Source organism: Myxococcus llanfairpwllgwyngyllgogerychwyrndrobwllllantysiliogogogochensis, assembly GCF_006636215.1.
In the GTDB taxonomy this organism is placed as follows: domain Bacteria; phylum Myxococcota; class Myxococcia; order Myxococcales; family Myxococcaceae; genus Myxococcus; species Myxococcus llanfairpwllgwyngyllgogerychwyrndrobwllllantysiliogogogochensis.
Genome location: NZ_VIFM01000031.1, coordinates 1 through 57,671, shown reverse-complemented (window position 1 = coordinate 57,671; position 57,671 = coordinate 1). Strand labels below are relative to the sequence as shown.

Genomic DNA, 57,671 nt, shown 5'->3' with positions numbered 1-57,671 from the left:
CCAGCTGCGCCTCACGTACGAAGTGGACGACTCCCGCTCCTTCCACGCCATCACCTGCTCTGTCACGGGGTGGCTCCTCCACCACCGGTTCTTCGACAACGCCGAGCAGGCCATGGAGGCCTTCGAGGCCATGAAGCCCGCGATGGAAGACCTTCGCGCCCAGCTCCGGGAAGGAGGGCCGGGCTCACCCGAGGAGGCTCGACGTGGAGGGCCCGTGCTCGCGGCGTTCCTCGCGCGCTTCTCCTGAGACCGTTTCCACCGCGACATTTCCGACGGGGAAGCGTTGAGAAGGACGACTGCCCTGGAGCGCCCCCCATGTCACCCAAGAAGAAGCTGTCGAAGCCAGACGCCGCGCTGCTCTCCGCCGTCAAGAAGTCGAACGCCAAGGCGGTGGCCAGGCACCTGGCGGATGGGGCCGACCCCAACGTGAGCGACGACGAGGGTTATCCCGTGCTCCATACGGCGTGCGCAGAGGGAAACCTCGACGTCGCCCGACTCCTGCTGGACGCGGGCGCGGATGTGAAGGGGCTGGATTCGGACTCCGCCACGCCCCTCGGCTTCGCCACCGCTCAAACAGGTGACGACGGCGTGGAGCTGGTGAAGCTGCTGATCGCCAGGGGCTCCGACGTCAACCACCAGTGGAAGGACGAGGCCCGCTCCACGGTGCTCACCGACCTGCTCAACCAGGAGACCAACGAGGAGCCCTCCGCGGAGGTCCTGAAGACGCTGCTGCGCGCGGGCGCGAACCCGAATATTCCCAACGGTCGTGGCGAGACGCCGCTGATGTTATCCGTCGACTACAAGGAGCAACCCGAGCTGTTCGAGCTGCTGCTGGAGCACGGCGCCCAGGTGAACGCGGTCGACGCCAACGGCAGGTCGGTGCTGATGCAGGCCGTCCGCTACGGGAACGTCCCGGTGGCCGAGCGGCTCATCTCCAAGGGCGTCGACGTCAAAGTCAGGACGACGGATAGCGATGGCAACACGGCGCTGACGATGGCGCTCGATCTGGATGAGATCTTCGGAGATCCATCCCTGGTGGTGCTGGGCGCGCTGCTCCGCGCGGGAGCGAAGCCGAACCAGCCCAACGCGCGCGGCTGGTACGCCCTCCATTATGCGGCCAGCCTCGAGGACGTGAAGTTCACCACGCTGCTGCTCGAAGCAGGGGCGGACCCGAAGGCCGCGAACGCGGGGGGCTACTACCCCATCGATACCGCGAACGGCCGTGGGAATACGCGGGTGGAGAAGCGCCTGCTCGCCGCGGGAAGCCCCACGCTGGAGCAGGCGGCTTCGCTTCGCGCGGAGAGCGTCTGGAAGCGCATTGGCGCGTGGGCCGCCAGACGCAACCCGACCTACGCCGAGCAACTCGCGAGTACGCGCCCCTCGACCGAGGCACGCGTCGTTGCCCTGGAGAAGGCGATTGGGACCCCGCTGCCCCTGGACTTCCGCGCGTTCCTCCTCCGCTTCGGAGGCGGTGCCCCGGCGGGAACGCCCGGACTGTCCGTCTCCGAGTACGAAGTGCTTCCCGTCGACCAGATTCTGAGCACCTGGAAGGGGCTTCGGAAGCTGGTGGAGAAAGGCACCTTCAAGAAGGCCGAGCCCCATGAACTGTCCAAGTCCCAGAAGGACGTGAAGTGGACCTGGTGGCACCCCGGCTGGGTGCCTTTCGCGCAGGACGGTGGGGGCAACCTCAAGTGCGTGGACCTGGACCCCGGCCCGGAAGGAAAGCGTGGACAGGTCATCGGCTGGGAGATTCGCGGCGGCCCCCTGAGCCCCTATGCCCCGTCCATGGACGCATTCTTCGAGCACTACCTGGAGGGACTTGAGACCGGACGCATCGAACTGTACGGCGACGAGGAGCCGGATGATCCCGAGGCAACCGCGACTGCCCCGGTGACGGCTCCCGAGCCGTCGAGGGTGGGCACCGCCGCCGAGCGCGTGGAGGCGCTCTCGAACCAACTGGGAGCCTGGTACGAGGAGCACCACGCGCCCTATGCGCAGCGCTTCGCCCGCACGAAATCCGCGTCCCAGCAGCAGGTGGACGCGCTGGAGAAGAGCGTGGGGGCGGAGCTGCCCGCGGACCTCCAGGCGTTCCTGCTCCGCTTCGGCGGGGGCGCACCGGACAAGAAGCAGGGCCTGTCCTTCTTCACGTATCAGGTGCTGAGCGTGAAGGAGATCACCGACCTCTGGACACAGTTGGAGACCCACCGTGAGAGCGGAGCGTTCGCGAAGTCCAAGCCCTTGGATCTCACCAAGGGCCAGAAGGAGCTCACCCGGACGTGGTGGAGCGCGGGTTGGATTCCGTTCGCGAAGAACGACCACGGCGAGGCGCTCTGCGTGGACCTCACCCCGGGCCCGGCCGGTCGGCGTGGACAGGTGCTGCGCTGGTCCGAATACGCGGGGCCCCTCGATGAGGCGAAGGCACCCTCGTTGGAGGATTACCTCACCGACTACCTGAAGCGGCTTCGCGACAAGCGCTGGTACGTCCGCAGCGACAGTGACGACCTGCTCAGCTCCTGACGCCGCGTCCCCTCAGGCGTGCGGAGCGCGCGGCGCCGAGTCCTTGTCAGGAGCCAGCATCTCCCCCAAGAAGCACACCTCGAGCCCGCCATACTCGGACGGGTTCAACGTCAGGGCCCAGCCGTGGACCTGCGCGACGTGGTGGGCGATGTGCAGGCCCAGCCCCTGTCCTTCCGGGGCCCGTGTGCGCGCGACGGTTCCTCGGACGCCTCGCTCGAGGATTCGCGCTCGCTCCTCTTCGGAGATGCCGGGCCCGTCGTCGATGACGCGGAGCACGAAGCGCCCCTCACGGGTGCTCTCCAGCACGACAGCCACGTGCCCCTCCTCGCGGCCGTAGCGCACGCCGTTGCCCACGACGTTGCTGACGGCCTGCTCGATGAGCGTCACGTCACCGAGCACTCGAACGGGCGTCGCGGGGACGCCGCTCTCCAGGGAGATGCGCTGTTGCCGGGCGATGGGCTGATGGCGACCGAGGACTCGAGCAATCACGTCGTTGAGGTCCACGGGCGCGCGCTGGACGTGCGGCGCGCCAGCCTCCAATCGCGTCGCCGCGGTGAGGTTGTGGACCAGCGAGGCCATGTAGTGCGCCTCGCTCATGGCGGAGGACACCTCGGCCGCGTACACGGGCTCGCCTCGGGAGAGGCGCTGCTGCATCGCGGACAGGTTGCCCTGGAGCACGGTGAGCGGCGTCATCACGTCATGGGTCGTGTTGGCGAGGAAGTCCCGCAGGCCTTGCTCGCGTGCTTCCTGGTGCGCCATCCGCGCCTGGATCTCCGCGCGAGCCTCCTGGAAGGCCCGGGCGAGGTCGGCGATCTCATCATGGCCGCGCACGGACACGGGCTGCTCGTAGCCGCTGCGCGCGGACGCACGCACGTCCTCGGTGAGCATGCGGATGCGGCGCACCACCGGGCCCAGGGCCAGCACCACCGCCGCGACGACGATGGACACAAGCAGGCTCCAGTCCTTGAGCGGTGGGAGGAAGAACGGCGAAGGCCCCGGAGGCTCCACACGACGGGCGAGGACAAAGGCGCACGGACCTTCGTCCCAGGACATGCGCACCAGCAGGTCGAGGACCCGCCGCCCATCCAGCTCCGAGCGCCAGGCGACCGTCGCCCCTTCGAGCGCGTCCTCACGAACCTCCGCTGTCAGCACGGGCGCCCGAGGGTTCCGGGAAGTGAGCTGGGCGTCATAGGGAAAATAGAGCACCCGAGGAGGGGCCCGCCCTTCCCTTCCAGGCGGTGGTGGCCCATCGAAGGCGTCGCTTCCTCCCGGACGAGGCGGTGGCCCATCGAAGGCGTCGCTTCCTCCCGGACGAGGCGGTGGTCCATCGAATGCGTCGCTTCCTCCCTGGCGAGGCGGTGGCCCATCGAAGGCGGCGCTTCCTCCCGGACGAGGCGGCGGTCCATCGAAGGCGTCGCTGCCGCTTGGACGCGGCGGTCGGCCTGGGGGCCTTGTCGGGGGAGGATCCTCGTCGAGTGGACGTGCCTCACCGAGCACCGTCGCTCTCGGCATCGGGTCCCCACGAGACGGGAGTGCCTCATCCCTCGCCAATGCACCCAGTGGTTCCCCGCGCGGTGGCAGCGCATCATCGTCCCCAGCCCTCCTCGGAGGCGGTGGTGGTCGTCCGTTGTCAGCTCCACCTCGAGACCCCAGACCATCCGGCGGAGGACGCCCGGGCGGCGCGGGTCGCTCGAACGGGCGAGGTCGCCACGTCTCGGGCGAGGCCTCGCAGCGCGTGCGTTCCACCTGCATCTGCGCCAGCGTGGAGGCTTCGAGCACTTCCTCCTGCGAGCGTTCCCGGAGCGATTGCTGGAAGTACGCCATCGCCACCACGACAGGCAGCACCGCCGCCATCGCCGTGAGCGCCAGGCGCAGGCGGAGCTTCACGAACCGTCTCCCGCGACCAGTCGATAACCCACGCCCCACACCGTCTCCACACACTGCGCCGGCGCCAGCTTTCGCCGCAGCCGCGAGACGTGCACGTCCAGCGTCCGCTCCGTCCCCTCGCGCTCCGGATCCAACACGTGCTCCACCAGCCACTGCCGCGTCACCGCCTCGCGAGGCCTGCGGGCCAACGCCGCGAGCACCTCGAACTCCACCCGCGTCAACTCCACCACCCGCCCCTCCACGCGGACCTCCCGCGCCTGGAAGTCGACGCGCAACAGCCCCAACTCCAGCACCGCGTCCGCCTTCTGGAGCACCGGCCGGCGCAGCCGCGCGCGCACCCGCTCGATGAGCTCCTCCGGCCAGAAGGGCTTCGTCAGGTAGTCATCCGCGCCGAGCTTCAGCGCACGCACCTTGTCCAGCGTGTCGTTGCGCGCGCTCAGGATGAGCACCGGCACCTCCGAGAAGCTCCGGAGCGCCTTGAGCATGTCCAGGCCGTACGTCCCCGGCAGCATCAGGTCCAGCACCACCAGGCCCACGTCGGGAAGCTCCCCGGGCAGCAGCGCGCGGCCTTCCGTCCACCACAGCGGCTCGAAGCCCGCGCCCCTCAGCTGCTCGACAATCTGCGCGCCGAGCCGAGCGTCGTCCTCCACCAGCAGGATTCGCTCCCCCATGTCCCGCTCGCCTCCTCCCACCCGGTCACCACGGTGCCGTCATGAATGGATGAATGAACGCCCACGGTATACCGAGGACCTTAAGACTCCCTTAACGAGAGCCAGCCGCTCCTCAGTCCGCCGGGCCGCGCTCGTCCCGGAGCAGGTCCGCGAGCTTCTCCAGGGCCAGCCGCGCCCGGGTCTTCACCGTGCCCAGGGGGTCTCCGGTGCGCTCGGAGATCTCCCGCTGCGACAGGCCCTCGAAGTAGGCCAGGTCCACCACTTCGCGCTGCTCGGGAGGCAGCGTCATCATCGCCCTGCGCACCCGCACGCGGTCCTGGCCCTGTGACGTCGCGTCGTCCGGAGCGGGAGGCGTCGCGCTCATCGGAGGCGGCTCATGGGCGGAGCCCTCGGCGACTCGAGCGGCGGTGCCCATGGAGCGCAGCCGGTCGATGGCGCGCGTGCGAGCGATGGTCGCCACCCAGGTCTCCAGCCCGCCGCGGTCCGGGTCGAAGTCACGGGCGCGCCGCCAGACCTCGAGGAAGGCCTCCTGGAGCACCTCCTCCGCGTCCGCTCGGGAAGGCAACAGCCGCAGCATCACCGCAAAGGCCCGGGCTCCGCAGCGCGCGTAGACCTCCCGCATGGCCACGCCGCTGCCCAGGGCGACCTGCTGGAGCAGGGCCCTGTCGGCGGCGGGGTCGCTCGCCCGCTGAGCGGAGGGTGGAGGAAGCGCCATGTATTTCCCGGATACCGCAACCCGAGGTGCGGATCCCAGCTTCATGTATGGGCAGCCGGGCAGCCAGCCCCTTTGAAGCCAACGGGTGGGCGTCCCCAGACCCCGTCCCTAACGTTCACGAGCCAACGCGGCCGACGCGCCAGTCGTCCTTCATCAACGCACCCCGCGACACGCCGCCCAGCTTCACCCCACCTCAGACCTATAAGGGCCGCGAGCCGATATGAAAGATCGAATCGGGAGCGTGTTCATCGAGGGAGTCAAGCCCCAGCTCGACGGCGGCCGCCACGCCGTCAAGCGTGTCGCCGGGGAGAGCCTCACCGTCCGCGCCGACATCTTCAAGGAGGGCCATGACGTCCTCGTCGCCGTCGTCCGCTGGCGACAGGCCTCTCCCCAGGAACAGCAGACCGACTGGCGCGAGGTCCCCATGCGCCCGCTCGGCAACGACGCCTGGGAGGCGGAGTTCCCCCTGGCTCGCAATGGCCGCTACCAGTACACGATTGAAGCCTGGCCGGATCTCTTCCGGACCTGGACGTCGGAGCTGAAGCGCAAGGTCGACGCGGGCCGGGACGTGCGCAGCGAGCTGTTGGAGGGCGCGGCCATGCTGGAAGGCGCGGCGGCCCGAGCGCGCCCGGTGGACGCGGCCGACGCGCGGGTGCTCACCGAGGCCGCGGTGCGGATGCGTCAGCCCCCGACACCGGACCTGGTGGCCGTGGCGCTGGCGCCGGAGCTGGCCACGGTGGCGTCCACGTATCCCGACCGCGCGCTGGCGCGGCGGCACGAGCCGGAGCTGGAGGTGTTCGCGGACCGGCTCAAGGCGCGCTTCGGGGCCTGGTACGAGTTCTTCCCCCGCTCGGCAAAGCGCGATGGGCGCACGCACGGGACGTTCCAGGATTCGGAGGCCTGGCTGCCGTACATCCAGGGCCTGGGCTTCGACGTCATCTACCTGCCGCCCATCCACCCCATTGGCCGCACCGCGCGCAAGGGGAAGAACAACAGCCTCAAGGCGGGCCCGGAGGACGTGGGCAGTCCGTGGGCCATCGGCGCGGCGGAGGGGGGCCACAAGGCGGTGCACCCGAGCCTGGGCACGCTGGCGGACTTCCGTCACTTCGTGCAGGCCGCGCAGTCGTACGGCATCGAGGTGGCGTTGGACCTCGCGTACCAGTGCTCTCCGGACCACCCTTATGTGAAGGAGCATCCGGAGTGGTTCCAGCGCCGTCCGGACGGCACCATCAAGACGGCGGAGAACCCGCCCAAGCGCTACGAGGACATCGTCAACTTCGACTGGATGGGCCCCGCGCGCGAGTCGCTCTGGACGGAGCTGGAGTCCGTCGTACTGCACTGGGTGCAGCAGGGCGTGCGGACCTTCCGCGTGGACAATCCGCACACCAAGCCCATCCAGTTCTGGGAGTGGCTCATCCGCCGCGTGCAGGAGCGCCACCCCGATGTGCTCTTCCTCTCCGAGGCCTTCACCCGGCCCAAGGTGATGAAGGCCCTGGCGAAGGTGGGCTTCACCCAGTCGTACACGTACTTCACGTGGCGCAACTTCAAGGGCGAGCTCCAGGAGTATCTGGAGGAAATCACCCAGCCGCCCGTGTCCGACTACTTCCGCGGCAACCTCTGGCCCAACACGCCGGACATCCTTCCGGAGCTGTTGCAGAACGCGGGGCCCGGCGCGTTCCGGCTGCGCGCGGCGCTTGCCGCGACGCTCTCCTCGGTCTACGGGATGTATTGCGGCTTCGAGCTGTGCGAGGGCCGCCCGCTGCCTGGCAAGGAGGAGTACCTGGACTCGGAGAAGTACCAGCTCGTCGCGTGGGACGCGGACCGGCCGGGCAACATCCGGGACTGGATCGCGCGGCTCAACCACGCGCGCCTGACGCAGCCAGCGCTGCACACCTACGACAGCTTGCGCTTCTTCGAGTCCGACAACGAGCGGGTCCTCTTCTACGGAAAGCGCACCCCGGACGGCACCAGCACCGTGCTGGTCGCGGTGAGTCTGGATCCATACGCGCCGCAGGAGGCGCTGTTGCGACTTCCGCTGGAATGGCTTGGCGCGAACGCGGACGAGACCTATCAGGTGCACGAGCTGATGACGGATCAGCGCTCCCTGTGGCAAGGCTCGGACGTGCAGGTGCGCCTGACGCCCGAACAGCCCGCGGCCGTCTGGGCCGTCTACCGCTTCCGCCGTACCGAGCACGCGTTCGACTACTACGAGTGACAACCCGAGAGGCGTATGGACCTGGATCCCCTCTGGTACAAGAAGGCCCTCATCTACGAGCTGCACCTCCGAGCATTCCACGACTCCAACGGCGACGGGCATGGCGACATCCCGGGCCTCATCGAGAAGCTCCCGTACCTCCAGGACCTGGGCATCGACTGCCTGTGGATCCTCCCCCACTACCCTTCTCCGCTGCGCGATGACGGCTACGACATCGCGGACTACTACGGCGTCCACCCGGACTACGGCACGCTCGCCGACTTCCAGCGGATGGTGGAGGAGGCGCACAAGCGCGGCATCCGCATCATCACCGAGCTGGTGGTCAACCACACCAGCGACCAGCACCCCTGGTTCCAGGAGGCGCGCAGCGACCCGAAGAGCCCCAAGCGCGACTGGTACGTCTGGAGCGACACGGACGAGAAGTACAAGGGCGCGCGCATCATCTTCACGGACACCGAGCGCTCCAACTGGACGTGGGATCCGGTGGCCAAGCAGTACTTCTGGCACCGCTTCTTCAGCCACCAGCCGGACCTGAACTACGACAACCCTCAAGTTCAGGAAGCGATGCTGGACGCGATGCGCTTCTGGCTCAACATGGGCGTGGACGGCTTCCGCTGCGACGCGGTGCCCTACCTGTTCGAGCGCGAGGGCACCAACTGCGAGAACCTTCCGGAGACGCACGCCTTCCTCAAGCGCCTGCGGAAGACCATCGACGCCGAGTACCCCGGGAAGATGCTGCTCGCGGAGGCCAACCAGTGGCCCGCCGACGTGCGCGTCTATTTCGGCGACGGCGACGAGTTCAACATGGGCTTCCACTTCCCGGTGATGCCGCGACTGTTCATGGCCATCCGCCGCGAGGACCGCACGCCCATCGTCGAAATCATGCAGCAGACGCCGGACATCCCGGAGTCGTGTCAGTGGGCCCTCTTCCTGCGCAACCACGACGAGCTGACGCTGGAGATGGTGACGGACGAGGACCGGGACTACATGTACCGGGAGTACGCCACGGACCCTCGGATGCGCATCAACCTGGGCATCCGCCGCAGGCTCGCGCCGCTGATGGACAACGGGCGCCGGCGCATCGAGCTGATGCACAGCCTGCTGTTCACCCTGCCCGGCACGCCGGTCCTCTACTACGGCGATGAGATTGGCATGGGGGACAACATCTACCTGGGCGACCGCAACGGCGTGCGCACGCCCATGCAGTGGACGGGAGACCGCAACGCGGGCTTCAGCCGGGCGGACTACGCGCGCCTGTACGCGCCCGTCATCGCGGACCCCGTCTATGGCTACCAGTCCATCAACGTGGAGGCGCAGGAGCGGGTGAAGTCCAGCCTCCTGCACTGGGTGAAGCGGATGATTCGCATCCGCCAGCGCTACCCCGTGTTCTCCCTGGGGACGCTGCGCTTCTTGCCCATGGAGAACCGCAAGGTGATGGCCTTCGTGCGGGAGTGGGAAGGCCAGACGGTGCTGGTGGTGTGCAACCTGTCGCGCTTCGCGCAGCCCGCCGTGATGGACCTGCGGGACTGGGAAGGCAAGGTGCCCGTGGAGATGATTGGCGAAACGCCCTTCCCGCGGATCAGCGAGCTGCCCTACCAGCTGTCGATGGGCCCCTACATGTTCTTGTGGTTTCGGCTGGACCAGCCGCTGCCGGGAGGAGGAAGCCGCGCATGACGACCTTGGACCTGACGAAGCTGCCGGAGTACCTCAAGAGCCAGCGTTGGTTCGCCGGCAAGGCCTGGCCCATCAAGCAGGTCAGCGTGGTGGACCACGCGAACCTGGACGCCACGCCGTGCAGCCTGTCGCTCGCCGTGGTGGAGGTCGTCTACGAGCTGGGCCAACCCGAGCGCTACCTCCTGCCGGTGAAGCCCTCGGCGGAAGGCGTCAAGGACGCGCTGGAGGATGATGGCTGTCTGCGCGCCCTGTTCGACCTCATCCGCGACGGCGCCCAGCTCCCCTCCGCGTCGGGCCGCGTGGTGGGAGAATGGATTGGAGGGCCGGAGGGCCTGCTGGGCCTCCCCTCCCCGCTCTCGGTGCGCCGGCTGATGGTGGAGCAGAGCAACACCTCCATCGTGCTGGGTGAGAAGGTCATCGTGAAGGTCATCCGCAAGCTGGAGGCGGGGGTGAACCCGGAGCACGAGGTCGGGCGCTTCCTCGCCACGCGGACGACGTTCCGGGCCACGCCCGCGCTGCTGGGGGCGCTGCGATTGGAGGGCGCCGCCAGCGCCACGCTCGCGCTGGCACATCGCTTCGTCCCCGACGCGGTGGATGGGTGGAAGTACACGTTGGACCGGCTGCGCCAGGAGCGCCCCCTGGGCGAGCGCTTTCTCAGCGAGATGGAGGAGCTGGGCGGGCGGCTGGGAGACCTGCACCAGGCCTTCGGCTCGGCGCCCATGGACGACGCGGCCTTCGCTCCGGAGCCGTTGCTCCAGGAGGACTTGCAGCGATGGAGCGCGTCCATCGTCGGAGAGCTGGGCGTGACGCTGGCCGAGGCGGGCCGGCTGCACCCGGACCTGGAGGGGCGCCGCGAGGGCCTCATCGAGTACGCGAGGCGGCTGGCCCACGTGGCGCCCTCCGGACAGAAGATTCGCATCCACGGGGATTTGCACCTGGGTCAGGTGCTGCGGGCCAACGAGCAGTGGCTCATCTTCGACTTCGAGGGGGAGCCGGCGCGCAGCTTCACGTCGCGGCGCGAGAAGTACAGCCCGCTGCGGGACGTGGCGGGGATGCTCCGCTCGTTCGACTACGCGGAGGCCACGGTGGCGCTGGAGGGAGGCGCGCCGCGAGGACGCGTGGGCCCCAGCCGGGAGGCATTCCTGGAGGGTTATCGCAAGGCGACCCAGGGAGCGACCTTCCTGCCCACGGACACGGCGGCATTCGAGACGATGTTGCGTGCGTTCGAGCTGGAGAAGCTCCTGTACGAAGTGAGGTATGAGATGCAGAACCGGCCTGACTGGGTGCGCATCCCCGTCGAGGCCCTCTTGAGGATGGAGGAGGCCCAGTGAGGAAGCCGGCGGACAAGGCACAGGTCGACGCGGAGCTTCGGCGCGTGGTGGAGCTGCGGCACCCGGAGCCCCACTCCGTGCTGGGCATCCACCCGGACGGTGACGGCGTGGTGATTCGCGCCTTCCGCCCGGACGCCGTGGCCATCCACGTCCTCCCGGAGTTCGGAGGCCGTGTCCCGATGACGCATCGTCAGGACGGCGTCTTCGAGGCTCGCGTCAACGGACGCGACAAGACCTTCGGCTATCTGCTGGAGGTGGAGTACCCCGGCAAGCGCGTCTTCACCCTGCGGGACTCGTACAGCTTCCTTCCCACGCTGGGGGAGATGGACCTGTACTACGCGGGTGAGGGGCGCCACGAGCGGCTCTGGGAGCGCATGGGCGCGCACCTCATCCACCACAATGGCACGCGCGGCGTGTCCTTCGCGGTGTGGGCGCCCACGGCGGCGGGCGTCTCCGTCGTCGGTGACTTCAACAGCTGGGATGGACGGCTGCACTCGATGCGGCGCATGGGCGCGTCGGGCATCTGGGAGCTGTTCGTTCCGGAGGTCGGAGAAGGCGCGCGCTACAAGTTCGAGATTCGCCCCGGCCAGGGTGGGCCGCGCGTGCTGAAGTCGGACCCGTTCGCCTTCCGCGCCGAGGTGCCTCCAGCCACCGCGTCCGTGGTGCATGACCTGGGACGGTACGGGTGGGGAGATGGCGCGTGGTTGGAGTCGCGCACCCAGAAGTCCGACGTCGCGCACCAGCCGTGGAGCGTCTACGAGGTCCACCTGGGCAGCTGGCGCCGGGTGGTGGAGGACGGGGACCGCCCCATGACGTACCGGGAGCTGGCGCCCGCGCTGGCCGAGTACGTCAAGCACATGGGCTTCACGCACGTGGAGCTGCTGCCCGTGTCGGAGCATCCCTACGGTGGCTCATGGGGCTACCAGGTCAGTGGCTACTACGCGCCCACCGCGCGCTTCGGCCACCCCGACGACTTCCGCTTCATGGTGGACCACCTGCACCAGGAGGGCATCGGCGTCATCGTCGACTGGGTGCCCGGCCACTTCCCCCGGGACGCGCACGCGTTGGGCGAGTTCGACGGCACGGCACTGTACGAGCACGCGGATCCGCGCAAGGGCGCGCAGCCGGACTGGGGCACGCTGGTCTTCAACTTCGGCCGCAACGAGGTCCGCAACTTCCTCATCGCCAACGCGCTGTTCTGGATTGAGGAGTACCACATCGATGGTCTGCGCGTGGACGCGGTGGCCTCGATGCTCTACCTCGACTACAGCCGCAAGCAGGGCGAGTGGATCCCCAACCGCTGGGGCGGCCGGGAGAACGAAGAGGCCATCCAGTTCCTGCGCGAGCTCAACGACACCGTGCGCCGCAAGCACCCGGGCGTCGTGGTCATCGCCGAGGAGTCCACCGCGTGGCCCAAGGTCTCCTCCCCCGTCAGCGAGGGCGGACTGGGCTTCCACTTCAAGTGGAACATGGGGTGGATGCACGACACGCTGTCGTACTTCTCCAAGGACCCCATCTACCGGCAGTACCACCACAACCAGCTGACGTTCGGCCTGCTGTACGCCTTCAGCGAGCACTTCATGTTGCCGCTGAGCCATGACGAGGTGGTGCACGGCAAGGGCAGCCTGTACGGGCGCATGCCGGGAGACCCGTGGCAGAAGCGCGCCAACCTGCGCTCGTTGTTCGCGTGGATGTGGGCGCACCCGGGCAAGAAGCTGCTCTTCATGGGCGGCGAGTTCGGCCAGCCGGCCGAGTGGAACCACGACAAGAGCCTGGACTGGCACCTGACGCAGGACCCGGGACATCAGGGCATCCAGCGCCTCGTCGCGAGGCTGAACCGCATCTACAAGGAGCTGCCGGCGCTGTACGACGCGGACAGCGAGCCCGTGGGCTTCCAGTGGCTCCAGCCGGACTCCGCGTCGTCGAACGTGCTCGCCTTCGTCCGCCGCTCGCGACAGCCCGGCCGTCACGTGGTGTGCGTGGCCAACCTGTCCCCCACCGTGCGCGAGAAATACCGCGTCGGCTTCCCACTCCAGACCAACTACGTCGAGGTGCTCAACTCCGACGCGGGCGAGTACGGCGGCTCCAACACGGGCAACATGGGGCAGCTCCACACGGAGGCCACGGGCTGGGATGGACAGCCGGCTTCCGCGTTGCTCACCCTGCCCCCGCTGTCTGTCTTGTGGTTCACGCCGGGATAAAGACAGACATTCGACTGCAAACAAGTCAATCACAGACACGCGCGCCGCGTCTGTGATTGACTTTTTGTTTCATGGCGTCGAGCGTGGCGGCTCTGGGAAATCCCTGAACATCCAGGCATGTAGGCACAGCCATTCGACCGAGCCCTCGCTTGGGCGTGAAAGGCCTGAGCAGTGGGGCGAAAACCACTGATCATCCGAGCATGTAGGCGCGAGAGTTTTAGTGCCGCCGATCATGACGTGATCGGCTGGCTTCGGCTTGCGGAGGAACTTCGGACCCACTGTTGATATGTTCAGGTCTCCGCAAGCTCCCGATTTCACGCCAAGGAGACCTCAACTCCTGATGATTCCTCGACAATCCGGGCGGAGCCAGGGGCTGGAAACAACTGTCCACGTGTTCATGTAGGCATGGGTCTTGAGATCGTAGCGTGATCTGAGCGGCGAGGCCCGGCGCCCGGTCCCCCTCCAGGCCACCCGAGCCAGGGCAGGCGCCATGACGCGGCCATGCATTGCGGACCCGCTTGGTCGCCCCCAGCGTATGGGACGACACCCCAGCGAGAGGAACGCACGATGGCCCGAAAGAAGATCGCCGAGGGATATGGCGGCACCAGCGAGCAACGCCAGCGGCAGCTTCAGGGCGACAGCTTCTCCGAGCGTGCGCCACACACCCCGGCTGAATCCGAGGCCACCCGGAGCACCCCGGACAAGGATGGAACGATGGTCACCGTCCACCCGCTCGAGAACGAGGACGAGGACGACCTCTGGCGCGGAAAACCGTGACCGCCTGGCCTGCACCAGCCCCTGACGATTGGCGAGCGCCGGGCGAACTCAGGCCCGCATGAAGAGGAAGTACAGCAGCGCGCTCAGCACCACGGAAACGAGGATGCTGCCCAGACAGCCCAGTCGGTTCGAGAAGAAGAAGAACATGGACGCGGGAAGAATCTAGGCACCGCCGCCCGGAATGGCACGGTGCCCCGCTTCCCCTCGCGTCCGGCCGCCGTCAGGCCCCGCCGCGCTTCAGCCGCTCCACGTAGTCCGCCGGGAGCCCGGCAGCCTGCGCGCCCCGCACCAGGGCCTCCACGAAGCGAGGGCTCACCGGGCCGTCCTGCGCGGCACGCCTCGGGTTGGTGACGAAGGCCGTGGCCTCCACCTCCTGCCCGTCCACGAGCACCTTCACCGCGCGCTCGACGCACATGCCCGTCACGAAGCCTTCCTTGTGCTGGACGATGGGCCAGTCCTGGCCGCGAATCTCGAACAGGCGCCCGAACACCTGGCCTCCCGTCGCATCCGCCAGCCCCGCCACCCGGCCGCCCCACCAGCGCGACGGGAAGTCGTAGACCAGGTCCACGTCCACCGCCTCCGCCAGCCGCCCTTCCGGCAGCTCGAAGAACCCGTACGAGTGCTGCTGCTTCCACTCGTCGAACGCGGCCCGGTCCAGGATGGTCGAATACGCGAAGTACAGCCGCTTCGCGTTCGGGTCCGCGCCCTCGCGGGCCTTCATCACCTGGTCGTAATGCGAATCCATGTGTGTCCCCTCTACCGCTCGTTCCGGCGCGACGCGCCGTCCCGGAACACCGCCAACACCCCGGACACGTCCAGCCGCGACGTCTTGATGAACAACCGCAGCGCCCGCTCCACGTGCTCGGCCAGCGTGGCCATCTTCTCCAGCCGCTCCAGCCGCTCGCTCGGAACTTCGCCCGCCATCTCCGCCAGTCGCCGTGCCTCGGAGAGGTCCGCGCGGATGCGCGCCACGAAGCCCGCCTCGCGCTCCTCGATGACGTGCCGGACCATCCGCACCAGGTCCGTCTCCGCGCCGTAGCGCCAGACGGTGTCCTGCGGCAGCCGCACCCGCTGGATGACACCCCAGCGCTCCAAGTCTCGGAGCAGCATGGAGACGCCGCCCTTGGACAAGTCGAGCTCGCGCTCGATTTCACCCGCCGTCAGAGGCTCGCCCCGCAGGTACAGGAGCGCCCACACCCGGCCCTGGTTGCGCTTGAAACCCCAGAACTCGATGACATTGCCCACCGCGTCCACCGCGATGGCTTCCCACGGCGCCAGCCGGCCCTCGATGACCGGCGCGTCTGGGCTGCCCGGACTCCCGTGTCCCCCCGTCCACAGGTAGCCCTTCATGCGGCCCGCCCCTGGACTTGCTCGGCGATTCCCGCCGACAGCTTGCGCGCCCATCCCACCAGCTCCGCGCCCGCGGGCTCGTGGGCGAAGTGGCCCAGCTTGTCCAGCGCCGCTTCAATCTCCACGTTCATCCGCGCCATGGACGCCTCCACCGCGCCGGTGGCCTCGATCGCCGAGCCAATCTCCTTCGTCCGGTCGGGAGTGATCGTGGAGAAGGCCCACGCGTCCTTCAGCTTGCGACGCAGGCTCTCGTCCTTGGCCACCGCCAGCAGGATGGGCATCGACGGCGTGCGCGAGTGCACGTCCGCGTACCGCGGCTTGCCCACGTCCGTGCCCAGGATGTCGCGGATGTCGTCGGCGATCTGGAACGCCACGCCCAGGTGACGGCCGAACCCGTCGAAGCGGTCCACCGCCTCCGGCAGGTTGGCCAGCGTCGCCGCCGCGTGTCCGCACCAGCCGAACAGCGAGCCCGTCTTGCCCTCGGCGATGAAGCGCAGCCGGTTGAGCGGCAGGTCCAGGTCGCCGCGCGCCTCCACCTCCGCGATGGCCGCGCGGGTCATCTCGGAGACGACCGACAGCGCGGACAAGGTCAGCCGGGAGTCGAGCTGCGCCAGGTGGTGCAGGCCGGTGGACAGGATGAGGTCTCCGCTCATCACCGCCACGATGTTGCCCCAGCGCGCGTTCACCGTCGGGCGGCCCCGGCGGAACATGCCCGCGTCCACCACGTCGTCATGCAGCAGGCTGGCCGAATGGATGAGCTCCGCGGCGACCGCCACGTCCACCAGCCGCTCCGGCGCGACACCCACCGCGCCGCCGAACAGCCGCACCAGCATGGGACGCGCGCGCTTGCCCCCCGTGCCCACGCACAGGTGCCGGGCCGCTTCCATCAGCGTGTCGCCCTTCACGTCGGGACCGGCGTTGCCATCCACCAGCATGCCGTTGAGCCGCTGCTCCACCGCCGCCAGAAAGTCCGTGAGCTCCCGAGCCAGTTCCATGTGCGCCGTTCTCCTCGGACGTTCATATAGTTCAAGACCGCTTGAACTGCACCTGATTCCAGCGTCCCCTCCGGCCAGGGGGGCAGGCGGCTGAAGTCGCTCGGGGTCCGAGCGGGCGACCCAGGGGGAGACGGGGTCGGATTGAGGCGCCTGGCCGAGCCGTGCGACAGACGGAGGGCCCCCGCTCCCTCGTTGCAAGGACCGCGTTGAGCCCCCCCGCTGCCTTTCGTCGCTATGTCCTGAGCAGCTTCGCCTCGCTCGCCTCCGCCGTTCCCCTCTTCCGGCCGGGCTCGTCACTGCCAGGGTCGGCCGCGCCACTCATGGGCGCGCCCCCGGCGGACAGTCCGGACGGCCTCTCGCACCCCCCCGCTCGAAGGCTGCGCGCGACGCTGGGCGCCTCCGTGGTGGAGGGCATGTTCACGGAGGTCTTCACCGCGTGCGCGGGTGCCACCGTGCTGACGGCGTGGGCCATCGCCTTGAAGCTGGGGCCCCTGCTGGTGGGCGTGATGACCGCCCTGCCCTTTCTTGCCCAGTTCGTGCAGTTCCCGGCGGCGTGGCTGACGTCCGCGTTCGGTCACCGGCGCGTGGCCCTGACGGCGGTGTGCCTGTCGCGGCTGGTGATGTTCCCGCTGGCGATTCTCCCCTGGCTGGAGCTGGAGCTCGCGGCGCGGCAACACGTGCTGCTCGTGGTGGCCGGGGCGTCCGCGCTGCTGGGCGTGGTGGGCAACAACGCGTGGGTGGCGTGGATGGGGGAGCTGGTGCCTCGCGCGGTGCGGGGACGCTTCTTCGGACGGCGCACCGCGCTCACCACCCTGGCGGGCACCCTGGCCTCGCTCTGCGCGGGCCTGTTGATGGACCGCCTGCGGCCCAGCGAGGGCCTGGGCGTGGCGCTGCCCCTGCTGGCGCTCGGCGCCTGCGTCATGGGCGTGGTGACGACGCTGCTCATGGCCAGCCAGCATGACCCCGCGCCGCCGGGCACCACGCCCCGGCTGGAGCTCAAGGGCGCGCTGGTGCCGCTGAAGGACCCGCTGGCGCGGCGCGTGCTGACCTACCAGGTCGCCTGGAACGCGGCGGTGGGAGTGTCCGCGCCATTCTTCGCGCTGCACAGCCTCCAGAACCTCAAGATGACCTTCGTCATCATGGCGCTGCACGCCGCGGCCGTCGCGGGGGTGCGCATCCTCACCGCGCCGCTGTGGGGGAAGATGATCGACAAGGTCGGCGCGCAGCCCGTGCTGATGGCGTGCTCGCTGGGCATCGGCGTCATCCCCGCGCTGTGGCTGCTGCCCTCGGCGGGGACGCTGTGGCCCCTGCTCTTCGACGTGCTGCTCGCGGGCGCGCTGTGGAGCGGCCACGGCCTGGCCATCTTCGCCCTGCCGCTCAGCGTCGCGCCGCGCAAGGGTCGGCCCTTCTATCTCGCCGCCTTCGCCACGGCCGGAGGACTGGCCTACTCCGTCGCCGCCGCGCTGGGAGGCGCCATCGCCTCCGCCCTGCCCGAGACGTTCATCCTCGGCGGCAAGCCCTGGGTGAACCTGCACGTCCTCTTCGTCGTGTCCTCGGTGGCCCGGCTCGCCGCGGGCCTGCTCGCCGCGCGCCTCCCGGAGCCCGGCGCCCACCCCGTGACGTCGATGAGCGCGCTCGTGTCCCGGCTGTTGCCTCGAACACGCGCCTCCCGCGTGCTGGCCCCGCCGAGCACCGGGAGTCACCGCCCGGGCTGAGCCGCATGCCTCGCACCCGTCGCTGCTCAGACGCGATAGGCCCGCACCACCTCGGCCACACGCTCGGAGAGCAGCTTCAGGGACACCGCGGATTCATTGGTGGCGGAGATGCGCGTCACGGTATCCCCCATCAGCGAGTTCAGCTCGTTGACGGCGGTGAAGATCTGCTCGATGCCCGTGGCCTGCTGGCTCACCGTCTGCGCAATCTGCCGCGCGGCGGCGGTGCTGTCCTGGACGATGGTGCTGAGCTGTCGCAGCGTGTCTCCGGATGCGCGGGCCTGCGTCAGCCCCGCCTCCATCCGCTGGGTTCCCTCGGCGGTGATCTGCACCGTGCCGGCGATGGCCTCGCCGATGTCGGAGAGGATCTTCCGCACCTGGTTCGTCGCGCGGATGGACTGGTCCGCCAGGGCGCGAATCTCCCGCGCCACCACCGCGAAGCCCTTGCCATGCTCGCCCGAGCGCGCCGCCTCGATGGCCGCGTTCACCGCCAGCAGGTGCGACTGGTCCGCCAGGTCCTTCACCGTCTCGGTGATTCCGCCAATCTGCTGCGTGCGCTCGCTCAGCGACATGATGCGCAGGGTGATCTGCTCCACCTGGGAGCGCAGGTCCACCATGCCTTCAATGCTCGCGGAGACGGCGTCCTCGCCAGACTTCCCCAGCGCCTCCGCGCGCTCGGCGACCTCGATGACGGACTGCGCGGAGCTGGAGGCCAGCAACGCCGTCTGGCGGATCTCCTGCGCCGTCACCTGCGTCTCCTGGAGCGCGGCGGCCTGTCGGGTGACCATCTGGTTCTGCTCGGTCGCGGACTCGTTCAACCCCATCACCGAGTCGCTGAGCAGCTCCGTCGACGAGTGGAGCTGATGCAAGAGGTCCTTCAGCTTGCCCACCAGCAACCCCACCGCTCGCGCCAGATCGCCGACCTCGTCCTGGGTCGAGACATGCACCGGCTCGCGCAAATCGCCGTGCTCGGCGATGCGCCGCACGGCCCCGGTGAGCGCGATGAGCGGCGCGACGATGCGGCGGCTGATCCCCCACGCCAACCCCATCAGCACCACCAGCGCGGCCAGCAGCACGATGCGCAGGTTGCCCACGATGCCATTGATGTGGCCCCGGGCCTCCGTGCGATTGAAGCCCACGTGCACGGTGCCCAGACCGCCGGGCACCGGCGCCGCCATGTCCAGCAGCTCCACGTCCTCTGCTCGCAGCGGCGTGCCCTCCTTCGTCGTGGCCAGCTCGGAGACGTGGTCGCGCAAACTCTGCGCGTGGCGCCCCGACACGCCCACCAGCGCGCCCTTCGCGTCCACCAGCGCCACGTACGCCAGCGCGCCCTCCTGGGCCACCGCGTCCAGCGTGGGCTGCACCTCGCCCTGCTCGCGATTGCGCAGCAGGTCCGCCATCGCCGCGGCGAGCGCCGTCGGCACCGCCGCGCTCATCGAATGGCCTTGCTCCTCGAAGGCCTCGCGAAGGCGCGGAATCGTGTACCCCACCGAAAGCAGGGCGAAGAAAAGCGCCACGACGAGCGGCGCGAGGATGATTTTTTGAGAGAGAGTGAATCGCATCCGAGCACGAGGGAATGCAGGGCGAACGCGGCGCGGCCATTGTGGACGCGTGACTGGCAATGGCGCAACCCCACCCGCCGTTTCATGAAGACACACATTGAAGCAAGGGTCCGTCGGCACCCCAATCCGTGCTCGCCGGTGCCTGACTCGCCGTCTATCTTTCGCGGCGGCTCGCCGCTCCAGGAGAAAATTGCACCATGAAGCTTCGTCGCAAGGTCCTCATCACCGTGCTCGTGCTCCTCGCGGGGGTTCTCGCGGCCAGTCTTCGTCTGGACGTTTCTCCCCAGGAGCTGGAGGCGCGCTACGCGACAGCGCCTTCCCGCTTCGTGGAGGTGGATGGGTTGCGCATCCACTACCGGGACCAGGGCCAGGGACCCACGCTGCTGCTGCTCCATGGCTCCAATGCCTCTCTTTTCACCTGGGAGGGCTGGGTGCGTGAGCTGTCCGAAAACTACCGCGTCATCACCCTGGACCTTCCAGGGCACGGACTCACCGGGCCGGACGCGCGGGGGCGATACACCGCGGACGCCATGGTGGAGGTGGTGGAGGCGTTTCGCGCACGCCTGGGGTTGGAGCAGTTCGTCCTGGGAGGCAACTCCATGGGTGGCTCCATCTCCTGGCGCTATGCCCTGCTCCATCCGCAGCGGGTGACGCGGCTGGTGCTGGTGGACGCGGCGGGTTTTCCGCGCGACACGCCCGCGCCGCTCGTCTTCCGGCTCATGCGCGCGCCCGTCGTGGGAGAGGTGCTGTCACTCTTCTCCCCGCGCTGGGTCATCGACCGGAACCTGCGGGCCGTCTACGGAGAACCCTCTCGCGTGACGGAGGCGCTGGTGGAGCAGTACCACGCGCTCTTGCTGCGAGAAGGCAACCGGACCGCCACTCGCGAGCGGATGCGGGCCGGCGGAGACGACGCGCGCTGGAAGCAGTTGGGGGAGCTGCGCATGCCCACGCTCGTCCTCTGGGGCGCGAAGGACGCGTGGATTCCGCTGGAGCACGGCCAGCGCTTCGCCCGGGCCATCCCTGGGGCGCGGCTCATCGTCTATCCGGAATTGGGGCACGTCCCCATGGAGGAAGACGCCGCGCGCACCGCGAGGGAGCTGCGCGGCTTCCTCGAGGCGTCCGCGCCCGCGCCGACCGGGCACGGCACGCTCTGAGCAAAGGCCCTCAACCCGGGGAGCGCGTCGTCGGAGGCCGCGAGGCGCCCTTCGCGGAGGCGCTTCGCTCGCGGGTGATATCCAGCAGCGTCACCAGCCGGCGCCGTGCGTCCACGACGTAGTGGACCGTCAGCTCCTCCACCTGGAACGTGGCCGGCTCCGGCGTGGGTGTCGCGAGGGCCGCCACGCCCTCCAACCGGGCTTGGATGTCGCGGTAGCGTTCCTGGGAGAGCCGAGCGACCTGGCTCCAGGCCGCCGCGGCGATTTCCACGGTGTAGGGTCGATGGGTGTTCCGCTGAGACTTCATGGCGGTGGTGGCATAGAGCAGGCCGCGTGCCACCCCACCTTTGAGGAAAACCGGACGGTTGGCGCCAGGACTTCTTGCGTCCCTGTAGAAACATCAGTCAGCGCCCCCGTGATTTTCAGTGCAGGCCCCGGGGCTCGGCTCCCTTCTTCGGCTCTTCATCCAGGCAGGCAAGGGCCGCCAGCAGCATGGACTCACAGCCGAAGCGCAGGCTGTCGACCGAGGGGTCGAAGCGGGAGGAGTGGTTCGGCGGCAGGTTCCGGAGCTTCTCCCAGAGCGTCTTGCCCGCGGCCCGTTTCCACGCCTCGTGGGACGTGCCCCCGAAGTACCAGTAGACGAGCGGCACCGTGGCGCCATGGCTCTCGCCGGACACGCGCCCGTCGAAGTAGGGAAAGTCCTCGCTGCCACTCTGCATGCCGGTGTCGATGATGCGGTCCTCTCCGAACCAGGCCGCGTGCGCGGAGCGAACCCGGGTGAAGTAGGAGTCGTCATTCACCATCACCCGCGTGTGGTGCATCACCTCGATTTCCGGTGGCTTGGGGGAGCGCCCCGCTTCGCACTCCGCCTTCGCCATGCGGGAGATGGCCTCGAGCAGCTGCCCCTGGAGGTCATCGGTCGGCGTGCGCACCGTCAGCTCCAGCACCGCCTCGTCCGGAATCACGTTGGAGCGGGAGCCCGCGTGCAGGCTCCCCACGGAGATCACCGCGCCGCCGCGGGTGATGTCCACCTCGCGGGAGACGATGGTCTGCAGCCTCGTCACCAGGTAGGCGGCGATGACGACGGGGTCCACCGTCAGGTGTGGCTGTGAGCCGTGGCCGCCCTTTCCGAAGATGCGCACCCGCACGTTGGCGGAGGCCATCATGCTGGCTCCCGGATGGTGCCCCACGATTCCCACCTGGAGCGGGCCCACGTGCTGGGCGAGCGCGACGTCGGGCTTGCCGAAGCGCTCATAGAGTCCGTCGCGCAGCATCGCCCGCGCGCCCTCGAGCGTCTCCTCCGCGGGCTGGGCCACCATCATCAGCGTGCCGCGCCAATGATGCTGTGAGTGGGCGAGCAGCTCCGCCACCCCCATCAGACAGGTGATGTGGACGTCATGTCCGCACGCGTGCATCACCGGCACCGTGCCGCCGTGCGAGTCCTTCACCCGCACGCGGCTCGCATCCGGGCGGCCCGTCTTCTCCTCCACCGGCAGCGCGTCCATGTCCGCGCGCAGCAGCACGGTGGGCCCCGGGCCGTTGCGCAGCACGCCCACGACGCCGTGACGGCCGACCTCCTCCGTCACTTCATAGCCGGCGTGCCGCAGCCACTTCGCCACCTTCGCCGCCGTCTGCTGTTCCTGCATGGACAGCTCTGGGTGCGCGTGCAGATCCCGATAGAACGCCTCCAACCGTGGAGCGAGCTGCTCGTGTGCCAGCGTCAGGTCGGGACGCCAGGCGTGCGTGGGCTCGGTCCGTTGCAAGGTCTCAGTCACTTCCATTCCACATCCTCCCCGATAGCGGCGGGAAGATGCCCCTCGCCTGGCGGACGGAGAGCGACAGGCACACGAAGCGTTGGCTTCAATGTCCGTGGACCAACGGGCTTGCCGTCAGGCGTCGGTTCGCTGTCCTCGCCGCGACGCAGACCGGGCGCGCGGGGCAATGGTCTTGGGTGGCTGTGTTCCCCACGTTGCCGTAGATGAAGACCGCCATCTTGAGTCTGGGAGTGTTGTTGAGCCTCGGCGCGAGTCCCGCGCTGGGAGAGTCCAAGAAGGACGAGGCCTGCACCGAGCCATGCGGCGCGCGCTCTCGCCAGCTCAAGGACCACACGTTCCTCTTCCCCATGCTTCAGGGGAGTGCGTTCGTCACCACCAACGTGGGCATCCGGGAAGGTCTCGCGCGCTATGACGTCCCGGATGTCCCGGTGAACGACCTCGAGCCGCGGGACGTCCTGCTCACCGGTATCCAGCAGACGCTGGACCTGAGCCTGGGCGTCACGGACTGGCTCGGCTTCACGGGCTTTGGCAGGGCGACCATCATCACCGGCTCCAACGCGGATGGGCTGCTGGCCTCGGGCGCCTCGGTCGACCTCGTCGGACAGCTTGGGGGTGTCGTGCGGATTCTGCGCAGCGATACGAGTGGAACGCAGCTCTCGTTCCGAGCGAACTACGGCTACAACCGGGGTCGGGAGATCACCCTGCTCCCGCTCATCAACGCCATCGTCGATTCGCCCGCGGTAACGGTGGGGGGCATCATCGATGGAGACCTGGGTCAGCTGCTCTTCGTGCCCCGGAAGGAATCCAGCGCCAAGGGCGGCCTCTACGTGGCGCAGTCTTTCGGACGGGTGTTCTCGCTCCAGGCCTCCGGGGCGGCGGAGTATGCGTGGCAGACGCGCCGCCCGTTCGACAGTGTCGCGGGAGGGCGGTTCGAGCAGAACACCCACGCGCTTCGCGTCTCCCTCTCGCTGGCCGCGACGCTGGACATCTACCCGGTGACGGCGGTGCCGCTGGCGGTGATGGGCGAGTACGTCTTCCGCACGGGGTTCCAGGAGAGGGTGGGCCAGGATGACCGGACCCTGAAGGACAGCACGGCGGCGCTGGGCATCTACTACTCCGGCCGAGCCAACCTCCAGCTCGGCCTGGGCGCGGTGAGGACCTTCAACGCCGAACCGCGCCCGGGCCTGGGTGAGAGAGGCCGCAGCCTCGAATCCGGCGAGCCCTCCTTGTCCTACGGAGAACTCATCCTTCGCTACGTCTGGTGAGCACGGACCTCAGTCGTCAACCCGGCAACCACCAGAGCTGATTGTTGCCGCGCAGTGTGCGCTCGAGCCAATCCGCGAAGCGTGGCGCAATTCGAACCACCTTCCGAGGATACGACTCATGGAAGGCGTCGAGGATGGGATATCGGTCTGCATGCTCTGGGGCAACGTCCACCAGGCAGTAATCGGAGTCCCCCAGATAGACGAGTGTCCACCACGCGGGGGAACCCATCGAATCATCATCCTTCCCGCGCATCGCGATGCGCGCACGCTGAATCTCCGCCAGCGGCAGAATCCGGAAGTTCTCATCCGGCCGAGGGAGGAACAGCGTCGCGCCATCGCACCACGAATAGAACTCCCGCAGGTCCGCATCCAGATGCCATCCCGTACGCAGCTCGAACGCGGCAAGTTGCGCCGGCGTCGCAGGGGCGTTGGGAAAGTGGCGGGCTGAGATTTCATCGAGGAGATGGCGCATGCGCTAATCCGAGTATGGCCGGTCCGGGCCAATGGTGCGCCACCGCACGTCACCCGCATAGCACTGGGGGTACACGGTATTGATCGTCTCGTGGATTTCTGGCGGGACGGGCAGGAGGTTGGCTCGTGCAACCGGGGCGCCTCCATGGAGCAGGTCGTGGATGTGGTGCCCTGGCCACATGTCCCCGCCTGGCACCCGAGGCCAGGCCCCGAACTCCTCGGCCCACTGGTTGCGAAATCCGCGTCGCGCGTTGTTCCAGATACGCCTCGACGCGGCGCCATCCGTTTCGGGGTAGTCGCAACAGCAGTGAGTGATAGCCAGACGTCCACCGGCCGCAGCGGAAAGCCCGAGGAAACGTCCGCTCCAATCCCCCTTGATGTCGGCCAGCCAGATGCAGCCTTGAAGCAAGCGTCCCGCGGCGGCGCAACGCCGCTCACAACGCGTCATGAAGTCCGCGCTGCAGCTCCATGGGCCGTAATAGATGCTCGTCGTCACGTGACCGCCGTCGGGGCTTGGCACGGCCGGCCCCGTCCACTTCGCGGAAGCAGGAGGCCCCACTGAACCCACCGTGGCCGAACCGCACGCAACAAGCACCAGCGCGGACGCGGCAAGCCACACCGCGCCACGCGCCCCAGGCTCTCTAATCATGGAAAAGCTGGATACCACACGCAACTACTGCTCGCGAACGGACCTCAGTGCCCCGCGCCGCTGGTGGCCTTCAGTCCGATGATGGCGACCAGGAGCATGGACAGGAAGAGGATGCGCAGCGGGGAGATGGGCTCGTGGAAGAGCACCACGCCCAGCACCGCCGCACCGAGCGCTCCGATGCCAACCCACACCGCGTAGGCCGTGCCGATGGGCAAGGTCTTCGCCGCCGTGGACAGCAGGAACATGCTGGCGACGATGGCCACGCCCGTGAGGACGCTGGGGACGAGACGGGTGAAGCCCTCGGTGTACTTGAGGCCCACGGCCCAGCACACCTCGAGCAGCCCCGCGATGAGGAGAATGATCCACGCCATGACGTACGACTCCTGAGATGAGCGTCGTCTTGTCGTGACCGGGTACGGCGCACCTCGTCCGGGCCCGCTGTCCCCTCCCTGGGAACAACGGACGGCGAGGTCTATAGCGCCTCGCCCCTCCGGCTTCAACGTCCTCTGGCCCCCAGAGATTCCCCCTCACACCCGCGGCACGGACTGCGCCTCCGTCACGGGCACGGCCTTCATGCGCGGGGACACCTGCCGCTGCATCGCGGTGTCGGCGATATAACGGATGAGCGCGGGATACGACAGCCCCCGCTCCCGCGCGCCGAGCGCCACCTCGCACTGCGCCTCCAGGTAGGGATTCGGATTCACCTCCAGGAGATAGGGGTCCTTCGTCCCACTGGAGAGCCTGAAGTCGATGCGGGCGTAGTCGCGCAGCTTGAGCGCCCGGAACGCGGTGATGGCGGCGCGGGAGACGCGCCCCAGCAGCTCATCCGACAAATCCGTGGGCAGCACCAGCCTCGGGCTGCCCGCGGTCTCCGGGCCGAACTTCACCTCGCGGTTGGCGATCTTCATCCGCTTGCGGCTCCACTTCGCGCCGAAGTCCAGCTCCACAACCGGCAGCACCTCCGGCCGCGAGGGGTCGCCCAGCACGCCCACGTACAGCTCGCGCCCTTCGATGAACTCCTCCGCGAGCGCCTCGTCACCGAATTCCTCTTGAATCCTCCGCACGCGCCGGGCCAGCCCCTCCAGGTCCTTCTCCACGCCCAGCCCCAGCGACGCATCCGAGCGGGCCGGCTTCACCACCACCGGGAAGCGTAGATCGCCGCTCGTCTGCAAGGACGCCCCATCGAAGGTGGCGAACCGGGGCGTGAGCACCCCGTGGTACTGGAGGAGCTGCTTGGTGAGGATCTTGTCCTGCGCCAGCAGCAGCCCCGCCGTCCCAGAGCCCGTGAAGGGCACCCGCGCCAGCTCCAACATCGCGGCGACGTTGACCTCCAGCCGGTAGTCGTCGGCGAACGTCTCGCAGATGTTGAAGACCAGGTCCGCGCGACTGCGGCCCACCATGCGGACCAGGTCGGACACGCTCTCGTCCACGCCAATGGCCACGGTCTCGTGTCCGCCCTCCTCGAGCGCCGAGCGGACCTGCCCCATGACAGCGTCCGCCGGCTCGCCCTTCGGCTGATAGTGGAGGACCGCGATGCGCCAGGGGCCCGGGGCCATGTTCACTCCTCGAAGAAGCGGTCGGTGTAGAGGTGATTCATCGCCAGGGCCGTCACGAGCGAGGCGATGCGCAGCGCCGCCTCCCTGCTGTCATCCGGATGCAGCGTGAGCCCCAGCGACGCGGTCCTGTCTCCCAGGTGGTCCAACAGCGCCCGCACCACGCTGGGACTGACACCCGTGTAGTGGCTCACGCTCGACAAGAGCCGCTGCCGCTCGGCGCGAACCAACGTCTCCGCGCGCACCGGCGCCACGCCGGGCCCCTCGAAGATGTCCTCCAGGAACTGGTCGAACGCGTCGCGCAGCTCCAGGTCCACCTTCTGGTCCAGCTCCCGCTGCCGATAGTGGTCGAGGACCGTGCCCTCCATCTCCTCTGTCGTCAGGTCCGGCTGGGCCAACTGCACGCGCGGTGGCGTACGGCCCAGCCGCCCCACCGTGTCCTCCACGTACTGGAGCTTCCGCAGCGCGCCCCAGCCCTGGTAGCGCTTGCGCCAGTCGCTGTCCGGCGTGAGCCACACCGCGAAGGTCTCCGCGAAGTCCTCGTCCGGGTGCTTCTGCGCGTACCAGCCCGCGATGTGGTGGACGTAGCGCCGCGAGAAGGGCCGCGCCTTGTAGTCGTCGCGGTACGGTCGCGAGTAGTCGCCGAACTGCTTGCGCCACTCCTCCGTCTCGTAGAGCTGGTGGGCGTAGTTGAAGGCGTGCCCGGCCTCGTGGCGCAGGTACATGAGGATCTCCCCTTCCGTCTCCACGCCGCCGCCCAGCTCCGCCTCGATGGAGTGCAGGTCCGGGTCCGCCAGGTAGAACGGCACACCGATGACGGGCACGCCGGAAGGACAGCCCCACTCGTCGGACAGGTAGCACTGGGGCTTGAAGGAGATGCCTCGCGACTCCAGCTCCGCGTAGAGCTGGTCGATGTGCCGCTCCAGCGGCGTCCCCGCCAGCCGCAGCGACAGGTCCTTGATGCGGGCCTGGAGCAACTGCTCACGTCGAGGAGGCAGTCCGCCGCGTCCGTCTCCCTGCTGCGCCGGGTGCTTCTCACGCAGGGGGAAGGCGGGATGGGAGGGAGGAGTCCACATGCCCTCTTCTAGATAAGAAGCCCCGGGCCAGGCGGGCAGCCCGGAGCGCGTTCCCAGCGGGCAACCAATCAAGGCCCCGCTGAGCCGCGCGTCAGTGGGAGGCGGGGGGCGAAGGTGGCTCGGACTCGGGGCTCGTGCCTGGTCCGCGTTTCTGGAAGCGGGCCACGGCGGCCTCTACGGTGAGATAGACGTTCTCCTCGCCCAGCCGCTCCATCATCCCCGTGCGACGCAGCATCCCGCGCAGCGGCGCGTTCGCATCCGCGATGACCAGGACGATGCCCTGGGCCTCCAGCTCGCGGCGCAGCTTCTCCAGGCCGTCGGCGGCGGTGACGTCCAGGTCGAACACCGCGCTCGCGTCCAACACGACTTCCTTCACGGGGGGCTTCGCCCGAGCGACCAGCGCGCGAAGCTGCTCCCGCAGGTGGCGGGCATTGGCGAAGAACATGGGCGCGTCGAAGCGATAGACGAGGAGGCCCGGAACCGTGTGCGTGCCCGTGTGTCGGCTGACGTCGTGCCAGCCGGGCACGCCTTCACGCTCGCCCAGGACGGCGTCGTGCGGGTGCGCCGCGCGACGGATGAGGTCGCCCAGGGCCAGCGCCACGGCGATGAGGATGCCCTGGAGGATGCCCAGCACCAGCACGCCGAGCGTCGTCACCACCGCGAGCACCGCTTCCACGCGCCGCACGCGCCACAGCGCGATGACGGCGGCCACATCCATCAGGTACACCGCCGCGACGATGACGATGCCCCCGAGCGTCACCAGCGGGAGGTTCTTGAGCAGCGGCGTGAGGAAGAGCGCGAACACGGTGACCAGCACGGCGGCGACGACCCCCACCAGCTGTGACTTGCCGCCCATGGCGTCATTGACCGCGGTGCGCGAGTCGCTCCCTGTCACCGGGAACCCCTGCGTGAAGGCATTGGCCAGGTTCGCGGCCGCCTGCCCGAGGAACTCCTGATTGCCGTCCAGGTGGTACCGGTGCTTGTCCGCGTAGAGGCGGCCGGTGAGCACGGAGCCGGCGTAGTTGACCAGCGCGAGGCTCAGCGCGGCCGGGAGCAGGACCCGGACATCGGAGAAGCCCACCGAGGGCAGGCCCAGGGACGGCGGTGCGGCGGCGACGGGCCCGACGACCTTCACCCCTCCGTGATGGAGCTGGAACACTTCCGCGGCCACGGTGGTGAGCACCACGAGGATCAGCGGTCCGGGCAGCTTCGGCAGGAAGCGCCGCAGGAGCACGAGGACGACGATGATTCCCAGCCCGAGCAGCAGCGTGGGCAGATGCGTCTTTCCCAGGTTCTGCCCCACCTCCAACACCTGCCCCGGAAAGTCGTTGGCCTTGCGCTCCAGGCCGAACATCCGCGCCAGCTGGCTGCCGATGATGATGAGCGCCGCGCCGTTGGTGTAGCCGATGAGGATGGGTTTGGAGAGGAAGTCCGCGAGCGCGCCCGTCTTGAACAGCCCGGCCGCCAGGCTGATGAGGCCCACCATCAACGCCAGGAGCGCGGCGAGCGAGGCGTAGCGGGCGGGGTCCGTGCCCGCGACACCCGCCAGCGCGCTCGCGGCGATGATGGCGGCACCCGCCTCCGGTCCGAGCAGCATGTGTCGGGAGGGCCCGAACAGCGCATAGGCCAGCATGGCGATGGCGCCCGCGTACAGCCCGGCGACAGGCCTGACGCCGACGATCTGCGCGTAGGCCAGCCCTTGCGGCACCAGCATGGCGCCAATGGTCAGCGCGGAGAGCAGGTCCGGACGCAGCCAGGACTTCTGATAGCCCCGCACCCAGCTCAGGCCCGGAACGAACCGCCGCGCGCTTCGCCATCCGTCTGTCGCCGTGAGCTTCATCGTCTCGTCTCGCTCCGGTGGGAACCCGCGCTCTGACGGTGCGTCGCTCGTGAATCGTCCGCATGGGCTTCCGGGGAGGGGCAGGCGCCCGGCGGGGCTTCTGCTTGAAGGACGACGGACAAGCCCCACGTGAGGGAGCGACGAGCCCGAAGCGCTCCGGGCCCGCGCGCGGCCACGTCCCCAGCTTCACCCGACTCAGTCAGGAGGACGTCTCATGTCTCGGTTCTTCGTCATGTCCCTGATGCTGACCACGCTGCTCACCGCTCCGCCCGCCCTGGGAGGTGCGTTGAGACAGGCGGCCGAATCCAAGGAGGACTTCATCGAACAGGAGCCACCCGTGGCTGGCAGCTTCACGTTCAACCTGGGCGTGGGCGTCGTCTTCCCACTCTTTGAAACCAACAGCCGGTTCAAGGAGGGCTGGGGCTTCCTGCTCGGCGCGGGCTATCACCTCACCGAGCGCATCAGCCTCCACGCGGAATACCAGTACAGCGACTACGACGTGAAAGAGGGCCTGCTGGCGGACACCAGCCTCTCCGGCGACCACATCATGCAGTACGGAGATCTCAACCTGCTCATCGGCGTCGCGCCGAAAGGACGGCTCGGTCTCTACATCACCGGTGGCCCGGGCCTGTACTATCGCAAGGTGGAGCTCACCCAGTTCGCCGGCGCGGCGCTCGTCCCGGTCTGCGACCCGTGGTTGCTCTTCTGCACCAGCGACGTCGTCCCGGTGGACACCGTCATCGGCTCGCGCAGCACGACGGACTTCGGGTTGAACGGCGGCGTGGGCGTCTCCTATCGCGTCTACGGCCCGATGCGCGTCTATCTGGAAGCGCGCTACCACTACATCTTCGGCCCTGAGTACGACACGCCGACGGGCTCGCGACGGGCGAACGGCCAGTACCTGCCCATCAACCTGGGCGTCCGCTTCTGAGGCCCGCGCCATGACGCCCCGGAGGCCCCGGCGGCCTCCCGGGGCGGGCGCACGATTCCACGCCCGCCTCTCCCCGCGGGGCTCCTCCTGAGAGGAGGGCCACGCACTACCCTGGATTGATATCTGGAGGGACGCTCGCATGAGAAGCCAAGCGCGCCATGCCGCCATTCTCGCAGGAGCCGCCGTCGTCGGGCTGGCTGTCATCGCCTTCGCACAGGGACAGCCGCCGCCTGCCATGCAGCCGCATCCCCACGGCGTCTTCGGCGCCATCCTGGACTACCTGCGCCGTCAGCCCTTCATCCTGCTGTTCCTCGTCGTGGCCGTGGGTTACGCGCTCGGGGAGGTGAAGGTGAAGGGCGTGGGCATGGGCTCCACGGCCGCGACCTTGCTTCTCGCCCTCATCGTCAGCTTCTGGGCCTTCCAGTCCTTCAACATCGAGTACACCCTGCCGGAGTTCACCAGCACGGTGTTCTTCAATCTCTTCATCTTCGCCATCGGCATGAAGGTGGGGCCCCAGTTCCTCGGCGGTATCCACCGGGAGGGCAAGCACCTCATCATCCTGGCGCTGCTGGTGCCGCTGCTGTCGTCGGCGCTCGTCTATGCGTCGCGCTTCTTCACGCACCTGGCGCCGGGGTTGCTGGCGGGTATCCTCTCGGGTGCGAACACGGCCACCCCGGGGTTCGGCGCGGCGCAGGCGGCGCTGGCCAGTGGCTCCGCGGCCCTGTCCGGGGAAGCGGCGCGCCAGGCACCGGGCAACCTCACCACGTCCTACGCGTTCCTCTACTGCATCAGCATGGTTGTCTTCACTGTGTTGATGTCGGTGATGCCGAAGATGTTCGGCAAGGACGCGGTGGCGGACGGCAAGGCGATGGAGAAGGAGCTGGCGGGCGAGGACTCCGCGCCGCTGCCGGGCACCGCGGACTCGTTCATCCGGGGCTACATGCCGTTGGACCTGCGGGTCTTCCGGGTGGAGAACCCGGCGCTGGAGGGGCGCACGGTGGCGGACCTGGACCATGCGCATCCGCGGGTCGCCATCGAGCGCATCTACCACAAGGGGCGCGTCTACAACCCGCCGCCGGATCTGGTGCTCAGTCGCGGTGACGAGGTGGCGATGCTCGGCCCCGTCTCGCTGCTCCTGGCGGGCGGGCCGCGCATCGGGCCGGAGGTGGACGACTCGAAGCTGCGGAACGTGAAGTTCGACACGGTGGAGTTCATCGTCCACAACAAGGACGTCATCGGAAAGACGCTGGGAGAGCTGGCGCTGCGGATGGGCCAAGGCATCTACCTCAACGCGCTCTTCCGGGCGGGTGACCAGCTTCCGGTGAGCCAGGACCAGGCGGTCAACAAGGGTGACGTGCTGCGCATCACCGGCAGCCCCAAGCGGGTGGCGGAGCTGGGCAAGGTGCTGGGGCCGCCGGTGAAGCCCAGCCTGTCCACGGACATCATCACGCTCGGCCTGGGGCTCGCCGCGGGTGCGCTGCTGGGCGCCATCACGGTCCCCATGTTCGGCATCCAGTTCAGCCTGGGCTCCGCGGTGGGGCTGCTCGTCGTCAGCATCGGGTTGAGCATCTTGCGAACGCACAACCCGGCGCTCGGCGGTCCGTTCCCGGAGTCCGCGCGTCAGCTGCTCGAGGATGTCGGGCTGAACGTCTTCATCGCCATCCTGGGGTTGAACTCGGGAGCGGGCGTGGCGCACGCCATCGCGGGCGGTCTGCTGGCGCCCACGCTCATCATCGGCTCCATCGCGGCCTTCGTTCCTCCCATCGTCGGGTGGATGGTGGGCCAGTACATCTTCAAGATGAACAGCGCCGTGTTGATGGGCGCCATCGCCGGAGCGCGCTGCAACAGCGCCGGCATGAGGGCCGCACAGGAGGCGTCGAAGAGCATCGTCCCGGCGATCGGCTATCCGGTGACGTTCGCCATCTCGAACCTGCTGCTCACCCTCATCTGCTACATGTTCGCCCTGATGGGCTGAGAGAACGCCATGAGCGCTCCCCTTCCCTCCTGGAATGACGGCGCGGCGCGCAGGGCGCTGCTGGACTTCGTCGATGCGGTGACCACGGACGGGGCATCCAGCTTCGTTCGGCCGGAGGACCGGGTCGCGGTCTTCGACAACGACGGCACGCTCTGGTCGGAGCAGCCCATGTACGTGCAGGCCCACTTCGTCGTGGACCGGCTCCGGGAGCTGGCACCCGCGCATCCGGAGTGGCGGAAGCAACAACCCTTCCAGGCGCTCATCGAGGGGGACGAGGAGGCGCTGCGCAAGCTCACGGAGCATGACGCCGCGGCGCTCATCGCGGCGACACACGCGGGGATGACCACGGGGGAGTTCTCCCGGACGGCGAAGGCGTGGCTGGCGACCGCGAAGCATCCGCGCTTCCAGCGGCCCTTCACCCACTGCATCTACCAGCCGATGCTGGAGCTGCTGGACCTCCTGCGGACGCATGGGTTCGACCTGCACATCGTCTCGGGTGGAGGCATCGACTTCCTGCGGGCGTTCAGCGAGGAGACGTACGGCATCCCCTCGTCGCATGTGATTGGGAGCAGCGGGAAGACACACTTCGACCTGCGGGACGGCCAGCCCGTGCTGGTGAAGCTGCCTGGCCTCACCAGCCTCGACGATGGCGAGGGCAAACCCATCAACATCCACCTGCACATCGGGAAGCGGCCGGTGCTGGCGTTCGGCAACTCGGACGGGGACCTCCAGATGTTGCAGTACGCGGGCTCGGGAGATGGACCTCGGCTGCGCTTGCTGCTCCACCACGACGACGCGGTGCGGGAGTACGCGTATGACCGCGAGGCGAAGACGGGACGACTGGACCGGGCACTGGATGTCGCCGGGAAGGACGGGTGGACGGTGGTGAGCATGCGCTCGGACTGGAACCAGGTGTTTCCCCAGGGCTGACGGAGCATTCAGGTCGGCGGCGGACCGGCGCGGCGACGCGAAGCCCGCGCAGCGCGTCTCTTTCGCACGGCCGGCGCGGCGTCCCAGGCCCATGAATCGGGTCAGGGCGCTGCACGTCCGCCGATCTCCGGGAACCTCTCATAGGCCCGCAGGAGCGCGTCCAGGTGGGCGGGGTTGTCCAGGTCGAGCGGCGCGTCCGTGAGTTGCACGACCCATCCGCCCGATGCCGTGTGCCGCGCCCGCGACAGCAGCTCGGAATCCCGCCCGGGGTCCGGGAACCCGATGGCCTGTGCGGCAGCGGCAGACCAGTAGTTCAGCCACCCGAGAAAGTGCGGAATCTCAGGCATGGACCTGACCCATGGGAGCCTGAGCGACGGCAGCCCGTGGGGCGGAGCCTGCAGCTCATCGCCGGGGTGGCGGAACTGTTGCGCCACGATCCCACCATAGCCGTTCGGCGTCGCATGCCCCCAAACCGCGCGAGAGCCCTCCGCTACACCTGCAAGCACATCGACAGCCCCCGCGATGCCGGCTGCGTCGAGTGGCAGGTCCGCATGGATTTCGAAATGCGGCGGACTTCCTGCGGCAAGACCGTTTGGGTTTTCCAGTCCGGCAACCGTCACGGGGTGGTTATCATCATCGTTGCAGAGGAACGGAAACCCTCCGTCTTTGATGTTGGCCGCAATCCACTCGTCGCGCTGGGGCACTGCGATGAGGCCTTCCTTTTCCGACATCGTCCACCCCAAGCGCAAGCCGGGCAGCGCACGTTCCATTGCATGGACAACCGCGGTCGGGCGGTCGTCATGGTCCTTGAGCGCAGGCGCGTGGACGATAACAATGAGGGTTCTTTGAGCGACCGTCATTTCAACACCAATCCATGACAACAACCCTGAGGGTGGGGTCTTCGTCGAACAGCACGGTTCTATGCGCGGCGCTTCGCACTCCAATGATGAAGTCGTACCCGCACTCCCTGGCGAGCTTGGCTTCGCGCCTCAGCTCAGGCAGTTTCATCCTGACAAAGAACCTTTGTGAGCGAGGTGGCTGTTTTTCAAAGTCATCCGTTTTGACATCCCACAGCGTACGGGTGGCGAGCACCAGTCCGTCGAAGTTCTTCCCATTGACAAGCACATCCCAGCCACGGAAGCTGTTGTTCGGAATCTTGTCAGCGCATTGGTTGTGTGGGGCGTTGCCGCCCAAGTGTCGTACCGGGACGGGCCTGCACTCAGGGCGGCGCTCGCGCTCCACTGGCTCGGTCGGTCCTGGAGGGAACCAGTCCTGCCCTGATGGCTGGGGCTTGGGTTCTTGATTCGCTGAAGGCTCCTGTGCGGCGTCCTTTGTTTGGGGCGCGGGTTCTACCTCCTCCGAACCACTTCCTCTCCATTCATACGCATCCAGCGCTTCCTTGATGGCGACTCCCACGACCACCACGCCAACGACGATCACCGTGCCTACGACGATCTCCGGTGCCGCCAGAAGACAGAGACCGACTCCCAGGGTCACCGCACCCGCCGAGGCAACGGCACAACGTCCCGTCCGGTCCGCGAACCGGATCCGGTCATGGTCAAGGGCTGCGAAGCACCGCTCCGCGAGCGCGGGCCAAGGCTGGGATGCCTCACGGACGACGCACCGGCCCCCGTCCCTCCACGGCAACTCCGCTGCCCGCTGGAGGTTGGCGAGCCTCGGGTTCCTCGCTGTTGGCGATTCCCGGCTCGGCGCCGACGTAGCGCAGGCTGAAAGAACAAGCAGAAGCGCGATGCACTCTCGGAGGCGCATGGTCACGTCGTTCAATCAAGCGCGAGGCTGTGGGTCAAGGCTCGCCCGCCCGGGAGCATGCTGAAGGGGACCCCGATTTTCGGACCACCCGCCACCATGGGCCCCCGAGCATCTTCAACACCGACCAGGGTTCCCAGTTCACCGACCGGGACTGGTTGGTGGTGCTCCAGCGCCATGACGTGCGGATCAGCATGGACGGAAAGGGTCGCTGCCTGGACGACGTCTTCGTCGAGCGACTGTGGCGCAGCTTCAAGTACGAGGAGGTGTACCTCGACACGTGGGGCCTGCCAGAATGGAAACCGTCAATCGGTCAATGCGCTGAGTCGCCGTCGATGGGGAGGGGGCTGGCGGAGCTTGGGTGTCATTCCTGTGGGAGTCGTCCGAGCCGTTCGTGCGAAGGTCGGGCGGCAATGGCGAAAGACACCAACCTTCATGGACCAGCTCACAAGCGTCGTACTCTCGTTCGTTGCCTCGGGGCGGTAGCTGTGCTGTTCGTGATGGCGGTTTGGGGGGTTGTCGCTACGCGCCACGTTGGCACTGGTGGGGAGCGGTCTACCGCAGGGCTGCGACAGGAAGAGCGTTTCTCCCAAGTACAGAGCGCGGCCGGACGCACGGACGAGGTGCCTCCCGCCGACCCTCGGCCATCTTCTTTCCGCTCCTGCCGAAAGGATCCCGTGGGGGGATGCGACTATGGCGAGGCCTGCGATTTCACAGTGTACGACCACATGTGCAGTGATGGGCCTTGCGAAGGTCCCCAGAATGGCGACCAGCGCTGTCACCGCGTCTGTGATGACAACGTCTGCTCCAAGGGAGAGACCTGCGAGCAGCGCCTCGTCCATGACAGTGACACTGGCCGCCGGATGCTCCCTCTCTGCATGTGCTCTGGCGTGGGGTTCGGATGCCCTGAGCGGGGACCTGATGCGAAGCCGTGGCCCGCGGAGGGGGGCCTTGAGCCATGGCGGGCGGAGACTGATTTGCCCTTCGACCTCTACTACCACGCTGCCGCCAGCACCCCAGACCGTGTGTTCGTGTCGGGAGGACTTCGCCGCGTGCCTGGCTCCGACTCCCAGAACGCCGTTGTTCCGGAGGTCTACTCCGCTTCACTCTTGATGAGGGGAATGCTGGGGGAGTGGAAGGAGAGTGGGCGAATGCCGGAGCCACTCATCCGACATGCCATGGCCGTGCATGGGGGACGCCTGTACCTAGCGGGCGGAGAAATTCTAGGTGCGTCCAGGTTTGTAGCCTCTGTGTCCTCTGCACCCTTGCTGGAGGACGGCACTCTAGGCCCATGGAGGACGGAGCCTCCTCTTCCCTCTCCACGCGGAGGGCATGCGTTGGTGGCTACGGCTGAAACATTGTGGGTCGTTGGTGGCTCGCTGGACAGGGCATTCTTCGACGGGGCTTCCACGCTATGGCGTGCGAAGTTCGTCGAGGGGCGCATTGTCGGCTGGGAGTCCATCCAGGCGCCCTTCACGCTCCAGTACGACCAGACACCTGCGGTGCGGAACGACCGCCTATTTGTTGTGGACGAGAAGGATGCGCTCCACTCCACTTCGCTTGTTGGCCTGCCCGATTGGAGAGCCGAAAACACTCCGCAATGGCGGGACTCAGTTACCTTTCGGGCGAATGGACAACGCCGGGTCCAACTGGCGGCGCTGCAGGAGCGGATGCTCGTCATCCTAGACCGAGGACTGACCCTCACGGCCCCCTTCCTGGCCGAGAATCGGTTGGGGGCTTGGACGCAGGCCTCGCGCCTCCATGGCCCCGATTGGGGGGGCGTTATTAGCGTGAGTGGCACTGGCCGTGTCTACTTCTTCGGGGGCGGGATTTCCAACCTCACAGCCCCTCGCTACGTGCGGGTCTGGTCCAGTGGACAAATGGTGCCCTGAGCAGCGCGTGGTCAAGTCCCGAACCCTGTGTCGTTGGCTCGGAGGGGTTCGGGAGGGGAAGAGTCTGGTGTTGATTTCAGCAGAGACATATTCCTCCGCTCGACGTCAGTGCTTCTTGTTCAGCGGGAACAGGAACGAGAGCTGGACGCGCAGCTGCCACTCGGCCGCGCCTGGCAGGTCGGGCCGAATGGCGTTGTAGTACGCCGACACAGAGCCATTCAGGGCCTGCTTGCCCACGGTGAAGACCTTGCCCGCCCCCAGGCCGAAGGGAATGGTCCACTGCTCTCCCGAGGGCGCCTCCCAGTTCGCCGTGAGGATGGGCGCGGACGTCACATACCAACCCTTCGGAAGGTTGTAGCTGATGAAGTACTGGAGCAGCAGTTGGTTGACGGTCTCCCGCTCGTCGTCGCCGAACACGGAGAACACGTTGTTCGCCAGCACTCCAATGGACCAGGGAGAGGGCTGAACCAGCGCCACCACGGACGGACCGACACTCCACTTCCCCGTGCCCAGCGCATCCGCCGTCCCCGTCGGCAGCAGGAACGCCGGGCCGATCCCCCAGATGAAGAGGCCTGGCTTCTTCGGCGCCACGAAGAACGTGGCCGACGTGTCACCCAGACCGAACGTCCCCCCACTCCCCTCCGCCAGGTCCGGTTGATAGAGAATGGGCACGATGAGGCGCGCGATGACGTTGAAGTCGTGCGTCAGCGGCAACGGCACCACCGGCTGGATGTTGAGGGTGTTGCGCACCCGGTCTCCAGGGTCCACCCCCAGGTCCAGGTTGTTCTGGAGGGGCACGCTGATGAGCGGGGCCACCGGGTTCTGCACCGCCTTGGCCAGCTCCTGCTGATCCGCATCTCCTCCTGGCGGCGAGGGAGGCTGCTGCTCCTCCGCGGACGAAAGCAGTGGCCCCGTCAGCAGCAGCATCACGGCCAACGCCCCGCCTCGACCCGCCCCCGGTGCTCGCATGTGCCCCCGCTCCGTGCCAGGAATGGCACCGAAGGGGATGTTCATCGGTGGGCGGCCCGGCAATGGACGCCTCCCCACGGGGCATGCGCACCGCTTTGGACCGTGCGTTGGCAACCCTCGCCGGGAAGGCGACGCGCTCAGTCGCTCAGCGCATCGATCGCGGGTGGGACATACGCACCTCGCATCGCCGACTCGGTGGGGCCGTAGATGCGCAGGAGGACATAGAAGCGCCCATCGGGGATGGGCAGCCAGTTGGCCACGCGGTGGGGCTCGGGCGCCTCGTGCTGGAGGAAGAAGGAAATCGAGCCATCGCTCGACTTCTTCAAGTCACGAGACCTGTCCCCCATCGAGTACCGCTGGATGGGATTCTCCACCAGCATGCGAGTCTCACTGTCGTACGCCGTGAGCGACCAGAAGAACCGCGCGGGAGGCAGCGCGTCCGCGGTGAAGCGAAGCACGTACCGGCTCCGGCCTCCGTCCAGCAGGCGGTCCTCACCATCCAGGTGGGTGATGGGATAGACGGCCTCCTCGGCCGAGTTCGCGTAGATGTAGTTCCAGGCGACGCGCGCCCGCAGCAGGTAGTCGTCGCCGAACGCGCCCACCTTCGGGTCGGGCAGCTCCCAGCCGCGATGAAGCACGGGGCGCTGCTGGATGGCGCGGCGTGCCTCCTTCACACCCTCCAGCATCGCGTCACGCACGGCCGGCGAGAGCGCCTGTGCATCCATGCGCGCCCCGGGCCGCACCCCGAGTCGCGCGAAGCGCGCCAGCAAGGGCTGCTCCGCCTCCGCGAACCGGTGCCACTGCATCATGAAGTTGACGTACTCGAACGCCTTCAGCGACGCGTCCGCCTTGTCGTCGAAGTACGGAGGCCACGCCACTGCGGGCAGCTTCGGCGCCGCCTGCTTCGTGAGTTCATGGAGCGGCGTCAGCCGGAACCGCTGCTGGAGCGCGGCCGCCGTGGACAGGTCTTCGGGTCCACTGACGCCGATGCGCAGCAGCGCCGCCACGAACATCGAGGCGGACCGGATGACGAGCGCGTCGCGCAGCGAGTCGGGCAACACACCGTCCCAGTCCGGTCCCGCGATGACGAAGCGCCGAGGGTCCGTCCCCGTGGCCCGCGTCCCGATGTACGGCAGATTGTTCGTCGTGATGTCGACCAACTGGACGCAGAAGTAGCGTCCGCTCAGCTCGGGCGTGTCCAGCACCACGGGCTCACCGCGCAAATCCAGGTTCGCTTCCGAGTACAGCGTGTCGTTGTTCGGGGAGACGACGTCGCGGTCCTTCGGCGTGAACAGCCGAGCGAAGTGCAGGAAGCGATTGGCCGGCCGGACCTGCGGTGAGTCCGGCAGGAAACCCAGGGCGAACAGGCGGTAGTGCTCCACCAGAGGCAGGCCGAAGACATAGGCGTCGCGCGCGAGGTCCTGGATCTCCTGGGGCGTCAGTCCCGACGTCGATGACTCCAACATGATGGCACCTCTCCTGGCGTGACGAGGACAGCGCCCTCGCCCGCGCGGCTGGCTCACGTCCGGCAACCTGGGCCGGGGCTGATTCGCACGCAACAGTTCAAGAGGACCGGTGGCAAGGCGCCTGCTGCGGACGACTGGTCCAGCCCCACCCGCCCCGAATCGAGAGGCTTGCTCGTCCCCTCGCCCGGCCTCGAAGGACAGGACTGTCGACCTCATCGAATCCTTCGATTTCCCCCGCCTCGATTGTCAGACCCCCAGACGCTCAGCAACGTGTGCGGGACACGACCGCCGGAGCGCCACGCATGCCGGAGAGCCATCATCCCCACAGCGCCGCAGCCCACTCCGTCGCACGCTTCCTGCCATTCCTATCCTGGCTTCCCAAGTGGCGGCCGAGCTCGCTCAAGCGGGACGTCGCGGCGGCGCTGACCATCACCGCGCTCCAGATTCCAGAGGCCATGGCCTACGCGGAGCTCGCGGGAGTGCCACCGCAGGCGGCCTTCTACGCGGGCCCCGTGGCCCTGGTGCTCTATGCCCTGCTGGGCACGTCACGCCAGCTCGTGGTCGCCATCTCCGCCACCGTCGCCGTGCTCTCCGCGTCCACGGTGGCCGCGCTCGCTCCCTCGGGTACGCCCCGCTTCATCGCGCTCACCGCCGCGCTGGCCATGCTCGCGGGCCTCATCTCCATCCTCGCCGGCGTGCTGAAGCTCGGGCGAATCGCTCAGTTCTTCTCGGAGTCGGTCCTCACCGGCTTCGTCTTCGGTCTCGCCCTGGTCATCGCCATCAAACAGGTGCCCAAGCTGCTCGGCCTCGAAGCCGGGAGCGGCAACTTCTTCGAGCGGCTGTGGAACCTGGTGACCCACCTGGGCCAGACACACCCGCTCACGCTCGTCGTCGGCGTGGCGAGCCTCGCGGTGTTGGTCCTCCTGGGCAAGCTGCTGCCGCGCCTGCCCGCGTCCCTCGTCGTGCTGGTGCTGGGCACCGTGGTCGTCGGGGTGCTCGGACTTCAAGGGCGGGGTGTGAAGGTGGTGGGCGACATTCCCTCCGGCCTTTCGGGCCCCTCCATTCCAGACGTGGGCCTGGGAGACCTCTTGAAGCTGATGCCCGGTGCGTTCGGCATCGCGCTCGTGGCGTTCGCGGAGGCCATTGGACCCGCCCGGGTGCTCGCGTCGAAGCACCGCTATGAAATAGACCCGAACCAGGAGCTCATCGGCCTGGGCGCGGCGAACCTGGGCGCCGGCCTCTTCCGCGGTCTGTCCGTGGGATGCAGCCTGTCCAAGTCCGCCGCCAATGACGCGGCGGGGGCTCGCACGCAGATGTCCAGCCTGCTCGCGGCAGCCATCCTCGCGCTGGTGGCGCTCCTCTTCACGCCGCTGTTCCGCACGCTGCCGGAGGCCACCCTGGCCGCCATCGTCGTGCTGGCCACCGTGGGGATGATGGACGTCAAGGAGATGCGCCGCCTCTTCAAGCTGCGCCGCACGGACTTCTTCCTCGCGGCGGGTGCGCTCCTCAGCGTGCTCGTGCTCGAGGTGCTGCCGGGCCTGCTGGTCTCCGTGGGCCTCTCCGTGGCGCTCCTCGTCTGGCGCGCCAGCCAGCCCCGCGTCAGCGAGCTGGGACGCGCGCCGGGCACGCTGGACTTCGCGGACGTGCGGCGTGATCCCGCCCCGCTCACCGTGCCCGGGCTGCTGATGATTCGCCCCAACGAGGGCATCTTCTTCGCCAACGCCACGTCCCTCCGGGACGCCATCATCGGCCGGGTGGACAGCGCGACCTCGCCCGTTCACGCCGTGCTGCTGGACCTGGAAGTCACCGCGGACCTCGACGTGCCCGGCGCGGACATGCTCGCCGCGCTGAAGGAATCACTCGAGCACCGCGAAATCACGCTGATGCTCTCCCGCGTACTCGGACCCACCCAGCGCATGCTGGACCGGACCGGCGTGACGGAGCACATCGGCGCGAAGAACATCCACCCGCAGACCTTGAACGGCGTCGTGGAGTACCTGTCACATCGGACCCACCACGCGAAGGCCGAGTGGTCGCTCGTGCGAGACGGCCTCCACCGGTTGAATGCCCTGGTGGAAGAGGCCATCCCCGCGGCCGAGGAAGACGGCGACCGGCGACGGCTGGAAGCGCTGCGCCAGAAGCTGGCTCGGATTGACGACGGCTCATCGTCACGCGAGTAGTCGCCCGCCCTCCTCACGGCCGCCCCCTGGGACGTATTCCCAGACGCAACGGTGATATTCTGGACAGGTCGTACTAGCCAGAACTCATCGGACGGCCCGGCCTGTCCACCGAGGGGGCCCATGAGCAAGCGACGCCCGAGCCAGCGCAGTCAAAACGCGATGAAGCAACGAGCCGGGGCCGCCCTGCCCTCGGGCGCCGCCGCCGGAACCAACGACGTCCTGCTCACGGTGCCGGGCGTGACGCGAGACGCACCGCGCGCCCCCGCGTGGGTCACCTATCTCGAGAAGCGGCTCGCGACGGTCATCGCGCTGCTGGCGGCGGGCCTCGCGCTGACCAACCTGCCGCAGGTCCACAACATCGTGCTCCAGTTGCCGGGCATGGCGTCGCTGCGGGCGGGCGGCTCCGCGCTGATGGCCGTGACGTTCTGGGCGTATGTCGTGCTGCTCGGCGCCTTCTTCTTCCTGAGCGCGATGTGGGTCTTCGTTCCGCGCGACGGCTTCCCCCGGTGGATGGAGCACCGGAACCTCGTCAGCCGGGCCACGCTCGCGCTGTGTCGGAGGCTGGTGGCGTGGGCCCGCTTCCCCCTGGCGTTCCCCGCCCCGGAGCGCCGGACGCCGCGAGCCCTGCTGTACGGCGGCTTCGTCGTGGCGGGCCTCGCGCTGGGACTCGTGGGTTTTCTGGGGCTGCTGCCCGCGCCGTGGAAGGCGCGTGACTCGGGGCCGGGCCTCGTGGCCGCGCTCACGGTGGCGGTGGGCCTGCTCGGGCTGCTCGGCCCGAGGCTCCTCGCGTGGAAGCCGTCGCTTCGCGTCCTGGCGGAGGTCGTCACGCGGGGACTGGTGATGTCGCTGGGCTCGTACTTCCTGGCGGAGCTGCTCTGGGGCTTCTTCATCCCGACGATTCCCGAGGCCAGCTTCCGGCTCTACACCATCTGGGCCATCTACCATCTGCTCTTCGTGATTCTGTGCGCGGCGCGCGCGCTCGACCTGGTGGAGAACGTGGTCCAGCGCGCCGTGCTCGCCCTCGCGCTGCTGGGCTCCGGAGTCGTCGTCGTGGGGCTGCTGGACCGGCAGGAATCCCTCCAGTCCCTGCCCCTGGCCGAAGGCAAGTCCATGAGTGAGGACGCCCTCTTCACCCGGTGGGTCGACACGGCGAATCGAAGACTCGACTTGATGTGCGACGGCCCCGTCGTCTTCGTCTCCGCCGCGGGGGGCGGCTCGCGAGCGGCCATCTTCGCCATGCTCACGCTGGAGAGCCTGAGCCGGATGCAGGTGAAGGCCCCCGACGCCACCACGGAGCGCTGCCGCGCGCAGTCGCTGGCCGACCATGTCCTCTTCATCAGCAGCGTCTCCGGTGGCAGCGTCGCCAGCGCGCACTTCTCCCACCGATTGGCCGCGGGCACCCTGGGGGTGACCGTTCCCGCGGACGTTCCGCTCAAGCACGCGCCTCGCGAGGAGCTCGCCTCCCACCTGATGGACGGGGCGTGTGGCCTGAAGGCGGAGCGACTGTGGCCGCTGAGCAGCGACACCCTGGATGACATGTTCGTGGACTTCAACGCGCCCCTGCTGCGCGGCGTGGTGATGCCAGGGGTGAGCCGTGGCGGAGGGCTTGCGTCCTTCTGGTCGGACTACCTGGGCTGGCCCGCGAGCCTCCCCGACGACGGAAGTGTCCCCCTGCTCTTCATCAACACGGCCAGCGCTCGGACCGGGGGCCGCATCGTCACGGGCAAGCCGCCCCTGCCCGGCCGCCTGGTGAGTGACGGAACCCAGCCGGAGGCCCAGGCGCGCTCCACGAGCGAGCTGACGACGACGGGAGACATCGCGCTCGCCGACGCGGTCCGTGCCTCCGCGAACTTCCCCTTCGTCGTCGACCTTCCCGAGGTCGTCGACGCCCAGGAGCACCGCGAGCCGCTCATCGACGGCGGCGTCTTCGACAACACCGGGCTGGACACCTTCGTCCTGCTGCTGCGGGGGCTCACCGACACGGAGCGCTGGAAGACGAACCCCGCAGCGCGGGCCGCCATCGACCAGCTCTTCACGCAGCTCACGGACCGCGGCGTCCTCTTCGTGGAGATCGACTCGGGCGCGAAGCCGCCGTCGCTGGACGAGCGCGAGGCCTCCGTGGATGCCATCGGCACCCCACTCTCCGCCCTCTCGCGCGCAAGCCATGCCTTCGCGCGTGACATGGCCGACTACCAGAAGGCGGAGATAGGTCGCCTCCTCGCGAGCAAGCAGGTGCCCATGATGCAGACCCGCTACAACTACGGGGACGTGCAGCTGTCGGAGGACGCGAGCAAGGCGCAGCGCGAGTGCGTGGAGGAGAACCAGGACGAGGTGATGACGGCCTGGGCCCTCGGGCCCAAGGACAAGGGGCGCCTGCTGGGCCAGTTCCTCTGGCAGGAAGAGAGCGCGAGCAACCTCATCGCCAGCCACATCAAGAACCTCCGGGGCGCGGCCCAGACGCAGCGCACCGTCGCGTTCGGGGCCATCCAGGACCCCGTCGCCATCCACGCCCATCCGTTGATGGAGAAGCTGAAGGACCCGCTCGCGAGGAAGCTCGCCGCGGAGATCACCCGACAGCTCGTCGAGGACCAGGTCTCCCTGCAGCGACAAGGCACCGCTCGCCTCTACAATCCCGACGCCCCGGCCGTGCAGGTCTTCTCCCAGGTCGACGCGAGCACACCGGACCTCGCCACGAGCCTGGGGGATGGGCGCAAGGACGCGTGGGTCTACCTGGGCCAGTACCTGCCCGGCTCCAACACGTGGCGCACCTGCTTCTACTGCAAGCCCTCCCAGACGGAGTGGTCCTTGTCGCCGCAGCAGTTCGTGGGCAGCACGCTGGAGAGCACCGTCCCCTCGCTCCTGAGGGACGAGCCCGCGACGGGAGAGCCGGCGGCGTACGGCAAGCCCCTGGGCGCCCTCGGCGTCGGGCAGCACGTCACCGTCAAGGAGGTCCAGGACTGGGGCAACCTGGGCTTCATCTGGGCGAAGGTGAGCATCAACCCCAAGGACTCCGCCCGGCTCAAGCGCTGAAGGGACACTTCAGGCTGGGACGCCGCCCGGGGGCACTCGCCGCGAGGACTCCGTGTCTCGCTGTCGCTTCACCCAGAACTTGTAGGGCGTCAGCGCGAGCAGGCGGATGACGATGTAGGCCCCCACCACGCCCGCGACCTCCAGGGCCCGGTAGTTCGGATAGCTCTGGATGATGATGGTCATCGCCAGCACCGGGTGCGCGAAGGCCGTGGCCAGGGCCACCGCCTTGCGGTCCTCCAGCCGGGGTCCCCCGGCCCAGTGTCCGAGCACGGTGGAGATGGAGACGAGCACCACCAGCGCGAGGATGGCGAGCCACGCGATGTGGATGAGCCGGGGTCCGACGATGAAGAGCAGGACCACGGCCACGCAGAGCAACAGCACGCTGAACACCCGGCTGCACCACGGAGCCAGGGCCTTGGCCACGTTCGGAGCGTAGTGCCGCACGGCGATGCCCACCGCGAGCGGCGGGAGGATCTTCACCGCCAGCAGGCGGAACACCAGCTCCGGGTTCGCCTTGAACTCGACGCCGAGCAGGCGGTCCACGCCCAGGACCCACGCGGGCACCGTGATGAGCGCGAACACGCTGAGCAGGAGCAGCAGGTTGATGGACGTGGAGGGATTCGCGCCCAGGGCCTTCGCCTGATTCACCTGCAGCGGCGCGCCTGGACAGACCGCCATCAACAGGATGGCGCTGGCCACCACCGTCGGAAGTCGGAAGACCTCCACCACCGCCAGGGCCACGAGGGGCACGAGCAGCAGCACCACCAGCAGGGAGCGCACGTAGAGCGCGGGGCGCTCCAGGACGTGTCGAATCTCTCCGGGACGGCGCGCCAGTCCCTCGGTGAACATGAAGAGGGTCACGATGTTGCCCAGCACGAATGCGACCACGGACCTGAGCATGCTCGCCTCCTCTGCGGGCGGCGCGTGACTGGGCCCCCGCACAGGTATCTCCACCCCTGCCCCGTCGAGGGAGTCCACGGCACCCGGGCTTCCAGGCGCCCGTTTCGCCCACCCGCGCTCAGGTCACGCTCTGCCGGAGCTGGTTCACCACCGTGAGGAACTGGCGGTCCAACACCAACAGGATGGCGAGCGGCGCCACGGCCGCCGTCGCCACCGCGAGGAGCGAGCGTTGGTCCCACGGCAACAGCTTCATCCTCCGGGCGACCATGAAGGACGACCCCAGGTCCGCCAGGGAGGAGAAGTCCGGGGCCCCCAGCGGGTCCTCGTCCGGCTTCCGGCGGAACCACCTGTCCTCGAACTCTCTCGAGTGGTGCGCGGCGACCGCGGAGAACCACGGGTCTCCCTGGCGCTTGGCGCGCACGAGCTGATGGGAGAAGAACCCCAGGGGCGCGAACACGCAGATGATTGCCAGGACGGCGAAGAGGACCTGCGGCATGACGTAGTCCAGGGGGGCCTCGGTGATGGCGGCGGCATTCGTCCGGTACGAATACGCGGCGACAGCCACAGCCACCGCGAAGACCACCGGCGCGAAGCTGGCCTGGCAGATGGCGAGGAACCCCAACCCGCCCGACAGGTCCGGGTGGGTGGGAACCAGCCGGAGCCGGAGGCGGGAGACGCGAAGGAGGAAGACGCCCCAGACGACGGCGCGCCACGCCCACCGGAATGCGAGGAAGCGCACCAGGGGCTGGCTCACGCACTGGTACCACCCTCCCGCCAGGGACGGTCGGGGCGCCGGGTCCGACACGAAGAACCACTCCCGCGCCGGGTCTGGAGTGGAGACCAGCGCGAGCGCGATGACGATGCCGAGCAACACCAGCTCGACGGCCGGAGCGTCGCGCCAGTGAGTCAGGGATCGAGCCATGGCGTCGTACGAGGCTCGGTCCTTCTCCTCCACCAGATTCGCGCGGAGGAACTGACGCGCCGCCACCCCGACCCGGCCGTCGATATAGGGATCCACCGCCGCGAACACGGGCAGCGACAACAGCAGCTCCGCATGCACCTGGAGTTCAGAGAACAAGAGGCGCGTGGATCCCAGCCCTTCGAGCAGCGAGAGCAGCACCAGGGGCGCCCAGCTCACCAGCGTGATGACGAGCGCGGCCCGAACGGCGCTGAAGCCAGGCGGCCTGATGATTCGCAGGCCGCGCTCCAGTTCGAAGAACAGCCCGCCCCTCACCAGGGAGAAGTCGGGAAGTGTGTGGGAGTCGGCCATGATGAATGGGGCCGGAGGCTCAATCCCCGGTCCTCAGTACTCCTCGAACATCCGCTGCACCTTGGTCGGGTCCTTCGTCTCCAGCAGGGCCAGCTGCAGCAGCACGCGCGACTTCGCCGGGTTCAGCTCTCCGGAGGCCACGAAGCCCTTCTGGTCGTCGTTGATTTCATTGTTGCGGAGGACGAGTCCGCTGGGCAGCCGCGTGCTGCGCACCACCACCAGGCCCCTCTTCACGTGCTTGGCCAGCGTGTCGAGCGCCGGCTGGGTCATGTTCCCATCCCCCACGCCCGCGATGACCAGCCCCTTGGCTCCGTTCTTCACGGCGGAGTCGATGAGGTCCGGGCTCATGTTGGCGTGGGCGTAGAGGATGTCGACGCGGGGGAGCGTGTCCTTGCCGGTGACGGAGAACTCGGAGTCGACGGTGTGCTTCTTGTCCATCCTCTCGAACCAGTGGACGTCACCGGTGTTGACGACCCCCGCGGGGCCCCGGTTCGGGCTGCGGAAGGTCTCCACGTTGGTGGTGTTCGTCTTGGTGACGTTGCGAGCGGTGTGGATTTCGTCGTTGATGACAATCAGCACCCCGCGCCCCTTCGCCTCCGGGGACGCGGCCACCGCCACCGCGTTGTAGAGGTTGCCCGGGCCGTCCGCGCTGATGGCCGTGGCCGGACGCATGGAGCCCACGAGCACCACGGGCTTGTCGCTCTTGACGACCAGGTCCAGGAAGTACGCCGTCTCCTCCAGCGTGTCGGTGCCGTGCGTGACGACGACGGCGTCCACGTCCGGCGAAGCGAGCAGCTCGTTGGTGCGCTTCGCCAGCTTCAGCCACACCGAGTCGTTCATGTCCTGGCTGCCGATGTTCGCCACCTGCTCACCCGTCAGCTTCGCCACCTTGTCCAGGTTGGGGACGGCCTTGATGAGGTCCTCGACCTTGAAGGCTCCGGACTTGTAGCCATACCCCTGCGGATTGGCCTGCGCCCCGGCGATGGTGCCGCCGGTGGCGAGGATGCGCACGGACGCCAGGTCCTCGGAGGCCTTCCCTGGCGCCGCCTGGGCACCGCTCGAGCCCGACGTACTCTGCGACTCGCTGGAGTTCGTCGGCGGCCGCCCCTCCTGCGCGGCGATTCCCGCGCCTGTCAGCAGCAAGCCCAGCGCGGCCAGCAGCCCTCGCACCGTGTTCTTGGAACCGTTCATGGTGGACCTCGATTGGGGGTTGGCGTCACGGAAGCTCAGGAGTCCAGGCGGGTGCCCTTCCACTCCTGGATGGCGCGGATGACGATGTCCTTGAGGCTCTGGCCAATGCGCGGATAGTCGTCGTCATCCAGGTTCGCGAGCGACACGCGCGCCGACCACTCCGGCCCCTCGAAGCCGCTGCCGTTGAGCAGCACCACGCCGTGCCGGCGCGCCAGGGCGAGCACGATGTCGAGCGGATCGTGCCGCGACTCCGCGTACTCGACGAAGGCCGGACCCACGTGCTTGCGCGCCCACACGTCCAGGTCGAGCGTCTGGTAGTACGCCGTGCGCAGCGGATCGTCGGGCAGGTCGATGTCCAGCCCCTGATACAGCGCCGCGAGCCTGTCCCGGCAGATCTTCCGACAGCGCTTCTTGTACGTGTCGTCCTTGTCCAGCAAGGCGAACAGCGAGAAGAGCGACATCTGGAGCTGCTGCGGCAGGGACAGTCCCGCGGTGTGGTTCAGCGCGACGGCACGACTGTCGGCCACCATCCGGTCGATGAACTTCAGGCGCTCCGGTTCCAGCAAGATGGAGCCATACCGCTCGTTGAGCATCTCCCGCTGGGCCTCGGGCAGCCGGGCGATCATCGCGTCGACGATGTTGTCCTCGTGGAGCGCGACGACACCCAGGCGCCACCCCGTGCAGCCGAAGTGCTTGGAGTAGGAGTAGACCAGGAGCGTGTTGTGCGGCAGCTCCGCCGCCAGGGAGCGGAAGCCCTCGACGAAGGTGCCGTACACGTCGTCGGTGAGGATCAGCAGGTCGGGCCGCTTCTTCCGGACCAGGTCCACGAGCAGGTCCATCGACTCGCGCCGCATGGCCGTCGCACCGGGGTTGCCCGGATGCACGACGAAGAACGCCTTGATGCGCGGATCCTCCAGCTTGCGCAGCTCCGAATCCGGGTACTGCCACGCGTGGCGGCCTTCCTCCGTCATCGCGCTCTGGCGGATGTCCACCGTGCGCAGGCCGAACTCCTCCAGGCGCGGAATCTCCAGGTAGGGCGTGAAGATGGGCGTGCCCAGGGCAATGGTGTCGCCCTTCTGGAGCAGGCCGTTCACCATCAGCGACCGGAAGATGTACGTCATGGCCGCGGTGCCGCCCTCGACGGCGAACAGGTCGAACCGCCCCGGCGGCGGACGGCTGTCACACATCTCCTTGGCCAGGTAGGCCCGCACGATGCGCTCGCAGTGGACGAGCATCCGGTCCGGCACCGGATAGTTGTCGCCGATGGCCGCGTCGGTCAGCTCCCAGACGAACTTGTCCGCATCGAAGCCCAGCGTGGAGACGCCGTAGTCGAGCGCGTCGCGCAAGAGCCGGATGCCCGCGCTGTCCTCGCTCTCGTCGAGGAACTTCCGCAGCCGCGCGGCGATGCCCGGGGACTTCGGCATGCCGGCGAGCCCCACGTCCGGCTCGTTCCACGTGCGGCGGGACTCGTGCAGCGCGAACTGCCCCATCAGGAAGAACGCCTCGCGGGGCGTGGTGGCAATCCAGTTGGGGTTGCCGCGGCCCGCGTTGAGCATCACCGCCGCTCGCGTCTTCGCGGATTCATCCGCCAGCTCGATGAGCGTGTCCTTCAGCTCGAACGGACTGAGCTTGCGGAGCTCTTGCGTGTCGGGGGTATCCGCGTCCCGTGGGGCGCCCGTCTGCGTCTCGGTCGTCGTCTCCGTGCTCATATCCGTCTCGCTCCTGCGACGCCCCACCGGCTGGGGTGCTGTCGGTTCGGGTCGAACCACGTTGGCGAGAGGACTTTGTCCACGCGTGTACAGGCCGCCAATCCACGCGAGGACTCGCGCCGGGCGCTCGCAGGTCCGGGTGCTCGACCGCGGCCGCACGTCGCGAGCCCCGCCCTGGAGGGCCGGCTTGTCGTCCGGAACGGCGCCCCCCAGCTTGCCCCAAGGGGACCGGACACGTTCCCACCTGGCGGGGTTTCAAGGAGCGAGGCGACGAATGAGCGGCACGGAGGTCGTTGGTGAAGCCACGCCCCTGGAGGCGCGCGTCTCGCGCGACGGCAACGAGGTCGACACGGATGCGGCGCCCGGAGACGCACCGTTCCCGGGCATGGCGTGGATCCCCGGTGGCACGTACTGGATGGGCTCGGACCACCACTATCCGGAGGAGCGGCCCGCGCATCAGGTGACGGTGAGCGGCTTCTGGATGGACCGCCACACGGTGACGAACGCCGACTTCGCGCGCTTCGTGGAGGCGACGGGTTATCTCACCGTGGCCGAGCGTCCGCTGAATCCGGACGACTTCCCGGGCGCGGCCCCGGAGCTGCTCGTGCCCGGCTCGCTCGTGTTTCGCAAGGCGGCCCAACGCGTGGACCTGAAGGACCTCTCCCAGTGGTGGGCCTATACCCCCGGCGCCTGCTGGAAGCTGCCGGAGGGACACGGCAGCACCTGGAAGGGCCGCGAGTCGCATCCCGTGCTCCACGTCGCCTACGAGGACGCGGAGGCCTATGCCGCCTGGGTCGGAAAGGCCCTGCCCAGCGAAGCGGAGTGGGAGCGCGCGGCCCGCGCGGGCCTGGACCGCAAGGTCTACGTCTGGGGCGACGAGTTCTCCCCTGGAGGCCAGCACATGGCCAACATCTGGCAGGGAGAGTTCCCCTGGCAAAACCTGAACACCGATGGGTTCGAGGGGACCTCGCCAGTGGGGACCTTCCCGCCCAACGGGTATGGCCTGTTCGACATGGCGGGCAACGTCTGGGAGTGGACCACGGACTGGTTCCAGGAGCGGCACCAGGGCAACGGGGGCAAGGCGTGCTGCATCCCCGTCAATCCACGGGGCCCTCCGTCGAGCGGCAAGAGCCTGGACCCCTGCACGCCACAGGTGAAGATTCCGCGCCGCGTCCTCAAGGGCGGAAGCCACTTGTGCGCGTCCAACTACTGCTTGCGCTACCGACCCGCCGCACGTTCTCCGCAAGCCGTGGACAGTGGAACCACACACATCGGATTCCGATGTCTCGTCCGTGTTCCAGAAAAGTGACGCATCCTCGGAAACCACGAGCCGTTGGATGGAACCGCGGCAAACACGCCAGTTTCCGCCGGTTTGGGCACCCCCTGGTCGCGAACACGAAAGCCCTGCTAGTTTGCGCTCCCACTACAGACCTGTGTTATCAGCAGGCCCTGTTTCGCTCGCCAACTGCTGAAACAGTGAATCAGCCCAGGGGTATTACGAGTGAAGAGCGACGCGACACGGACACTGTTGGTGACTCGGTCCGACCTGCGCTGCATCGTGGAGGAGCTGGGCGCGGACGCGCTGATGGACGAGCTCATCCGTGCACTGACCGAAGCGCTGCGCACGTTTGACGGCGAGCTCACGGAAGTGCGCAAGCGTGACGGTTTCCTGTTGGATCACCCGCGTCAGCCAGGCTGCCTGGAGTGGATGCCGGTGATGCAGCGGGGCAGCGCGGTGACGGTGAAGATGGTGAGCTACAGCCCGTTCAACCCCGAGGCGCACGGGCTGCCGACCATCATCGCGACCAACAGCCTCTACGACGTGAACACCGGCCATCTGATTGCATTGATGGACGGCGTCTTCGCCACGGCGCTGCGCACGGGCGCGGCCTCCGCGGTGGCCACGCGCGCGCTGGCCTCGCCGGACAGCCGCGTCATCGGCCTGGTTGGCTGCGGGGCCCAGGCTGTCACGCAGCTGCACGCCATCCGGCGCGTGTTCCCCATCAACGAGGTGCTGGCCTACGACACGAATCCGGAGGCGCAGCAGTCGCTCGCGCGCCGCACGGCGTTCCTGGGGCTGGACGTGAAGGTCGTGACGCTGGCGGAGCTGGAGGAGCGCTCGGACATCATCTGCACCGCGACCTCCGTCGCCGTGGGAGGCGGGCCGGTCATCTCCGGCAAGGCGCTCAAGCCGCACGTCCACATCAACGCCGTGGGCTCGGACCTGCCCGGCAAGACGGAGCTGCCGAAGGAGCTGCTCGAGCGCAGCCTGGTGTGCCCGGACTTCCTCGTGCAGTGCCTGGTGGAGGGCGAGTGCCAGCAGATTCGCCCCGAGCAGGTGGGCCCGGACCTCACCACCCTGGTGAAGAACCCGGACGTGTACGAGTCGTGGCGGCAGCGCTCCACCGTGTTCGACTCCACGGGCTACGCGCTGGAGGACCAGGTCGTCACCGCGCTGATGCTGCGGCACGCGGAGCGGCTGGGGCTGGGCACGTCCGTGGGCCTGGAGACGGTCGGCGGCGACGCGTTGGACCCCTACGCCCTGCTGCGCGAGCCGGACGCCGCGCCTGTGCGCGACCTCCGCCGCGCCACGGGGAGCTGAGCCTCAGACCTCCAGGACGATCTTCCCGAAGCTCGCGTTGGACTCCATGTGGCGGTGAGCCTCCGCCACGCGCGCCAGCGGGAAGGTGGAGTCGATGATGGGGCGGACCCTGCCGGCGACCAACTCCGGCAGCCACCGCGCCTGGAAGCGCCGCGTGACGGCCGCCTTGGCCTCGAGCGGCAACGGGCGCAGGGCCATGCCCTTGATTTGAAGCCGGCGCAGCACCACCTGCTTCAGGTCCACGTCCCCACGCATCCCGTCCATCAGCCCCACCAGCAGCAGGCACCCGCCCAGGCGCAGCGAGGCGAGGTTTCGCTCCAGCGCCGCGCCGCCAACGAAGTCCTCCACCAGGTCCACGCCGCGCCCGTCCGTCCACCGCGCGAGCACCGGCGCGAAGTCCTCCTGGGTGCGCACCACGCCCGCGTCGGCGCCGAGTTCGAGACACCGGCGCTTCTTCTCCTCGCTGCCCACGGTGACGAATACGCGTGCGCCCACCGCGCGCGCCACCTGGATGCAGGCGGTGCCAATCCCGCTGCCCCCCGCGTGGACGAGCACGGACTGGCCCGGGCCCAGGCCTCCCAGCTCCAGCAGGGACTCGTGCGCGGTGCAGTACGCCTCTGGCGTGGCCGCGGCTTCGACGAAGGACCAGCCCTCCGGCATGAGGACCGCCATGCCCTCTTCCATCAGGCACGCCTCCGCGTAGCCGCCGCCGTCCACCAGCCCGAAGACCCGCTGGCCGGGCTCGAAGGAACGAACGGCCACTCCCACGGCCTCCACGACGCCGGAGACCTCCACCCCGAGCAACGGACTGGTGACATCCGGAGGCAGCGCGTAGCCCCCGGCGCGCTGCGTGGTGTCCGTCCGGTTGAGGGCGGAGGCGCGCACCCTGACGAGGAGCTGGTGAGGGCCCGGAACCGGGCGAGGAAGTTCCGCCAGATGAAGCTGCTCCGGACCGCCTGGACGCCGCACCACCACCGCCGTCATCACTTCAGTAGTTCGCATCCACGTCCACGCCATGGCGCCGCAAGGGCACGAGGAAGGAGCGCTCGAAGGTCATCACGACGGTGCCGTCCGCCTTGAGGCCCTTCGTCTCCACGGTGACGACTCCCTGTTTCGCGCGAGAGCGGGACCTTCGCTTCGCCAGCACCCGGCTCTCCGCGTAGAGGGTGTCCCCCACGAAGACGGGGGCCGTCAACCGGATGCGATCCCACCCGAGGTTCGCCACGCCCTTGGCACTGGTGCTGTTGAGACTCATCCCCCCGACGATGGCCAGGGTGACGAGGCTGGAGATGAGCGGCTGCTTCCACTCCGTCTTGCTGGCGTAGACGGCGTCGATGTGGAGCGGGTGCGTGTTCAGGCTCAGCAGGGACTGCCACATGTTGTCCACGTCGGTGATGGTTCTACCCGGACGGTGCTCGAAGACATCCCCCACCTCGAAGTCCTCGTAGAAGAGGCCGTGGGTCTCCCGGTAGCGCTGCTTGCCCACCTTCTTGTGGGCAGCCACCAATTTCTTCATGAGTCTCCACTCCTGGAACCCGCCCGGAGTTGGACGGGTGCCAGAGCCTCCTCGAGCTGGACGCTGGCCAGCACGCGCCGAGCCACCGTCACCAGCGGAGGACCAATCATGCTCCCTCCGACGACGTGGATGCCGCCTTTTCCATCCCCCGCCTGCGCCAGCACGCGACGCGCGTGGGCCACCATCTGCGCGGTGGGCCGCAGCGCCGCGTGGACGACGCCCACCTGGTCCGGGTGGATGACGATCTTCCCGGTGAAGCCCAGCGCGCAGACCCGGCGCGTCTCGTCCTCCAGCTCCGCCAGGTCTTCCAGGTCGAAGAACGGCGAGTCGATGGCATTCACCCCGGCGATGGCCGCCGCCATGGCGATGCGTGAGCGCGCGTAGAGCAGCGGCTCCCAGGCCAGGGGCACCCCCAGCTGCGCGGACAGGTCCGCGGCGCCGAAGATGAGGCCCCGCAACCGGGGGGTGGCCATGGCGATGGCGTCCACCGCTTCCACGCCGCGCGCCGTTTCGATGATGGCCAGCAGCGCCAGCTCCGGGAAGCGATCCCCGAGCAGCGCCTCCACCTGGTGGAGCTCCGACGGGGACTCCACTTTCGGCAGCAGCAAGGCGTCCAGCCGGGCGTTGGAGTCCAGGAGGGCGAGCACGTCGCGAAGACCCGCCTCGGTGCGAAGGCTGTTGATGCGCAGGCACAGGGGGCCGCGGGGCCTCGATGAGGACAGATAGGAGATGGCCAGTCGACGCGCCTCGGACTTGAGGGTCTCCGGGACACCGTCCTCCAGGTCCAGCAATCCCATGTCCGCCCCCACCTCCACCGCTTTGTCGAAGCGCATGGGGTCGATGGCGGGCGTCACCAGGAAGGACCTGCACTGCAATGGCATGGTCATGATGCGCTTGGCTCCATCGCTCAGGACTCAGGCGAGGACAGCTCCACCACGGCATCGCAGAGCCGTTGGAGGTCCTCGGGGGTGATGTTGGAGCGCAGCATGATGCGCAGCCCCGCCCGTCCCTTCGGGACGATGGGGAAGAACACCGCGGACGCGTAGAACCCCCGCTCCATCAACTTCCGCGAGCGCTCCACCGCGGCCGTCTCGGGTCCCACGTCGATGATCTTGATGGGGAAGTCCTCGCCGGCGGTTCGCGTGGGAACGCGCTCGTCGAAGTAGCGCACGTTGGCGCGCAGGGTCTGCTGACGCGCGGCCAGCTCCGGCCCGCCATGGATGCGCGCGGAGGCCAGGCTCGCGCCGATGGCTGGAATCGCCAGGCTCTGCGACCAGCCGAGCGGTCCCGCGAAGCGGCCCACGAGGTCCGCGTGCTGCCCCGGGCCGAGCATGATGGCGCCACCCGCGGTGCCAAAGCCCTTGCCCAGCGAGCCGATGATGATGGTGCGCGAGTTGACCTCCCCGCCCATCATCGCGCGCACATAGCCCTCTCCCGCGCCGCCGTAGATGGAGAGCGAGTGGGAGTCATCGAAGTAGAGGAACAGCCCGTACTTGTCCTGGAGGGCGAACAGGTCCTTCACGATGGCCACGCCCCCCATCGAGTAGAAGCCGTCCGCGACGTAGGCGACGCGCGCGTGCTTGCGACAGAGGTCCTCGAGGAAGTCCAGGTCGTTGTGTGGCGCGGTGATGACGTGCGTCTCATCGGCGCAGATGGGCTTGATGAGGTTCATCGAGAAGTGCGCGGACTTGTCGAAGACGAGGATGGGCTTCTGGCCATCCGGCAGCAGGTGCCCGGAGGCGATGAGGGGCAACAGGCCCGCGCTCGCGGAGCTGGCGGAGTTGGTGACGACCGTCTTGGCGCGCCAGAGCGCGGTCAGCTCCTCCTCCAGCGCATCCAGGTCCGCCAGCCGCACGCGCAGGCGGGAGATGGACATGGTCATCGTCCGCTCTCGCTGGAGGACCTCGATGGCGCCCTGGAGCACGTCCGGGTGCGAGTCGAGTCCCAGGTAGGAGCACGAGCAGGTGTTGAAGAACTCACGTCCATCCGGCAGCGACAGCGAGCCGTGCCCGGTGTTGTGCACGGACAAGTCCAACAACCCCGCCTCCTTGGCGGCGGTGAAGGAGGGATTGCCGTGGCCAATCATCGACTCCGTGTTGCGATAGCGATTCTTGAGTTCCATGACGGCTCACTCCTGCACTTCGAATCCGGGGACGACCGCATCGATTCCTACCGCCAGGTCCGGCGACGCCAGCACGCGCTCGAGGAGCACGACGAAGGCGTCGCGGAGACGTCGCGGAGTGTCCGGCTCGAAGAGGTCGGTGTTGAACTCCAGCAGGCCGGAGAAGCCATCCCCCCGCTCCTGCAAGGACAAGGTCAGCTCATAGATGGACGCGCCCCGGTCCGCGGGCATGGGGACCAGGGTCAGCTCCGGGAGCACCAGCGCTTCCATGGGCGTGTTCTGGAGGACGAACATCACCTGGAAGAGCGGCGCTCGATCCGGCTGTCGCTGGGGGACGAGGGCATCCACCACCTGGTCGACCGGCACCTCCTGGTGCGCGTAGGCGCCCAACGTGACATCGCGAACCCGTGACAGGAGCTGTCGGAAGCTCGGGTTGCCCCGCAGGTCCACGTGCAGTGCCACGGTGTTGACGAAGAGGCCGATGAGCGACTCCAGCTCCGGGAGCGCGCGGTTGGCGATGGGCGAGCCGATGACGATTTCTTCCTGGCGCGCCCGGTGGCAGAGCAAGGTGCCGAAGAGCGACAGCAGCGCCATGAACGGCGTCACCCGCTCCTTCTGGCAGAGCAGGTTGAGGGAGTCACTGCGCGCGCGCCCGAGCGCGACGGAGATCGACGTGCCGTTGAACGTGCGCGTGGTCGGACGGGGTTTGTCGACGGGGAGGTTCAGCAGCTTCGGGGCCTTCGCCAGCGCCCCACGCCAGTAGCCCAGCCGCGCCTCCAGCTCCGCGCCGGAGAGCCAGCGACGCTGCCAGGCCGCGTAGTCCGGGTACTGGATGTGGAGCGCCGGAAGCGAGGGCGTCTCCCCGCGCGAGAAGGCCGAGTACAGGTGCACCACCTCGCGGGTGATGATGCTCTCCGACCAGCCATCCGAGAGGATGTGGTGCTTGCTGAAGATGAACAGGTGTTCGTCGTCCGCGAGGCGAATCAGCGAGCCGCGCACGAGCGGCCCCCGGGTGAGGTCGAAGGGCCGGCGAGCATCCTCCGCGATGCGCCTGAGCAGCTCCGTCTCCGCGTCCTCCCGGCCCCGGAAGTCCTCCATGGGGAGGTCGATTCGCATCGACGCGGCGACCTTCTGCACGGGCCTGTCGTTCTCCTCGGTGAAGGTGGTGCGCAGCGACGCGTGGCGATCCACCAGCCCCTGGACCGCGGCCCGGAGCGCCTCCACCTGCAGCGCGCCCTTGAACCGGTAGGCCGCGGGCTGGTTGTAGGCCGTGGACGTGGGGTTCGCCTTGAACAACCGCCACAGCCGCTCCTGCGAATAGGACAGCGGCGGGAGTGAACCGCGAGACGCACGAACCAGCGGAGGCAGCACACTCAAGGGCTCGCGCGGCGTGGACTCGATGCGCCGGGCCAGCGCCGCGACGGAGGGCGCCTCGAACAACGTCTTGAGGTGGACCTCCGCCTTGAGCTGATTCCGGAGGCGGAACACCAACTGGGTCGCCAGCAGGGAGTGGCCGCCCATGCTGAAGAAGCTGTCGGTGACGCTGACGCGCGGCAGCTTCAGCACCGCCGCGAAGGCCTCCGCCAACTGCACCTCCAGCGCGTCCCTCGGTGCCACGAAGGGCGCCGCGCCCCGCAGGCTCTCCACGTCCGGCGCCGGCAGCTTGCTTCTCGCCAGCTTCCCACTCGGCGTCAGCGGCAGTGCCTCCAACTTCATCAGCGCCGGCGGCACCATGTGCTCCGGAAGCTTCCGCGCCAGCGCCTCGCGCAGCACCTCCGGCTCCCACTCCACGTCCTCCCCCAGCACCACGTACCCCACCAGCCTCTTGTCC

Annotated in this window: 44 protein-coding genes, 1 pseudogene and 1 riboswitch (1 of these 46 running past the window's edge); of the genes and pseudogenes, 18 read left to right on the top strand and 27 right to left on the bottom strand. The window is 68.3% G+C overall.

Translation table 11 applies throughout. The annotated features are described in order from the left end of the window. Window positions 1–247 carry the 3' portion of a hypothetical protein gene (locus FJV41_RS10675; RefSeq protein WP_141642337.1) on the top strand. The gene continues 107 nt to the left of window position 1, outside the view, so 247 of the gene's 354 nt are visible here — the last part of the coding sequence; the start codon falls outside the window, past its left edge; the stop codon is at window positions 245–247. 68 nt (window positions 248–315) lie between these two features. Further along, window positions 316–2,517, top strand: coding sequence for an ankyrin repeat domain-containing protein (locus FJV41_RS10670; RefSeq protein WP_141642336.1), 2,202 nt, complete (start codon window positions 316–318; stop codon window positions 2,515–2,517). A gap of 12 nt (window positions 2,518–2,529) precedes the next feature. On the opposite strand, the gene FJV41_RS10665 is transcribed toward FJV41_RS10670, so the two are convergent. The 3 genes from FJV41_RS10665 to FJV41_RS10655 form a co-directional block, all read right to left on the bottom strand. Then, a complete protein-coding gene (locus tag FJV41_RS10665; RefSeq protein WP_246137141.1) occupies window positions 2,530–3,669 on the bottom strand; it encodes a sensor histidine kinase in 1,140 nt (379 codons plus the stop codon). Between the two features lie 731 nt (window positions 3,670–4,400). Continuing rightward, window positions 4,401–5,075 carry a response regulator transcription factor gene (locus FJV41_RS10660; protein ID WP_141642335.1) on the bottom strand — a complete coding sequence of 225 codons (675 nt, stop codon included), beginning with the start codon at window positions 5,073–5,075 and terminating at the stop codon, window positions 4,401–4,403. Window positions 5,076–5,187: 112 nt separating this feature from the next. Beyond that, complete coding sequence (locus FJV41_RS10655) at window positions 5,188–5,790, bottom strand: sigma-70 family RNA polymerase sigma factor (RefSeq protein WP_141642334.1); 603 nt, start codon at window positions 5,788–5,790, stop codon at window positions 5,188–5,190. A 220-nt stretch (window positions 5,791–6,010) separates the two neighbouring features. Between FJV41_RS10655 and FJV41_RS10650 the strand changes: the two genes are divergently transcribed. From FJV41_RS10650 to FJV41_RS10630, 5 genes are all read left to right on the top strand, one after another. Next, window positions 6,011–8,005: an alpha-1,4-glucan--maltose-1-phosphate maltosyltransferase gene (locus FJV41_RS10650; protein WP_141642333.1), complete on the top strand. Its 1,995-nt coding sequence runs from the start codon at window positions 6,011–6,013 to the stop codon at window positions 8,003–8,005. A 15-nt stretch (window positions 8,006–8,020) separates the two neighbouring features. Continuing rightward, complete coding sequence (gene treS / locus FJV41_RS10645) at window positions 8,021–9,679, top strand: maltose alpha-D-glucosyltransferase (RefSeq protein ID WP_141642332.1); 1,659 nt, start codon at window positions 8,021–8,023, stop codon at window positions 9,677–9,679. Then, window positions 9,676–11,010: a maltokinase N-terminal cap-like domain-containing protein gene (locus tag FJV41_RS10640; RefSeq protein WP_141642331.1), complete on the top strand. Its 1,335-nt coding sequence runs from the start codon at window positions 9,676–9,678 to the stop codon at window positions 11,008–11,010. The genes treS and FJV41_RS10640 overlap by 4 nt, the downstream gene beginning before the upstream one ends. Further along, window positions 11,007–13,211: a 1,4-alpha-glucan branching protein GlgB gene (gene glgB, locus FJV41_RS10635; protein WP_141642330.1), complete on the top strand. Its 2,205-nt coding sequence runs from the start codon at window positions 11,007–11,009 to the stop codon at window positions 13,209–13,211. The genes FJV41_RS10640 and glgB overlap by 4 nt, the downstream gene beginning before the upstream one ends. Before the next feature lie 567 nt (window positions 13,212–13,778). Continuing rightward, window positions 13,779–13,988: a hypothetical protein gene (locus FJV41_RS10630; RefSeq protein ID WP_141642329.1), complete on the top strand. Its 210-nt coding sequence runs from the start codon at window positions 13,779–13,781 to the stop codon at window positions 13,986–13,988. Between the two features lie 220 nt (window positions 13,989–14,208). Here FJV41_RS10630 and FJV41_RS10625 read toward each other — a convergent pair whose 3' ends face one another. From FJV41_RS10625 to FJV41_RS10615, 3 genes are read right to left on the bottom strand one after another with little or no spacing between them, the layout of a single operon-like run. Then, the gene (locus FJV41_RS10625; protein WP_141642328.1) at window positions 14,209–14,733 is read right to left on the bottom strand and encodes a gamma-glutamylcyclotransferase; all 525 of its coding nucleotides are present in this window, start codon (window positions 14,731–14,733) and stop codon (window positions 14,209–14,211) included. 11 nt (window positions 14,734–14,744) lie between these two features. Then, entirely contained in the window at window positions 14,745–15,338 is a 594-nt protein-coding gene (locus FJV41_RS10620) for a GbsR/MarR family transcriptional regulator (protein ID WP_141642327.1), read from the bottom strand. Beyond that, the gene (locus FJV41_RS10615; RefSeq protein ID WP_141642326.1) at window positions 15,335–16,333 is read right to left on the bottom strand and encodes a polyprenyl synthetase family protein; all 999 of its coding nucleotides are present in this window, start codon (window positions 16,331–16,333) and stop codon (window positions 15,335–15,337) included. The genes FJV41_RS10620 and FJV41_RS10615 overlap by 4 nt, the downstream gene beginning before the upstream one ends. 320 nt (window positions 16,334–16,653) lie before the next feature. Here FJV41_RS10615 and FJV41_RS10610 point away from each other — a divergent pair, with 320 nt between their 5' ends. Further along, the gene (locus tag FJV41_RS10610) at window positions 16,654–18,048 is read left to right on the top strand and encodes an MFS transporter (RefSeq protein WP_438616738.1); all 1,395 of its coding nucleotides are present in this window, start codon (window positions 16,654–16,656) and stop codon (window positions 18,046–18,048) included. A gap of 26 nt (window positions 18,049–18,074) precedes the next feature. Here the strand turns inward: FJV41_RS10610 and FJV41_RS10605 are convergent, their stop codons facing one another. Next, entirely contained in the window at window positions 18,075–19,607 is a 1,533-nt protein-coding gene (locus tag FJV41_RS10605; protein ID WP_141642324.1) for a methyl-accepting chemotaxis protein, read from the bottom strand. Between the two features lie 197 nt (window positions 19,608–19,804). On the opposite strand from FJV41_RS10605, the gene FJV41_RS10600 reads away from it, so the two are divergent. After that, window positions 19,805–20,761: an alpha/beta fold hydrolase gene (locus FJV41_RS10600; RefSeq protein WP_141642323.1), complete on the top strand. Its 957-nt coding sequence runs from the start codon at window positions 19,805–19,807 to the stop codon at window positions 20,759–20,761. Between the two features lie 10 nt (window positions 20,762–20,771). On the opposite strand, the gene FJV41_RS10595 is transcribed toward FJV41_RS10600, so the two are convergent. After that, on the bottom strand, window positions 20,772–21,101 hold the full coding sequence (locus tag FJV41_RS10595) for a hypothetical protein (RefSeq protein ID WP_174465178.1): 330 nt from the start codon (window positions 21,099–21,101) through the stop codon (window positions 20,772–20,774). 82 nt (window positions 21,102–21,183) lie between these two features. After that, window positions 21,184–22,542, bottom strand: a complete 1,359-nt coding sequence (locus FJV41_RS10590) for an amidohydrolase (protein WP_141642321.1) — start codon at window positions 22,540–22,542, stop codon at window positions 21,184–21,186. A gap of 197 nt (window positions 22,543–22,739) precedes the next feature. Between FJV41_RS10590 and FJV41_RS10585 the strand changes: the two genes are divergently transcribed. Next, window positions 22,740–23,801, top strand: a complete 1,062-nt coding sequence (locus tag FJV41_RS10585) for a hypothetical protein (protein WP_141642320.1) — start codon at window positions 22,740–22,742, stop codon at window positions 23,799–23,801. 16 nt (window positions 23,802–23,817) lie between these two features. On the opposite strand, the gene FJV41_RS10580 is transcribed toward FJV41_RS10585, so the two are convergent. The 5 genes from FJV41_RS10580 to FJV41_RS10555 form a co-directional block, all read right to left on the bottom strand. Next, window positions 23,818–24,273 carry an SMI1/KNR4 family protein gene (locus FJV41_RS10580; RefSeq protein WP_141642319.1) on the bottom strand — a complete coding sequence of 152 codons (456 nt, stop codon included), beginning with the start codon at window positions 24,271–24,273 and terminating at the stop codon, window positions 23,818–23,820. A gap of 692 nt (window positions 24,274–24,965) precedes the next feature. Next, a complete protein-coding gene (sugE, locus tag FJV41_RS10570; protein ID WP_141642317.1) occupies window positions 24,966–25,292 on the bottom strand; it encodes a quaternary ammonium compound efflux SMR transporter SugE in 327 nt (108 codons plus the stop codon). A gap of 18 nt (window positions 25,293–25,310) precedes the next feature. Next, window positions 25,311–25,380, bottom strand: a riboswitch (guanidine-III (ykkC-III) riboswitch). A 68-nt stretch (window positions 25,381–25,448) separates the two neighbouring features. Further along, a complete protein-coding gene (locus tag FJV41_RS10565; RefSeq protein ID WP_141642316.1) occupies window positions 25,449–26,477 on the bottom strand; it encodes a D-alanine--D-alanine ligase family protein in 1,029 nt (342 codons plus the stop codon). Between the two features lie 2 nt (window positions 26,478–26,479). Next, window positions 26,480–27,550, bottom strand: coding sequence for a putative zinc-binding metallopeptidase (locus FJV41_RS10560; RefSeq protein ID WP_141642315.1), 1,071 nt, complete (start codon window positions 27,548–27,550; stop codon window positions 26,480–26,482). Between the two features lie 91 nt (window positions 27,551–27,641). Next, on the bottom strand, window positions 27,642–29,390 hold the full coding sequence (locus tag FJV41_RS10555; protein ID WP_141642314.1) for a SulP family inorganic anion transporter: 1,749 nt from the start codon (window positions 29,388–29,390) through the stop codon (window positions 27,642–27,644). A 214-nt stretch (window positions 29,391–29,604) separates the two neighbouring features. Between FJV41_RS10555 and FJV41_RS10550 the strand changes: the two genes are divergently transcribed. The 3 genes from FJV41_RS10550 to FJV41_RS10540 all read left to right on the top strand — a co-directional run bounded on the left by FJV41_RS10550 (window position 29,605) and on the right by FJV41_RS10540 (window position 33,226). Further along, a complete protein-coding gene (locus FJV41_RS10550; protein WP_141642313.1) occupies window positions 29,605–30,321 on the top strand; it encodes a putative outer membrane beta-barrel protein in 717 nt (238 codons plus the stop codon). A gap of 139 nt (window positions 30,322–30,460) precedes the next feature. After that, entirely contained in the window at window positions 30,461–32,296 is a 1,836-nt protein-coding gene (locus FJV41_RS10545) for an aspartate:alanine exchanger family transporter (protein ID WP_141642312.1), read from the top strand. A 9-nt stretch (window positions 32,297–32,305) separates the two neighbouring features. Further along, on the top strand, window positions 32,306–33,226 hold the full coding sequence (locus FJV41_RS10540; protein ID WP_141642311.1) for an HAD family hydrolase: 921 nt from the start codon (window positions 32,306–32,308) through the stop codon (window positions 33,224–33,226). Window positions 33,227–33,327: 101 nt separating this feature from the next. Here the strand turns inward: FJV41_RS10540 and FJV41_RS10535 are convergent, their stop codons facing one another. Continuing rightward, the gene (locus FJV41_RS10535; RefSeq protein WP_141642310.1) at window positions 33,328–34,086 is read right to left on the bottom strand and encodes a DUF5953 family protein; all 759 of its coding nucleotides are present in this window, start codon (window positions 34,084–34,086) and stop codon (window positions 33,328–33,330) included. A gap of 1 nt (window position 34,087) precedes the next feature. Beyond that, window positions 34,088–34,996 carry a DUF6310 domain-containing protein gene (locus tag FJV41_RS10530; RefSeq protein ID WP_141642345.1) on the bottom strand — a complete coding sequence of 303 codons (909 nt, stop codon included), beginning with the start codon at window positions 34,994–34,996 and terminating at the stop codon, window positions 34,088–34,090. Window positions 34,997–35,091: 95 nt separating this feature from the next. Here FJV41_RS10530 and FJV41_RS53590 point away from each other — a divergent pair. Continuing rightward, window positions 35,092–35,277, top strand: a pseudogene (locus tag FJV41_RS53590) (IS3-like element ISVpa4 family transposase); the annotation flags it as partial. Window positions 35,278–36,990: 1,713 nt separating this feature from the next. Here the strand turns inward: FJV41_RS53590 and FJV41_RS10525 are convergent. Together FJV41_RS10525 and FJV41_RS10520 are read right to left on the bottom strand one after the other, a co-directional pair. Beyond that, window positions 36,991–37,854, bottom strand: coding sequence for a transporter family protein (locus FJV41_RS10525; protein ID WP_141642309.1), 864 nt, complete (start codon window positions 37,852–37,854; stop codon window positions 36,991–36,993). A 137-nt stretch (window positions 37,855–37,991) separates the two neighbouring features. Then, entirely contained in the window at window positions 37,992–39,320 is a 1,329-nt protein-coding gene (locus FJV41_RS10520; protein WP_181790542.1) for a DUF1254 domain-containing protein, read from the bottom strand. A 302-nt stretch (window positions 39,321–39,622) separates the two neighbouring features. Here FJV41_RS10520 and FJV41_RS10515 point away from each other — a divergent pair, with 302 nt between their 5' ends. Continuing rightward, window positions 39,623–41,500, top strand: a complete 1,878-nt coding sequence (locus FJV41_RS10515) for a SulP family inorganic anion transporter (RefSeq protein WP_141642307.1) — start codon at window positions 39,623–39,625, stop codon at window positions 41,498–41,500. A 120-nt stretch (window positions 41,501–41,620) separates the two neighbouring features. Next, on the top strand, window positions 41,621–44,530 hold the full coding sequence (locus FJV41_RS10510; RefSeq protein ID WP_141642306.1) for a patatin-like phospholipase family protein: 2,910 nt from the start codon (window positions 41,621–41,623) through the stop codon (window positions 44,528–44,530). 9 nt (window positions 44,531–44,539) lie between these two features. Here FJV41_RS10510 and FJV41_RS10505 read toward each other — a convergent pair whose 3' ends face one another. The 4 genes from FJV41_RS10505 to aspD all read right to left on the bottom strand — a co-directional run bounded on the left by FJV41_RS10505 (window position 44,540) and on the right by aspD (window position 49,600). Next, window positions 44,540–45,430 (bottom strand): hypothetical protein, encoded by an 891-nt coding sequence (locus FJV41_RS10505; protein WP_141642305.1) that lies wholly within the window; start codon window positions 45,428–45,430, stop codon window positions 44,540–44,542. Window positions 45,431–45,548: 118 nt separating this feature from the next. Beyond that, the gene (locus tag FJV41_RS10500) at window positions 45,549–46,700 is read right to left on the bottom strand and encodes a hypothetical protein (protein WP_141642304.1); all 1,152 of its coding nucleotides are present in this window, start codon (window positions 46,698–46,700) and stop codon (window positions 45,549–45,551) included. Between the two features lie 33 nt (window positions 46,701–46,733). After that, the gene (locus tag FJV41_RS10495) at window positions 46,734–47,891 is read right to left on the bottom strand and encodes a type II asparaginase (protein WP_141642303.1); all 1,158 of its coding nucleotides are present in this window, start codon (window positions 47,889–47,891) and stop codon (window positions 46,734–46,736) included. A gap of 35 nt (window positions 47,892–47,926) precedes the next feature. After that, window positions 47,927–49,600 carry an aspartate 4-decarboxylase gene (gene aspD / locus FJV41_RS10490; RefSeq protein WP_141642302.1) on the bottom strand — a complete coding sequence of 558 codons (1,674 nt, stop codon included), beginning with the start codon at window positions 49,598–49,600 and terminating at the stop codon, window positions 47,927–47,929. Window positions 49,601–49,874: 274 nt separating this feature from the next. Between aspD and FJV41_RS10485 the strand changes: the two genes are divergently transcribed. Together FJV41_RS10485 and FJV41_RS10480 are read left to right on the top strand one after the other, a co-directional pair. Next, window positions 49,875–50,909, top strand: a complete 1,035-nt coding sequence (locus tag FJV41_RS10485; RefSeq protein WP_141642301.1) for a formylglycine-generating enzyme family protein — start codon at window positions 49,875–49,877, stop codon at window positions 50,907–50,909. A 222-nt stretch (window positions 50,910–51,131) separates the two neighbouring features. Then, window positions 51,132–52,202 (top strand): ornithine cyclodeaminase family protein, encoded by a 1,071-nt coding sequence (locus FJV41_RS10480; protein WP_246137140.1) that lies wholly within the window; start codon window positions 51,132–51,134, stop codon window positions 52,200–52,202. A gap of 3 nt (window positions 52,203–52,205) precedes the next feature. On the opposite strand, the gene FJV41_RS10475 is transcribed toward FJV41_RS10480, so the two are convergent. From FJV41_RS10475 to FJV41_RS10455, 5 genes are all read right to left on the bottom strand, one after another. Beyond that, window positions 52,206–53,204, bottom strand: a complete 999-nt coding sequence (locus FJV41_RS10475) for an NAD(P)H-quinone oxidoreductase (RefSeq protein ID WP_141642299.1) — start codon at window positions 53,202–53,204, stop codon at window positions 52,206–52,208. Continuing rightward, entirely contained in the window at window positions 53,191–53,718 is a 528-nt protein-coding gene (locus tag FJV41_RS10470; RefSeq protein WP_141642298.1) for a MaoC/PaaZ C-terminal domain-containing protein, read from the bottom strand. Before FJV41_RS10470 ends, FJV41_RS10475 begins: the two co-directional genes overlap by 14 nt. Then, window positions 53,715–54,605, bottom strand: a complete 891-nt coding sequence (locus FJV41_RS10465) for an aldolase/citrate lyase family protein (RefSeq protein WP_141642297.1) — start codon at window positions 54,603–54,605, stop codon at window positions 53,715–53,717. Before FJV41_RS10465 ends, FJV41_RS10470 begins: the two co-directional genes overlap by 4 nt. Window positions 54,606–54,625: 20 nt before the next feature. After that, window positions 54,626–55,840, bottom strand: a complete 1,215-nt coding sequence (locus FJV41_RS10460; RefSeq protein WP_141642296.1) for an aminotransferase class I/II-fold pyridoxal phosphate-dependent enzyme — start codon at window positions 55,838–55,840, stop codon at window positions 54,626–54,628. Between the two features lie 6 nt (window positions 55,841–55,846). After that, on the bottom strand, window positions 55,847–57,671 hold a 1,825-nt coding region (locus FJV41_RS10455; RefSeq protein WP_246137139.1), incomplete at its 5' end, for a condensation domain-containing protein.

Bases quoted from the DNA above. Each gene is read 5' to 3' on its own strand.
- FJV41_RS10670 (WP_141642336.1), top strand. From the start codon at position 316: ATGTCACCCAAGAAGAAGCTGTCGAAGCCAGACGCCGCGCTGCTCTCC.
- FJV41_RS10660 (WP_141642335.1), bottom strand. From the start codon at position 5,075: ATGGGGGAGCGAATCCTGCTGGTGGAGGACGACGCTCGGCTCGGCGCG.
- FJV41_RS10655 (WP_141642334.1), bottom strand. From the start codon at position 5,790: ATGGCGCTTCCTCCACCCTCCGCTCAGCGGGCGAGCGACCCCGCCGCC.
- FJV41_RS10650 (WP_141642333.1), top strand. From the start codon at position 6,011: ATGAAAGATCGAATCGGGAGCGTGTTCATCGAGGGAGTCAAGCCCCAG.
- treS (WP_141642332.1), top strand. From the start codon at position 8,021: ATGGACCTGGATCCCCTCTGGTACAAGAAGGCCCTCATCTACGAGCTG.
- FJV41_RS10640 (WP_141642331.1), top strand. From the start codon at position 9,676: ATGACGACCTTGGACCTGACGAAGCTGCCGGAGTACCTCAAGAGCCAG.
- FJV41_RS10630 (WP_141642329.1), top strand. From the start codon at position 13,779: ATGGCCCGAAAGAAGATCGCCGAGGGATATGGCGGCACCAGCGAGCAA.
- FJV41_RS10625 (WP_141642328.1), bottom strand. From the start codon at position 14,733: ATGGATTCGCATTACGACCAGGTGATGAAGGCCCGCGAGGGCGCGGAC.
- FJV41_RS10620 (WP_141642327.1), bottom strand. From the start codon at position 15,338: ATGAAGGGCTACCTGTGGACGGGGGGACACGGGAGTCCGGGCAGCCCA.
- FJV41_RS10615 (WP_141642326.1), bottom strand. From the start codon at position 16,333: ATGGAACTGGCTCGGGAGCTCACGGACTTTCTGGCGGCGGTGGAGCAG.
- FJV41_RS10610 (WP_438616738.1), top strand. From the start codon at position 16,654: ATGGGCGCGCCCCCGGCGGACAGTCCGGACGGCCTCTCGCACCCCCCC.
- FJV41_RS10605 (WP_141642324.1), bottom strand. From the start codon at position 19,607: ATGCGATTCACTCTCTCTCAAAAAATCATCCTCGCGCCGCTCGTCGTG.
- FJV41_RS10600 (WP_141642323.1), top strand. From the start codon at position 19,805: ATGAAGCTTCGTCGCAAGGTCCTCATCACCGTGCTCGTGCTCCTCGCG.
- FJV41_RS10590 (WP_141642321.1), bottom strand. From the start codon at position 22,542: ATGGAAGTGACTGAGACCTTGCAACGGACCGAGCCCACGCACGCCTGG.
- FJV41_RS10585 (WP_141642320.1), top strand. From the start codon at position 22,740: ATGAAGACCGCCATCTTGAGTCTGGGAGTGTTGTTGAGCCTCGGCGCG.
- FJV41_RS10580 (WP_141642319.1), bottom strand. From the start codon at position 24,273: ATGCGCCATCTCCTCGATGAAATCTCAGCCCGCCACTTTCCCAACGCC.
- sugE (WP_141642317.1), bottom strand. From the start codon at position 25,292: ATGGCGTGGATCATTCTCCTCATCGCGGGGCTGCTCGAGGTGTGCTGG.
- FJV41_RS10565 (WP_141642316.1), bottom strand. From the start codon at position 26,477: ATGGCCCCGGGCCCCTGGCGCATCGCGGTCCTCCACTATCAGCCGAAG.
- FJV41_RS10560 (WP_141642315.1), bottom strand. From the start codon at position 27,550: ATGTGGACTCCTCCCTCCCATCCCGCCTTCCCCCTGCGTGAGAAGCAC.
- FJV41_RS10555 (WP_141642314.1), bottom strand. From the start codon at position 29,390: ATGAAGCTCACGGCGACAGACGGATGGCGAAGCGCGCGGCGGTTCGTT.
- FJV41_RS10550 (WP_141642313.1), top strand. From the start codon at position 29,605: ATGTCTCGGTTCTTCGTCATGTCCCTGATGCTGACCACGCTGCTCACC.
- FJV41_RS10545 (WP_141642312.1), top strand. From the start codon at position 30,461: ATGAGAAGCCAAGCGCGCCATGCCGCCATTCTCGCAGGAGCCGCCGTC.
- FJV41_RS10540 (WP_141642311.1), top strand. From the start codon at position 32,306: ATGAGCGCTCCCCTTCCCTCCTGGAATGACGGCGCGGCGCGCAGGGCG.
- FJV41_RS10535 (WP_141642310.1), bottom strand. From the start codon at position 34,086: ATGACGGTCGCTCAAAGAACCCTCATTGTTATCGTCCACGCGCCTGCG.
- FJV41_RS10530 (WP_141642345.1), bottom strand. From the start codon at position 34,996: ATGCGCCTCCGAGAGTGCATCGCGCTTCTGCTTGTTCTTTCAGCCTGC.
- FJV41_RS10525 (WP_141642309.1), bottom strand. From the start codon at position 37,854: ATGCGAGCACCGGGGGCGGGTCGAGGCGGGGCGTTGGCCGTGATGCTG.
- FJV41_RS10520 (WP_181790542.1), bottom strand. From the start codon at position 39,320: ATGTTGGAGTCATCGACGTCGGGACTGACGCCCCAGGAGATCCAGGAC.
- FJV41_RS10515 (WP_141642307.1), top strand. From the start codon at position 39,623: ATGCCGGAGAGCCATCATCCCCACAGCGCCGCAGCCCACTCCGTCGCA.
- FJV41_RS10510 (WP_141642306.1), top strand. From the start codon at position 41,621: ATGAGCAAGCGACGCCCGAGCCAGCGCAGTCAAAACGCGATGAAGCAA.
- FJV41_RS10505 (WP_141642305.1), bottom strand. From the start codon at position 45,430: ATGCTCAGGTCCGTGGTCGCATTCGTGCTGGGCAACATCGTGACCCTC.
- FJV41_RS10500 (WP_141642304.1), bottom strand. From the start codon at position 46,700: ATGGCCGACTCCCACACACTTCCCGACTTCTCCCTGGTGAGGGGCGGG.
- FJV41_RS10495 (WP_141642303.1), bottom strand. From the start codon at position 47,891: ATGAACGGTTCCAAGAACACGGTGCGAGGGCTGCTGGCCGCGCTGGGC.
- aspD (WP_141642302.1), bottom strand. From the start codon at position 49,600: ATGAGCACGGAGACGACGACCGAGACGCAGACGGGCGCCCCACGGGAC.
- FJV41_RS10485 (WP_141642301.1), top strand. From the start codon at position 49,875: ATGAGCGGCACGGAGGTCGTTGGTGAAGCCACGCCCCTGGAGGCGCGC.
- FJV41_RS10475 (WP_141642299.1), bottom strand. From the start codon at position 53,204: ATGCGAACTACTGAAGTGATGACGGCGGTGGTGGTGCGGCGTCCAGGC.
- FJV41_RS10470 (WP_141642298.1), bottom strand. From the start codon at position 53,718: ATGAAGAAATTGGTGGCTGCCCACAAGAAGGTGGGCAAGCAGCGCTAC.
- FJV41_RS10465 (WP_141642297.1), bottom strand. From the start codon at position 54,605: ATGACCATGCCATTGCAGTGCAGGTCCTTCCTGGTGACGCCCGCCATC.
- FJV41_RS10460 (WP_141642296.1), bottom strand. From the start codon at position 55,840: ATGGAACTCAAGAATCGCTATCGCAACACGGAGTCGATGATTGGCCAC.